This is a genomic window from Streptococcus sp. 1621, from assembly GCF_013276615.1.
GTDB lineage: Bacteria > Bacillota > Bacilli > Lactobacillales > Streptococcaceae > Streptococcus.
In genome coordinates, this window is the sequence record NZ_VMLJ01000019.1 from 1 (window position 1) to 50026 (window position 50026).

The window sequence follows — 50026 nt, forward strand, 5'->3', positions numbered from 1 at the left end:
TCATCAATGATACGGCGGGTATTTTTTTCTTTGTCTTTTGTTTCTTTATTTAAATTAGTATTAGGTAATACTTCTTCTGATTCTACATTCGTATCAATATGAACCTTATTATCATTAATGGCAAATTTATTCATTCCACCTATAATCGCAAATCCCATAGAAAATTTATCAGCAGGGAAAGGTGTATCTTGGTCATTTAGACTGGCATAAACACCATATAGCTTAGAATCAGCTGACAAGCCATTCGGAAAGGCTGTAGCTATAGTGTCTTCTGCCGAGAACAGTCTTGCACCATCTGCAATTTTCCCATTTACTGGCGGCATATCAGACCAACCAAGAAAAGTTTTTGCAGCGCCACGGAAAAGACCTGGATTAGATAAGGGACTCCCTAATTTATCTGTAGCATTCTTATATGTATTTTCAGTATCTTTTTTTTCGTGTGATTCACTTGTCCATTGACCAATAAGACTTACTTTACCATCATAATTTGCTGGTTCTGTTGCTCTTTCAAGCCCTCTAGGTTTCTCATTATTATTTCTTGCTTCAACATTATCTTCTGGCTTAATAGGCCCATTTTCTGTTGATGCAGCTGTATTTGTATTTGTATTTTCTATTTCTGTGTCACCAGTATTAGCACCAGAAGTGCCTAGTGTGCTTGTTGTACTTGCTGAACTTGCTGAACCTAGTGTACTTGGTGGGGCTGGTGTGCCTGATACTAGTTCGCCTACTCCTGGTCCATCCGCTTGAACAGTCGCCACACCAGTTGCAAAAAACAACACCGAAGCTACTGCTACACTAGCTACTCCCAAATGATGTTTTCTAATAGAATAGCGTAAAACTTTTTTCCCGTTTTCTTCACATTTTCTTGACTTAAAGTTCATTTTCAACCTCATTTCTTTTTTACAAATGGGTACTTATCCCCCCCTTAAATATTTAAGTATTTAAAGAAGGTTCGATTTTTAAGCCTAAAATTGTAATTGTTGTGATGCTTTCAAAAAAACACTTGATATTACACTAACATTATATACCTTTTTCTAAAACATGTCATGTAAAACTGGGCAAAAACTCAATTTTGTTAAAAATAAGTAAATAAGTAAATCTTTCCACAATAAACCGCATATTATCAAGGTTTTGCCAATTTTTTGACGCCTGATAATATGCGGTTTTCTGATTTTAAAAACTTTTTATCCAGTATCACTTCGTGAAGCTGCACTCTTACTTAAAATTTATCTCAAATTACAAAATACTACCATTATTTATCGAACCCATTCGCCATTATAGTTGACAGAATAGCCATCTACGGTCGTATTCACTGCCAAAGCACCTGAGATGTAAGCATAGTACCATTTGCCATTGACCTGGAACCAGCCAGTGACCATGGCTCCTGATGAACGGAGATAGTACCACTTGTTACCAAGGTTTTGCCAACCCGTTTTCATATCACCATTTGACTCGTCTAAATAATACCAAGTCGAACCTTCCTGATACCAGCCAGTTGCCATGGAACCTGATGAACGGAGATAGTACCACTTGTTACCAAGGTTTTGCCAACCCGTTTTCATATCACCATTTTCAGCATCTAAATAGTACCAAGTTGAGCCTTCTTGATACCAACCAGTTGCCATGGAACCTGATGAACGGAGGTAGTACCACTTATTGCCTAGATATTGCCAACCAGTTTGCATTGCAGCACTTGTTGGATCCAGATAGTACCATGGAGCCGCTTTAAGCTTCTCTTCATCATATGTAAGAGGAAAATCCTTAGCCCAACCACGTGCTAGCTCCCCAACAGTCAATCTGTTGATGCGAGAATCAAAGCCACCATCCTTCAGTAAATAATACCAGTGCCCCTCATCATAAACCCAACCAGTTTTTAAGGTGTGATAACTACGTTGATCTTCAAAATAATAGACTCGTTTCTCTGCTGGACTATTATATTGTTCCCCATGATGCTTGTTGACATTTGTAGCTGTTTTTGCTTCTAAAACTTGCTTACCAACAAATTCTTGTAGGACCCCATCTTGACCAAAGTAAAACCAATCTGGTCTAAAAGCAATATCTTGCCTTATAGAAGAACCAATCGTAACCCCTTCGTGTGGAGCAGGTATATATTGCCAGCCGACAACCATCTCTCCGGATAAAGGATCAAAATAATAGTATTTTCCATCAATCACTCGCCAGTAGGTTTCTTTGAGTTCCCCCTTCTTGTAGTAGGTTCTACCATTTTCTTGGACAAATTGCCAGCCTTCTGAATCAGCATCATCCGCCAATACTGCACTTGTTGCCAGTAAGCTAAAGAAAAAAACTGCTAATGCAATTTGCATCAATTTTTTTATTATTTTCATTAGACCTATCCTCCATAACTGATTGTAGCAAATACAAAATCGCATGTCAACATATAAAGAACTCATATAAAAAGCAGTTACATAACTGCAACTGCTTTTCTATTCTTGCATGGTGTAACCAACACCACGTACTGTTTTAATGTAGCTTTTTTGACCTTTTACATCAAGCTTGCTACGTAGATAACGGATATAGACATCCACGATATTGGTCTCTGTCGCACTTTCATACTTCCAGACGCTTTCCAACAACTGCTCACGAGTCAAAACTTTCTTGCTTCCCATAAGAGTGGCCAAAAGGTCATACTCACGACGCGTCAGAGCAATCATCTCCTCGCCACGATAAACGGTATGATGTTCTACATCCATACGCAGATTGCGATAAGACGTTGGAACCTTCATCTGACTACAGTGTTGGTCGATGAAGTCTCGACCTCGGAAAATCGCTGAAATACGAGCTACCAGATTCTCAATAATAACTGGCTTATAGATGTAAGAAACGGCAAAACGTTGGATTGTCTCAATCTGATCTTGCAATTCTTCGCGATGGTCCAAGACCATGATGACTGAAGCCGGCTTAGTTCGACTCAGCTTGTCTGCAAAATCCTGGGCCGTCATATCCCCCAGACGAGCATTCAATAAAATCAAGTCATAGTCTGTCTGAAGAGCCATGGAGAGGGCTTTTTGTCCCTCCTCAACCTGATCAACTCGGTATTGCTCTTTTTGGAGTTCCAAACTTAAAAAATGAGCTAGATTTCGTTCTTTCTCAAGTAATAAAATCCGTTTCCCCATGGCAGACCTACTTATTTTTCGTCATACCAAGAGTAGTGGAATGTTCCTTCTTTGTCTTTACGTTGGTAAGTGTGGGCACCAAAGTAGTCACGTTGCGCTTGAATCAAGTTAGCTGGAAGGTCAGCTGAACGGTAGCTATCAAAGTAAGTAATCGCTGCTGAGAAAGTTGGCACTGGCACACCAGCTTGAACAGCAAGAGCTACGATATCACGCACTGCTTGTTGGTACTTAGCAGTAACATCCAAGAAGTACTCATCCAAAAGAAGGTTAGCAAGGTCTGCATCACGGTTGTAAGCATCTGTAATCTTTTGCAAGAAACGAGAACGGATGATACAGCCATCACGCCAGATAGATGCGATGTCTGCAAATGGCAAGTTCCAGTTGTTTTCTTTAGAAGCTACACGCAATTGCGCAAAACCTTGTGCGTATGAAATGATTTTTGAGAAATAAAGGGCTTGACGAATCTTTTCTATCAACTCAGCCTTGTCCCCTTCAAATTTGAAGGCAGCTGGTTTTGGAAGAACCTTGCTAGCATGCACACGTTCTTCCTTGTAAGTAGAGATGTAACGTGCAAATACTGACTCAGTGATGAGTGACAATGGCACACCAAGGTCAAGTGATGATTGGCTAGTCCATTTACCAGTTCCCTTGTTACCTGCAGCATCAAGGATGTAGTCTACGATTGGTCCATCTTGGCCTTCATCGTCTTTACGGCTCAAGATATCAGCTGTGATTTCGATCAAGTAGCTGTCCAATTCACCCTTGTTCCACTCAGTAAAGATTTCAGCCATGTCTTCTGCAGAAAAGCCTAGCAAGTGTTGCATCAAGTCATAGCTTTCTGCGATCAATTGCATATCACCATACTCGATACCATTATGAACCATTTTCACATAGTGACCAGCTCCGTCAGGACCGATGTAAGTCACACATGGTTTGCCATCTTCTGGTGCTTTAGCTGAGATTTCTTCAAGAACATCCGCAACCAATTCATAGGCTTCTTTTTGTCCACCAGGCATGATAGAAGGACCTTCAAGGGCACCTTTTTCACCACCAGAAACCCCAGTACCGATAAAGTTGATACCTGAGTTTGCCAATTCTTCATTACGACGGATGGTATCTTTGTAGAAAGTGTTTCCACCGTCAATCAAGATATCACCCTTGTCAAGGTGTGGAAGAAGGGCTTGAATTGTAGCATCTGTACCAGGTCCAGCTTGAACCATGAGCATGATACGACGAGGTTTTTCGATTGAGTTCACAAAACTTTCCACGTCATAGCTTGGCACAAAGTTCTTTTCAGGATGGCAAGCAATCACATCTTCCGTTTTTTCTTTACTACGGTTGTAAATAGCAACTGTGTAACCACGAGATTCAATATTAAGGGCAAGGTTACGACCCATTACGGCCATACCAACAACACCAAAGTTAGCTTTTGTCATTTGACACTCCTCTTGTTTAATTTGTTTTATTTTATCATTTTTACTTTTGAAAAGAAAGAATTTTGTAACGACTGCTTAGTAGTCCAAGTCATCCGCATGTCCAGAACCATTTCCAACAAAGTATCCAGTCTTACAGTTAAGGGTAAAGAGATAGGTTCCATCTGGCTTGTAGAGGTTGTAATAACCATTGCCGTTAACAATATTGACACGTTCAAGGATATATTGGTCTCCAGTGATATAGCCACGTGAACGTGAAGTCGCTAGAATTTGTTCCAAGACACCATCCGCAAAATCCCAAGCAGAGTTGTTACTATCATCAATAGCAGACTGATTATAGGCAACACGACTAGCACTTCTTTGAACAGCAACCCCTGCACTTGATACGCCCATATTGACTTCGCTACGAGAACTTCTAGTCTCATTTGAGGCAGCATTTGAACTACTTGGGCTTGTCTCACTAGTCGTATTTGAGCTTGCTTGACTTGAACTTGAGCTACTAGTTTGACTTGAACTTGAGCTAGAGCTAGAAGTACTTGTTTGCTGGCTCTTACCAAGGCTGATAGCCTTATCTAGCACTTTATCAAGCTCCGTATTTCCAGTTTTAATATCTGTAAATTTAGCATCCGATTTGGCTTTGGCATTGGTATCCAACACACCATCCACAATAGCTGGTTTTTCAAATTGTGCATTGACATCTTGAATGGCCTTAATTTGCGTTGCTAGACTATCATACTTCGATTTGGCAAGCGTATGTTCACGACTACCTTCCAGCTTATCAAGTAAGGTCTTGAGTTGACTCAGTTTATCAAACTGGCTATTTTTCAAAGCCGTTTTATTGCTATCTGTGTAAAAGGCATCATAAAGTGTATTAAAATCATCCACATCCGATTGATTGGCTGTAGTTGATTGAGAAGTTTCAATTTCCTTGGTCGAGCGATTCACTTGACGATAGACATAATAAGCACTGACACAGATAATCACTGATACAAGCGCCAAAGCGGTCAAAACAAAGCCTTTTTTGCTTTTCTTTTCTGAGTCCTCTTGTTCCAGACGAGAAAGGTTTTGCTCCTCTTCCACTTCTTCAGTCATTTCTGTTGGATTTTCATCCTCTAGCAATAGAGGATCCAAGCCTTGCTCCTCATCGTTCAGAGGCAAGGGTGGTAAGATGTCTTCAGAAGATGGAACTTCCTCCGAAGAAGCTTCTGACTCTTCTACAGCCTCACGCATCTCTTGAATTAAATCATCCAGACTCTGAGTTTCAACTAACTCCTCTTTTTTGTATTGACGAGTCGCAAACTTATCTGCTTCGATTTCATCTTTGTGTTGTTTAACATACTTGTCCAAAATGGAATCCTCAGGCAAGACTCCTGCTTCCACTTCTTCATTTTTACGAATCGCTTGACCAACTGTTAGCTCTTTTGCTTCATCAAAATCAAATTGCGGTTCTTGACCTTCTTTTTTATGACGATTTCGTCTTTTCTTACTCATGAGTATCCCTTTCTATTTTACCTCTTGCCGTTTGACACGCTGACCAAAATATTGATACAGATCCACTTTCAAGGTTCCGTTGTATAACTTACGCTTCTTATCTGCTTGGCTACCATACTTGCTTTCAAAAGCTTCATCACTAGTCAGGATAAATTTGCTCCAAGTTTTCAGTGGTGCAAATACTTGCCCCATCTCAGCATAGAGCTTGGTCACCCCTGCATCATCTGACAAGCGTTCACCATAAGGCGGATTGGAAATAATCACACCATTGATTTTATCGGAACGCAAATCCTGCACGCGCATCTGCTTAAAAGTAATGTCTCCTGCAACACCAGCTGCCTGAGCATTAGCTTTAGCAATTTCCACCATGCGAGCATCAATGTCACAGCCCATGATATCCAGCTCCAGCTCACGGTCTACTTTCTTAGCCGCTTCTGTACGCACTTCCTGAATCAAGCGATCGCTGACCCAGTTCCACTCCTCAAAGGCAAAAGAGCGACGAAGTCCTGGTGCCATCTTTCGAGCAATCATAACTGCCTCAATACAGAAAGTCCCCGAACCACAGGTCGGATCAATCAAAGGCTTGTCTGGATACCAGTTAGAGAGTTGCAAAATAGCTGCCGCCATATTTTCCTTGATAGGAGCGCCACCCTTTTCCGTACGATAACCACGTTTAAAGAGGCTAGACCCTGTCGTATCAATCATGACAGTTGCCACATCTTTGAGAATAGAGACCTCAATCTTAAACTCTGGGCCATTCTCCATCAAAGGAACCCCTTCTGGGCGAGCATAGTGTTTCTGCAATTTCTTGACAACAGCTTTCTTAGAAATAGCCTGAACACTCGGTTCATTGTGAAGTTTAGATTTAACACATTTGGCTTTTGAAATCGGGAACCGAGCTCCAAGTGGTAAATAATTTTCCCAATCTAGGGCGAAAACTCCCTGAAACAGCTCTTCAAAAGTCTTAGCTGGGAACGTTCCTACGATGATTTTGATACGATCTGCTGCCCGAAGCCAAAGGTTGGTTTCGATAATAGCTCTCACGTCTCCTTGAAAACGAACACGACCATTTTCAACCTGACAATCGTAGCCCAACTCTCGCACTTCTCGTCCCACAACAGCTTCAAGACCTGCTGCCACAGTTGCAATTAAATTAAATTCTTTTTTCATGTTACAGTCTTGCAAGACCTTTCTATATGTCCACTTTAAAAAATGAGGTTGAGAAAATTTCTCAGCCCCAACCTATATGCAATTTTCTATAAGCCATGTTTTGTTCCAGAAGTGACTAGGACCACTTCCTTCGATAATCATCTGTCTACCACTAGCAGCTCTAGCTGATAGCAGTCAGAATACTACGTTCGTTTCCGCGTACTCCATGCCCCGACCAAAATTTGGGTTGCTAGCTTGAGGGGTTTACCGCGTTCCACTCTCTCTGTTTCCAGAAAGACTCCGTCACTGTGGCACTTTCAAGCCTACTCTGGCCTATCCAAGGACTTAGCCATTTCAACTGCCGTAACGATTTCTCGTCCCTAGGCTTATGGTTTCGCCTAGCACAAACACTACAGGCATCACAGCCTGTGCTAGCATGGACTTTCCTCATGAGAAGCAACTCTCCTCACGCGATTATCCAAAAATTGCATGTAACAAGACCTGAATTACAAATCAGTATTGTCTAAAATTTGTTTACCGAATACTTCTTTTTCAAGACGATTCAAGCGTTTCAAAATATCAAAATTCGTCATAGAAGATGAAGCTGCCACATCAATTGGTTCTGGGTGACTAGGACTTGGAGCCGAACTCACTTGCGGTTTACGAGTTAATTCTTCCTTCAAATCCGCAATCTCCTGACGAAGTGACTTGACCAAGGCAGCATAGGTTTCATAGTCCTTGATGACATCGTCTAAAAACTCGTCAACTTCTACTTTACTATAGCCACGGACTTCACGTCCAAACTCTTGTTCAAAAATATCTTTCGCTGAAAAAATAATACTTGCCATGTCTCTCTCCATTCTCGCTTGCTAGTATTATTATATAAAAAAAGGCAAACAAAAATCAAGGTCAAAGCTTCAATTTTCGGAAAAATTTTCAGCAAGTTCATTTAATTGATCAAATGTTAATCTCTTTATAAAATAGTCCTCTTGATTTTTCATCTTTTGGTAAAAATAAGCTAGTTTCGTTTCATTTTCTTCATCATAAAAAAGATAGGAACTGTTCGTATTTTCCAGCAAAAACTGCTGGTAATCTCTTAACTGCCCCTTGTGTTCATAGCGAGGATAGGCATATTTGACAAAGTCTACCTGCTTAAAGCGGCTCAGTTTCATCTGATTGCTTTCATTCCAATTTTCCCCATGGGTTTCAAAAGCAAAAATGGTAGCCAACTGGAAACCGTACTCGGTTTTCATCTCCTGAGCAACCTCTAAAACCCAACATTCAAAGCCCAAACTTCCTGTAAATACAAGCCAAGTCACCCCATCTGCTGCCATAGCCTCTAAATCTTTACGTATCGCTTTTTTAATCAGTTTAAGACGAGGATCCTTATCAGAAAATAAACCCAAATCAAAAGCAGAATAGCCTAAAACCAAAGCTGTAGCCATTTTTAACCCTTTCTGTGCAAATTTATGGTATAATAGAGTGATGTTATTGTACCAATAAGGAGAATTATGGTCAACTATCCACATAAACTTTCATCACAAAAAAGACAACCATCTCTTTCTCAACCCAAAAATTTCGCAAATCGAGGAATGTCTTTTGAAAAGATGATCAATGCTACCAACGACTACTATTTGTCTCAGGGCTTGGCTGTTATACACAAGAAACCAACCCCTATTCAAATTGTACGAGTGGACTATCCACAACGAAGTCGTGCCAAGATTGTTGAGGCCTATTTTCGACAAGCTTCAACGACGGACTATTCTGGCGTTTATAATGGATATTACATCGACTTTGAAGCCAAGGAAACAAAACAAAAACGTGCGATTCCGATGAAAAATTTTCATCCACATCAGATTCAGCATATGGAACAAGTCCTTGCCCAACAAGGAATCTGCTTTGTCCTTCTTCACTTTTCTTCTCAGCAAGAAACCTACTTATTGCCGGCATTCGATTTGATTCGCTTCTATCATCAAGATAAGGGACAAAAATCAATGCCACTTGGATATATTCGAGAATATGGATATGAAATCAAGGCTGGTGCCTTCCCTCAAATTCCCTATCTCAATGTTATCAAAGAACATTTATTAGGTGGTAAAACAAGATGAACAAACCAACGATTCTGCGCCTAATCAAGTATCTGAGCATTAGCTTCTTAAGCTTGGTTATCGCAGCCATTGTCTTAGGCGGAGGAGTTTTTTTCTACTACGTTAGCAAGGCTCCTAGCCTATCCGAGAGTAAACTAGTTGCAACAACCTCTAGTAAAATCTACGACAATAAAAATCAACTCATTGCTGACTTGGGTTCTGAACGCCGCGTCAATGCCCAAGCTAATGATATTCCCACAGATTTGGTTAAGGCAATCGTTTCTATCGAAGACCATCGCTTCTTCGACCACAGGGGGATTGATACCATCCGTATCCTGGGAGCTTTCTTGCGCAATCTGCAAAGCAATTCCCTCCAAGGTGGATCAACTCTCACCCAACAGTTGATTAAGTTGACTTACTTTTCAACCTCGACTTCCGACCAGACTATTTCTCGTAAGGCTCAGGAAGCTTGGTTAGCGATTCAGTTAGAACAAAAAGCAACCAAGCAAGAAATCTTGACCTACTATATAAATAAGGTCTACATGTCTAATGGGAACTATGGTATGCAGACAGCAGCTCAAAACTACTATGGTAAAGACCTCAATAATTTAAGTTTACCTCAGTTAGCCTTGCTGGCTGGAATGCCTCAGGCACCAAACCAATATGACCCCTATTCACATCCAGAAGCAGCCCAAGACCGCCGAAACTTGGTCTTATCTGAAATGAAAAATCAAGGCTACATCTCTGCTGAACAGTATGAGAAAGCAGTCAATACACCAATTACTGATGGACTACAAAGTCTCAAATCGGCAAGTAATTACCCTGCTTACATGGATAATTACCTCAAGGAAGTCATCAATCAAGTTGAAGAAGAAACAGGCTATAACCTGCTCACAACTGGGATGGACGTCTACACAAATGTAGACCAAGAAGCTCAAAAACATCTGTGGGATATTTACAATACAGACGAATACGTTGCCTATCCAGACGATGAATTGCAAGTTGCTTCTACCATTGTTGATGTTTCTAACGGTAAAGTCATTGCCCAGCTAGGAGCACGCCATCAGTCAAGTAATGTTTCCTTCGGAATTAACCAAGCAGTGGAAACAAACCGCGACTGGGGATCAACTATGAAACCGATCACAGACTATGCTCCTGCCTTGGAATACGGTGTCTACGATTCAACTGCTACTATCGTTCACGATGAGCCCTATAACTATCCTGGGACAGATACCCCTGTTTATAACTGGGATAGGGGCTACTTTGGCAATATCACCTTGCAATACGCCCTGCAACAATCGCGAAACGTCCCAGCCGTGGAAACGCTAAACAAGGTCGGACTCAACCGTGCCAAGACTTTCCTAAATGGTCTCGGAATCGACTACCCAAGTCTTCACTACTCAAATGCCATTTCAAGTAACACAACCGAGTCAGACAAAAAATATGGAGCAAGTAGTGAAAAGATGGCTGCTGCTTACGCTGCCTTTGCAAATGGTGGAACTTACTATAAACCAATGTATATCCATAAAGTCGTCTTTAGTGATGGGAGTGAAAAAGAGTTCTCTAATGTCGGAACTCGTGCCATGAAGGAAACGACAGCCTATATGATGACCGACATGATGAAAACTGTCTTAGTATACGGAATCGGACGTGGAGCCTACCTACCTTGGCTTCCACAAGCAGGTAAAACAGGTACTTCTAACTATACTGACGAAGAAATTGAAAAGTATATCAAGAACACTGGTTACGTAGCTCCAGATGAAATGTTTGTAGGGTATACCCGCAAATATTCAATGGCTGTATGGACAGGCTATTCTAACCGTCTGACACCACTTGTAGGCGATGGCCTTACGGTCGCTGCCAAAGTTTACCGCTCTATGATGACCTACCTGTCTGAAGGAAGCAACCCAGAGGACTGGAATATGCCAGATGGCATTTATCGAAATGGGCAGTTTGTTTTCCAAAATGGAGCAAGACCAACTTGGACTGAAACAACATCCCAATCATCTTCAACAGAAAGCTCATCAACAAGTACAGAAAGTTCTACTAGCCAAGCACCAACAACAAGTCCTGATGCTAGCACTAATGGACCAAACCAAGCACCAAATGCACCCGGAGCCAATCAAAACCCGGCTCCACAAACTCCTCAGACCCCTCAAGTTCAACAGCAACCACAATAGTAAACGACAAAATCCTGAGAACTCTAAACTCAGGATTTTGTCATTTTCAAAATGAAATACAGAAATCAAGTACATTTTCCCAAAATAAAACGCATACGTTCAGGGCTTTTCACCTGACAATATGCGTTTTGCTTTTAAAGACTTTTTGCTCAGTCTCTTTTTATCTTATTTCACATGTTTTGCGAGTTCTTCTTGCGCTTTTTTATTGGATTCTGCTTTTTCTTTCATCCATTTTTCTTGAGCTTTTTGATATTCATCTGCAGTAACTGCCTTGTCTTGAAGTTCAAGGTATTTATACAAGACTGGGTCACTTGTACCTTTATTTCCTGACAATGCAAATGGTATTGTAAATGGTACCATCTTAGACAAGATTGGACGACCAGTTTTAGAAGTTGTTGGGATGATCAAGGCACTATCTGTCAACCAAGCTTGGGCTGCTGCGTATTTATCATATCGTTTAGCAACATCTATAGTCTCATCACCAGCCTCAGTAACCAATTTTTCGTAGTCATATAGACCTACTTTTTTCGCAGCTACATTATCTTCCCCTGAGTCAAATCCTAAATATGTTTTAGTACTTTCTCCTACAGAAGGTTTGATAATATCAAGGTAGGTTGATGGATCGGCAAAGTCTGGACCCCAACCGACATTATCTGATAAATCCCAGTCTTCGCCAGCAGCATTTTCAGCAAATAAAGTTACATTAAGCAATTCATCTTTTTGCAATTGTTGGATATCAATAACGACATTATCAGTTCCTAAAGTTGCTTCCAAGGATTGTTTCATAGATTGGACGCGCTGAACTTTTGTAGTTGCTGTCTGGTCAACTGGCATATCCAAATGAATTGGGAAAGTCACACCTTCTGCCTGCAAAGCTGATTTAGCTTTAGCAAATTCTGCCTTGGCTTTTTCTGGATTGTAGAGACCATCTTGTGAATCGTCCAGATTAACATCCTTCCATTCATCCCCATAAGTCACTAATTTCTCTTTGACTATATCGCCAAAGTTCTTCCCATCTGCTTGAACAAATGTTGGTGGCACAAAGAGATTACGCAAGATTTTGCTTGCTCCAGTTTCTCCATTCAACTGAGAGGCATAGGCTGTACGGTCAAAACCAAAGGCAATAGCCTGACGGAAATCCTTGTTTAAGAGCGCCTTTTTAGTAGATGTCTTTTGTTCTTCACTAGTCTTAGATGTGTGTTTATAAGATTGACGGTCAATATTTGTCCCTACTAGATAAGTCGTAGAGTCTTGTTGAGTATAGACGATATTGTCTTTCATACTCTTCTCAAGCTCTGCGAAACTTGCACTTGTTGGATAAAGACGAGCTGCTGTAAGGCTACCATCTTTAAAGTTTTCTGCTGGTTTGCTGGTATCTTGTCCATCCCAGAATGACAATTTGACCTTGTCAATATGCACATTGTCTTTATCCCAGTAGTTCGGATTTTTCGCAAATTCAACAGAGGATTTGGTTACAATGGATTTCAGCAAATAAGGGCCATTATACAAGAGACTACTTGGATCCGTAGCTTTGGCAAAATCATCCCCTTTTGAATTCAAAAACTCTTCATTGACTGGCGCAAGCACACCCATGGTTGTTTTTGAGTTCCAAAAAGTTTCAGGTTTGTTCAAGGTGTATTGGATTGTTTGGTCGTCAAGCGCTTTAATCCCGACTTGAGAGAAGTCTGTTATTTCACCTTTGGCATAGGCATCCAGACCTTTGATTGAATCCTGTACCAAGTAAAGGGCTTCTGCTTTCTTATCTGTTGCATATTTAAGTCCTGTTACAAAGTCCTGAGCCTTAACAGGAGCGTACTCTTCTCCCTCAGATGTATACCACTTGGCATCCTGACGAATCTTATAAGTATAAGTCAAGCCATCCTTAGAGACCGACCAGTCTTCTGCCAATGAAGGAACAAGGTTCCCGTATTTATCATTTTCAAGCAATCCATCAATCACATTACTAGTAATCTCAGAAGTTGCTGCCTTACCAGTTGTCAAATAGTTGAGATTATCCGGATGTGTCTCGTATGTAAATGCAAAGGTTTTTTCACCTTGAGCGCCTGAACCCCCAGAACAAGCAGCTAAAACACCAGCTGCTAATAAGGTTACTCCCGCAAGAGTCAATACTTTTCTTGTTTTCATAGTATTCTCCTTTGTTTTTTTATTCATTATAGACTCTTTTTCAAGTCCTGTCAATAGAATTTTCTGAATTTTAAGAGTTATTTGTTATATTTGATATATTCTGAAAAATAAAATTGTTCATTTAGGCCAAAAAAGCCAACATAGGTTCTCTTCTGATAAACAGAAAAGAATCTTGTTGACCTTACTTCTAAAAATCTTAAGTAGCAAAGATTCTAAAATGACAGAATCCTTGCATTATTGTCCCAACTCTTCCTCGACTACTTCCAAAGCCCGTTCAATGACCACATGCATGTCATAGTATTTATAGTCAGCCAAACGTCCACAGAAAACGACCTTATCATTCTGTGCTGCTTCTTCTTGATATTTGGCAAATATAGCATTGTTTCTCTCATCATTGATTGGATAATAAGGCTCATCTCCACGTTTCCAATCAGCTGGGTATTCTCGAGTAATAACCGTTTTAGCTTGTGTACCATACTCAAAATGTTTATGCTCAATAATGCGAGTATAAGGAATTTCTCGTTCTGTATAGTTGACAACTGCATTCCCTTGATAGTTTTCTTCATCAAGCACTTCATGATCAAAACGAAGACTACGGTATTCTAACTCACCATGTTTATAATCGAAGTATTGGTCAATCATCCCCGTAAAGACAACTTTTTCAGCAGAAGCTTCTAATTCCTGACGATTGGCAAAAAAGTCAAGGCCAAGTTCTACTTCCACATCCTTGAGCATATTTTCGATGATAACATTATAGCCACCGATTGGAATCCCTTGATAACGATCATTAAAATAATTATTATCAAAGGTTAAACGAACTGGTAGACGTTTGATGATAAAGGGTGGAAGGTCAGTCGCAGAACGTCCCCATTGCTTTTCAGTGTAGCCTTTGATCAACTTTTCATAAATATCTGGACCGATCAACTTGATAGCCTGTTCTTCCAAGTTTTTAGGTTCAACGTCCTTCATGTGAGCCGTTTGATCAGCAATCTTATTTTTCACTTCTTGAGGAGTTTTTGTCCCCCACATAGCATAGAAAGTATTCATATTGAAAGGTAGATTATAAAGGCTACCCTTGTAATTAGCTAGAGGCGAATTGATATAGTTGTTAAACTCAGCAAATTGATTCACATAATCCCAAACTTTCTTGTTAGAAGTATGGAAGATATGGGCACCGTATTTATGAACATTAACTCCTTCTACATTCTCACAGTAGATATTTCCACCAATGTGGTCACGTTTATCAATAACTTTTACTTTTTTTCCACGCTTAGTCGCCTCATAAGCAAAAATTGCTCCCGACAAACCAGCACCAACGATTAGATAGTCGTACATAGTCTCTTCCTTATCACTTATCTTTACATCTCCTTAACTATAGTAAAAGAGAGGATCTTTATACTCTTCGAAAATCTCTTCAATCCACGTCAGCGTCCATCTGCAACCTCAAAACAGTATTTTGAGCTGACTTCGTCAGTTCTATCTACCAGCTCAAAGCTGTACTTTGAGCTAACTTCTCAGTTACTCTTTGATTTTCATTTAGTATTCGTTTCAATCTATTTTAGCACAAAACAAATCATTTCTCAGTTTTCAATAGCCGAGTAATTTAAAAAGACAAGCACCAAAACTGATGTTTGTCTTTATGATTTTGCTTGAAAAGGCTATTTCTAACTATTTAACATGTTTTTCTGCTTCTTTTTGGGCTTTTTCGATTGCTTTTTTGCTTTCTTGCTCCCATTTGGTCTTAGCTTCTTCAAACTGTTTGGTCGTCACAGTGTCTTTTTGCAGTTTCATGTACTTGTAGTTATTGCCATCACCCTTGATACCAACCAATGAATAGCCTCTTGTAAATGGCGTTACTTTGGTTACAGATGCTGTTCCACCACTTGACATAGCTGACATAATCAGAGAGTTGTCAATCATCCAAGCCTGTGCTTCAGCATATTTTTCATAGCGTTTGGCTACATCTTTGTTTTCACTATCTGCATCTTTGAGCATCTTAGTGTAGGTATCCAGACCTAGACTAGTGATTTTTTCCTTGTCTTCCTTGGCATCTAGACCAAAAATCTTGAGGTAGAACCCATCCTCTGCATTGAAAGGATTAAGATAAGTTGACGGATCCTGATAATCACCCACCCAACCATCAAAGTTCAAATCGTAGTCTCGATCAGCTGCTGTCGGTGCTAAGAAGGCTACGTTATTAAAATCATCTGTTGAAAGTTGCTGAACGTCAATGACAATGTTATCAGCACCCAAAACTGACTCAAGGGTCTGCTTAACTGAGTTCATACCTGTCACGGCATTTTTACTTGTCTGATCAACCGCCACATCCAAGTGAATAGGGAAAGTCACACCTTGACTTGTCAATTCTTTTTTAGCTTCCGCAAATTTTGCTTGGGCTTTTTCTTTGTTGAAATAGGCATCCTGAGCATCTGCCAAGTTAATACCTGACCATTCTGTGCCATAGTTGACCAATTTAGAAGCGACTACTTCTCCAAAAGTCTTGTCTCCAACTTGGACAAATGTTGGAGGCACTAGGGTGTTACGAAGGGTCTTGCTAGCCGCCTCTTCCCCATTTGACTGGGCAGAATAGGCTGTGCGGTCCAAGGCAAAGTTCACTGCTTGGCGGAAGTTTTTGTTCAAGACAGCTGTCTCAGTTGACTTCTTCTGTTCATCTGTCGTTTTAGACGTATGGTTGTAAGCCTTACGGTTGACGTTGAAATTGAAATACCAAGAAGTCTTGTCCTGCAAACTGTAAATAATATTATTCTTATATTTCTCCTTTGTCTTGGCAAAGTTTGAACTATTTGGATAAACCCCAGCGATTGAATAAGCTCCACTTTCAAAGTTACGGATAGTCAATTCTTGGTCTGAGCCATCAAAATAAGCCAATTTTACATGTTCAATCGATACTTTGTCATAATCATAGTAATGCGGATTTTTCACATACTCGATCGATGATTTTGATGTGAAATCTTTTAACAAATAAGGTCCGCTGTAGAGAATACTATCTGGAGATAGGGTCCCAAAATCTTTGCCTTTTGAATTTAAAAACTCTTCGTTTACTGGGAAAAGAATACTATTGGTTGTTTTTGAATTCCAGTAAGGCTCTGGGCGTGTCAAAGTATACTCAATAGTCTGGTCATCAATGGCCTTCACACCAACCTTAGAAAAGTCAGAATCCGCTCCTGTAATATAATCATTCAATCCCTTGATTGAATTTTGAATCAAGTCAATGGCCTGTGATTTATTATCCACTGCATACTTGATACCTGTCACAAAATCTTGTGCCTTAACTGGGGAGTACTCTTCACCGTCAGCCGTGAACCATTTGGCATCTTTTCTCAATTTGTAGGTATAAGTCAGACCATCGCTTGAAACAGACCAGTCTTCTGCCAAAGATGGAACTAGATTCCCGTAATTGTCATTTTCAAGCAAACCATCAACTAGGTTGGTAATGATGGCTGTATTATCAGCGTAGTAGTCTAATAGATAGTTAAATGTAGTTGGATTTCCACTAAAGGTTGATGAGTAAGTTTTTGTATCTGAACCTGATTGTCCGCAAGCAGTTAAAAGCAAAGCAACCGCAACAGTCAGGCCTGCACTAAGAACACGCTTCTTTGTAGTCATCTTCTTTCTCCTTTATGTTAGTTTTTATAACATATATTTATTTTACCAAAATAGTGGGAATTTGTAAAGTTAATTGAATTTTGAGAATGAAAGTTTATAAACACTGGTTATAAAAAAACAAAGGATTTCTGCCTTTCATACAGTCCTCCCTTGTTTTTATGCGATTTCAATTTTAAATTTTTCTGTAAAAAATATTTATAGTAATTCCACACAGAAAGCATCCCATGGAGCTAAGATTTGTTTTTCAAAGGCTTCTTGAGCCGTGGTGTTTTCAATCAAGACAGATTTGACTGTTCCTTCTACTGTTAAGTCTTGCTCTTCATTGGACAAGTTGGCCACAACTAGAAAACGACGGTCGCCATCTTTACGGATATAAGCAAAGACCTTGTCAGCCGTGTCAAGTAATTCAAAGTCAGCTCGAATCAGCAAGCTATTTTCCTTACGGATTTGAACCAGTTTCTGATAGGTATAGAAAATAGAATCTGGATTTGCTAGCGCTTCTTGAACGTTGATTGCTTGATAGTTTGGATTCACTGCCAACCAAGGTTGACCTGTTGAGAAACCAGCGTTTTTGCTCTCGTCCCATTGCATAGGGGTACGGGTATTGTCACGTCCAATGACACGGATACTGTCCATGATTTCTTCCATCGGAACGCCTTTTTCAAGAGCCTCACGCGCATAGTTGAGGGATTCAATATCTTCTACTTGATCTAGCGTTTCAAACGGATAGTTGGTCATCCCAATTTCCTCACCTTGATAGATATAAGGAGTCCCTCTCATAAGATGAAGCAAGATTGCAAAGGCTTTGGCAGATTTTTCTCGGTATTCTTGGTCATTTCCCCAGATTGAGACGATACGAGGGAGGTCATGGTTGTTCCAGAAGAGGGAATTCCAGCCGTCCTCAACGCCTAACTCTGTCTGCCATTTGTTGAAGATTTCTTTTAACTTAGGAATATTCAGTTCTTTTTGATAGTGCCACTTAGGCTGACCTTCCTGATACTGAAGACCGATATGTTCAAAATGGAAGACCATAGACAATTCTTGCCCCTTTGGATCAGAGTAGAGCTTGGCAATCTCTGGCGTTGCTCCCCAGGTTTCCCCTACTGTCAAGAGATTCTTATCTCCAAAGGTGGCCTGATTCATTTCCTTGAGATAGGGGTGAAGCATAGGACCATTATTGACTACTTTCTCGTCAGGAATTTTCCCAATCATATCAATAACATCCATACGGAAACCGCCAATCCCTTTATCAATCCAGAAGTTCATCATCTCATAAATTTTCTGGCGAAGTTTTTCATTTTCCCAGTTAAGATCCGGCTGTTTCTTACTGAAAAAGTGAAGATAGTATTGACCTGATTTTTCATCGTATTCCCAAGCAGAACCACTAAAGATAGAATCTAGGTCATTAGGCTCATCTCGCCAGATATAGTAATCTCGCTCAGGGCTGTCAGGATTTTCACAGGCCTCAACAAACCAGGCATGTTCATCCGAAGTATGATTGACCACCAAGTCCATGATGATACGAATATCACGTTTCTTAGCTTCCTCAATCAGCTCATCCATGTCCTCCATGGTCCCGAAAATAGCTGCAATCGCTTGATAATCAGCAATATCATAACCATTATCATCCATAGGACTTTCATAAACTGGAGAAAGCCAAATCGCTGTGATTCCTAACTTAGCTAGATAGTCCAACTTACTGGTAATACCTGGCAAATCGCCAATTCCATCTCCATTGCTATCCATAAAACTCTTAGGATAGACTTGATAGACTACGGCATTGTGCCACCATTTTTCTTGCATTTTCTTACCTCATTATTTTAATAATCTACAGTCTATGATAGCGCTTTTCAGAGTTTTGTGCAAGCGTTTGCCTAATCTTTTTGATTTCTTTTTTAACTCCATAGTTTCCTAACTTCCAATTTTTTATTATAATAGAGGTCAGAGGTAAAAAAATGAAAAAACAAGCTTTTAGTTCTGAAAACTATTTGAATCTACAACGCGACCACATTTTGGAACGCATTAACCAATTTGACGGCAAGCTCTACTTGGAGTTTGGTGGCAAAATGTTAGAAGATTTCCACGCTGCTCGTGTCCTTCCTGGTTATGAACCTGACAACAAAATCAAGCTCTTGCAGGAATTGAAAGAGCAAGTCGAAGTTGTGATTGCCATTAACGCTAGCAACATCGAGCATTCCAAAGCCCGTGGTGACTTGGGCATTTCTTATGACCAAGAAGTTCTCCGTTTGATTGACAAATTCAATGAACTGGGAATTTTTGTCGGCTCAGTGGTCATTACACAGTACGCTGGCCAACCAGCTGCAGATGCCTTCCGCAACCAACTTGAGAAAAACGGAATTGATTCTTATCTTCATTATCCAATCAAAGGATATCCGACGGATATGGATCACATCATTTCTCCAGAAGGCATGGGAAAAAATGACTACATCAAAACCAGTCGCAACTTGATTGTCGTAACCGCTCCTGGACCTGGTTCTGGAAAATTGGCAACCTGTATGTCCAATATGTACCACGACCAAATCAATGGCATCAAGTCTGGCTACGCTAAGTTTGAAACCTTCCCAGTTTGGAATCTTCCTCTTCATCACCCAGTCAATTTGGCCTACGAGGCTGCCACAGCTGACCTTGACGATGTCAACATGATTGACCCCTTCCATCTCCAAACTTACGGAGAAACCACTGTCAACTACAACCGTGATATTGAAATTTTCCCAGTTCTCAAACGCATGTTAGAACGTATCCTAGGAGAGTCTCCATACGCTTCTCCAACAGACATGGGTGTCAACATGGTTGGTTTCGCTATCACAGATAACGAGGCTGCCATTGAAGCCTCTAAACAAGAAATCATCCGTCGCTACTATCAGACTGTCCTTGATTTCAAAGCCGAAAAAGTGGGCGAATCTGCTGTCAAGAAAATCGAGTTGCTCATGAACGACCTCGGCATCACACCTGCAGACCGCAAGGTTGCTGTCGTTGCCCGTCAAAAGGCAGAAGAAACTGGCGGACCAGCCCTAGCACTTGAATTGCCTAGCGGGGAAATTGTCACTGGTAAGAACTCAGAACTCTTTGGCCCTACAGCAGCTGCCTTGATCAACGCCATCAAGAAATCAGCTGACATTGCTAAAGAAGTAAAACTAATCGAACCTGAAGTTGTTAAGCCAATCCAAGGTCTTAAAATCGATCATCTGGGTAGCCGCAATCCACGCCTGCATTCAAATGAAATCCTGATTGCACTTGCCATCACAGCTACAGAAAATCCTGATGCTGCTCGTGCTATGGAAGAACTTGGCAACCTCAAAGGAAGCGAAGCCCACTCAACCATCATCTTGACAGATGAAGACAAGAATGTCCTTCGTAAATTGGGTATCAACGTAACCTTTGACCCATACTACCAATACGACCGCTTGTATCGTAAGTAACGATTTGAACCTCTCCACCCTCGGAGAGGTTTTCTCTCTGTCTCAGGAGCAACCTTTATGATATAATGAAAGAAGAAAACTGAAAGGATTTACCATGTCAAAAGAAGTTATTGTCGAAAGTTTTGAACTTGACCACACCATTGTTAAAGCACCTTACGTTCGCTTGATTGGGGAAGAAACAGGGCCAAAGGGAGACATCATCTCCAATTATGATATTCGCTTGGTGCAACCAAACGAAGACTCTATCCCTACTGCCGGCCTTCACACTATCGAGCACCTCTTAGCCAAACTCATCCGTACCCGCATCGACGGCATGATTGACTGTTCACCATTTGGTTGCCGCACAGGCTTCCACATGATTATGTGGGGGCGTCATACCAGCGCTGAAATTGCAGCAGTTATCAAGGATTCGCTCAAGGAAATCACTGAAACTACTACTTGGGAAGACGTCCCTGGAACAACCATCGAATCTTGCGGAAACTACAAGGATCACAGTCTCTTTTCTGCTAAAGAATGGGCTAAACTCATCCTAGAACAAGGTATTTCAGATGATGCCTTTGAGCGTCATGTGATTTAAATGTAAAAAAGGAACCAGTTTTTTTCAGCTGGCTCCTTCTTTTTATTCTCAAAATCTTGGCTTATACTCAATGAAAATCAAAAAGCAAACTAGGAAGCTAGCCACAGACAGTACTTGAGTACGGCAAGGCGAAGCTGACGTGGTTTGAATTTGATTTTCGAAGAGTATTAGGCTTTTTCACGAATGACCAAAACACCATCTTCCATATCTGCTTCCAGATGTTTAGCATCTAGGTGATCCAAGTGGAAGTCTGTCACCTTATCCCGAATTTCTTGTTCAACCACGCGACGGAGCGGACGAACACCCATGACTTCGTCATAACCTTCTTCTGTGATATAGTCCTTAGCTGCTTGACTGACTACCAAGTCAATGTCTTTCTTAGCCAAGGTTTGGTTGACTTCAGCCAACATTAAATCCACAATCTTAGAAAGGTCTTCCTTCGTCAAGTGCGAGAACTCGATAACTGCATTAAAGCGGTTGAGGAATTCTGGACGGAAGAAGGGTTTCAAACGGTCCATCAATTCTGGTTTGTCCGCATCTTCTGTCAAGTTAGCTTCATAGCCAAAACCAGCATTTGATGTTGCGATAATGACTGTGTTTTTAAAGTTAACGGTATTTCCTTGACCATCTGTCAAACGACCATCATCCAATACTTGGAGGAGAAGGGTAATGACTTGAGGATCAGCCTTTTCAATTTCATCCAAGAGAATGATAGAGTATGGATTGCGACGAACACGTTCTGTCAAGGTATTGCTATTGTCATCATAACCCACATAACCTGCTGTGGTACCAATCAGCTTAGAAACTGCTGTGCGGTCACTGTATTCAGACATATCCAAACGGATGATGGCGTCCTTAGTTCCAAACATATCCAGCGCCAATTGCTTAGCAAGTTCTGTCTTACCAACCCCAGTTGGTCCTACAAAGAGGAAGCTGCCGATTGGGCGATTACCTTCATCAAAACCAGCACGGTTACGACGGATAGCACGGGCCACTGCTTCTACTGCCTTATCTTGACCGATTACCTTATCTTGCAAGCGATGAGCCATATCTTTCAAACGCTCGATGTCTGATGCTCCCATTTGCGATACTGGAATACCCGTCATACGTTCTACAGATTCAGCCACATCGTTGACACTTGCAGTCACTTTCATATCTTCTGTGTGGTTTTCGATTTTCTTTTCCAATTCTGCGATGCGTGTTTTATAGTTTAGAGCTGCTTCAAAATCTTCTGCCTCAACTGCTTTTTCTTGCTTGTCTTTTTCTGCCTCGATTTCACGTTCAACAGCATGCACATCTGTTACAGGATGCTGAGCTGCCAAGTGAGCAGCCGTTACATCGACAAGGTCGATAGCCTTATCTGGCAAGCTACGTTGAGGAATATACTGAACAGAATAATCCACCGCTGCTTTCAAGACTTCGTCTGGCAAGATGACATTGTGGTGTTGTTGATAGAGGTCACGAATTCCTTGAAGAATTTTAAAGGTATCCTCTGCTGAAGGAGCATTGACCTTGACTTCGTTGAAACGACGAGCAAGAGCTGCATTCTTCAAGATGGTGTTACGGTATTCATCTTGAGTCGTTGCCCCAATCACTGTCAATTCTCCACGAGAGAGGGCTGGCTTGAGAATATCCGCAAGCCCTTTAGAACCACTGTCTCCACCCGTACTACCTGCACCGAGGATTTGGTGAATTTCATCAAAGAAGAGGATAATATTCCCTGCTTCTTTCACTTCATTGACTAGGTTTTGGACATTTTCTTCAAAGCTACCACGATATTGAGTCCCAGCCTCAAGACCTGAGATGTCAATGGAAATAATTTCCTTGTTCTTGATAGCAGCAGGAACATCACCATTCACAATAGCTTGTGCTAAACCTTCGACAACGGCTGTCTTACCAACACCTGCATCTCCGACAAGTACAGGATTGTTTTTAGTACGGCGTGAGAGGATTTCAGATGTTTCTTGAATTTCCTCGTTTCGTCCGATAACAGGATCCAACTTGCCCTCGCGAGCTTCTGCTGTCAAGTTTCGACCTAGTTTAGCAAGGACACCGTCTTGTTTCATACCTGACGTATGTTGTGGCATTTGGCCATCAACTTCTGCATTTCCTGGTAATTGACCAGTCGCACGATAGTGAGTAAATTCCTCAGGTGTGACTTCACGTCCATTAATCAAGTAACGACGATTTTCAGAACTGTATCCGCGCATACCACCCATCAATTGGTTAAATAAATCATCCATGTTGTTAAAATTATTAAAGTTGTTGTTCATATTCTTTACCTCTTTTTGTTTACTTAGTTATGATTACTGATATTGACTATCTTTGACCTTTGTTTTAAAAAATTTAGACTAGCTAAATCGCTACTCTAGGTACTATTTCTGGTTTTTCTTTTTCAAGCAGGAGTAGACTATCTTTACTTCTGAAGATTTCTAGATTAAACATAGACCCCACCTCTTTCTATTTTACTTTAAATAAGTGTTCGAGTAAGGCTTTCATTTACCTTACGTTCATAATATACTACATTAGTCAGAAAAGGTCAAGGGATTTGACTTTAATTGACCAATATTTTTTATACTTTTCGAAAATCTCCTCAAACCACATCAGCTTCGCCTTATCTACAACCTCAAAACAGGGTTTTGATAACCTACGACTAGCTTCCTAGTTTGCTCTTGATTTTCATTGAACATAAGTGTTCACGTAAGGCTTTCATTTACCTTACATTCATGATATACTACATTGGTCAGAAAAGGTCAAGATATTTGACTTTAACTGACCAATATTTTTTTACACTCTTCAAACCACATCAGCTCCGCCTTATCTACAACCTCAAAACCGTGTTTTGAGCTGCCTAAAGCTAGCTTCCTAGTTTGCTCTTGATTTTCATTAAGCATAAGTGTTCACGTAAGGCTTTCATTTACCTTACGTTCATAATATACTACATTAGTCAGAAAAGGTCAAGGGTTTTGACTTTAATTGACCAATATTTTTTAAACAGCAAAAACACCCTGAAACATCAGGGTGCCATTCTTACATCAAATACAAAATTGCGAGGGTCAGGAGACTTGCTAGAAGCCCAACTCCCCAAAAGAAGAAGTCAACCTTCCACTCGCTCCAAGGATTTCCTTTACCAGACAATCCTCCAAGCTCAAAATGGTGATGCACAGGCGTCATACGGAAAATACGTTTACCACCTGTCAGTTTGAAATAACTGACTTGCATCATGACCGAAGTTGTTTCAAAGACATAAACAATTCCGATAATCAAGAGAGTCCATTCTTGGTGGAGGGCCATAGAAATAGCTGCCAACATTCCACCTAGGGCCAAACTTCCCACATCTCCCATAAAGACCTTGGCCGGCTTATGGTTAAAGACGAAGAAACCGAGTAAACCACCAATCATGGCAAAAATCACCAGGAGAATATCCATCTGGCCTTGCACATAGGCAATAACTCCATAGGCAGACAAACTAATCGCCACTGAAATACTAGCCAGACCGTCAATTCCGTCTGTCAAGTTGACTGCATTTGAAAAACCGACTAGCCAGAAAAGGGCGAAGAAAATATAGAAAATCCCCAGATGCACTTGGTAACCAAAGACTGAAAGCATATCGCCCCCACGCTCATAGAAAAGATAGAAGATAACTCCACCTAGAAGCTGAAGAGCCAATTTTTGCTTAGGATTCAGCCCCTCATTGATTTTGCGAAAAACCTTGAGAAAGTCATCTAAAAATCCGACCAAGCCATACAAGACCAAGATGAACAAAATCATTCCCACATTATTGCTGAATTGGCTACTAAATAGGGCAAAAAAGAAAGCAACTAAAACAGAAGCAATTAAGAAAACCAAACCTCCCATTGTAGGAGTCCCAGCTTTTGCCTGGTGCTGTTTGACATCCTCATGCATCTGCTGGCCTGTAATTTGCGCCTTTCTATAAAATTGGATAAAGGCCGGAATTCCTACTAAAGTTAGTAAAAATGTCACAATTCCAGCACTGATGGAAATAAACATATTAGTCTCCTAAAGTTAATTTAATTTTTTTAATGTTTTTGATAGCTGTATTAGTCCGAACATCTTGCTTCTGAACGATGGAACCTGAACCTTCAAATTCCAGTTCAATATCCAACCATTTAGCAAAGGCCTCGGCAGTCTCTTTTTTCCAGCCATACATGTCTGGAATTTCTTCCACCTTATCCGATAAAAGGAGAACTTGTTGGTTTGGTGCAAGATTTTTTCCTTCTTCTACAGAAGTCTCTTTAATCTTTGTTCCAGTACCTACAACGATGGGTTGCACAATATTTCGGCGTAAGGCCTCCGCCAACTCACCAGGTGAAATATCCTTGATGCTAGGCATTGCATAAGAAGATTCTGTCGTCACTTGATCTAAATTTTTAGCAGGAGATTGAAGATTGAGAGATTCTTTCATAGCTGAAGCCCGCTCCAAGATTGGGTTGGCAAATTCTCCCAATTGGATACCTGAATAATGTTCAGGCTGTTGAACCGTTACATACAAGATAAAATCAGGATTTTCAGCCGGATTCATCGATACAGCCGAGAAAATATAGTTGGTTAACCCGACTAGATAACCACCATTTTTCTCGTCAGCAATCTGAGCCGTACCAGACTTGAGGGCTACATTTTGCCCAGGAACAGTTACAGTTGGCTTGCCTGTGCTGTGGTTATACATGGTTCCATAAACCGGATCCGTCCCTACCAAGACCATGTGAGTACGAGTTTGGCTAGCTGCATCTTTGGAAACAGGATTTCCTACAATCTCTTTTTGAGATTTCCGAACAGATTGGTCATTTGGGTCATACAAGGCACTGATAAATTTAGGTTCTAGCATGACTCCATCGTTGGCAATAGCCGTGAAGGCACGAATCATTTGCGTCTGGGTCACTGAAATCCCTTGTCCAAATGAACTCTGAGCAATATTGACGATATTGTCAGCCGGAAGTTGACCTGCATATTCATCCGTCAAGCCAAAACGAGTCGGAACACCAAATTTAAAGCGACTTAGATAATCCAGCCAGGTAGCATCTCCCATCTTTTGCTCAAGAAGCGTCATCCCAACGTTACTTGAGTGCGCAAACCCTTGAGAAAAGGTCATCATTCCTCCGACAGTTAATCCTTCATTGACATCCCAATCTCGGGTAGTAGTATCTGCTACTTTTAACTCACTACTATTGAAAACTTCTCCTCCTGGGAAAGTATTATTATCAATAGCAGCAGCGAGCGTCATGACCTTCATGGCTGACCCTGGCTCATAGTTACTTTGATAAAGGATATCACGCCAAACAAAGTCCTTGGTAAGTCCTTCCTTAGTATCGGCATCAAAGGTTGGTCTCTGCGTCGTTGCAAGAATTTCCCCCGTTTTAGCACTAACCAAAGTCGCTGTCATGTACTTTCCTTTTACCTTCTCTTGAAAAGCATCCATCTGGGTTTCCATAAAGGACTGGAGGGTGCTGGAAATAGTCGTATAAACATCCTTGCCATCTACCGTCTGTTGGGAAACTTGTTCTGTTCCAGGTACAATATTACCCAGACGATCCTTTTCATAGGTAATAATACCATCTTTCCCTGCAAGAATACTGTTCAAGGAACTCTCCATCCCAGAGGTTCCCAGCAAGCTCTTGCTGCCATCTTCATTTTCATGGAGCTGAGCTAGTCCGATAAAACTAGAAGCAAATTGTCCGTTTGGGTAACTACGATTGGGACTGGTTGTAAAATCAATCCCCTTGACCTCTGCAGTTTCCAACTCTTTTTTGATAGACATCATATTGGCATAGGTAATCCCATTGCCCTTTGCTCCAAAGGAAACTTGCTTGAGATTAGGTTGCGAGAGTTGCTCTCTTACATAGGATTCTTCCATGTCCAGATACTTATGAAAGACCTCTGCAACCTTGTTAAATTGTGTTTTTTCTACGTAAAGAATCTTACCCGTTGCTGACTTATAGTTCTCATCAATAACCGCATAGACATTATAGGAGGTTGCATCCTCAGCAATTGGGACTCCATTTCGGTCATAAATAGTCCCACGTTTGGCAGGAACTATACGGGTGGTTTGATGAACCTTCTTAGCTTCCTTCGCTAAATCTGTTCCAAAGCGAGTGCCCGTCCCAATAATGACTGCAAAATTGACTAAAAAAACGGCAAAAACAAAGACAGATAATAAACTCAGACTTTTTCCAACTCTGCGTCTGTTTTCAGCCGGCGATTTCCGATTTTTCGTCGCATAACGGATTACTCTTTTTGTCCACTTCATATCTTACTCCGCTATTCGAATATTTTCATTGTTTAATTGCAAATCGTGTGAATTGGCAATCTCTTTCAAACGTTCTGCACGTAATAGTTCATTGACCTCTTGCTTGGCATCGTCCAATTTGGTCTTCTTTTCCTCTATCTGCGCATTGATTTTTGTCAAATCATTCTGCACTTGCAAGAGCTTGGTCTGCATAAAAATAATACTAATGGCTACAATAAGAGTGGTTACAGCAATGGAAAAGTAAAAAGCTTTTTCCACACGCGAAAACCGTTTAAGTTGCATCTGTAGTATTTGACCTGTTTTTTCCATTCTTTCTGCCATCTTTTTCCCTCTTACTTGTGAATTTTTCTGGCCACGCGCAACTTGGCTGAGTGCGAGCGGTTATTGGCTTCTAATTCTTCTGCACTTGGCAAGATTGGCTTACGGGACACCAATTCCATCTTAGGCTTGAGATCATCTGGGATGAAGGGCAAACCTTTGGGAACTTCAACCGTTGAAGCTTCCTTGAACAATTGCTTGGTCAAGCGGTCTTCTAAGGAATGAAAGGTAATCACTGAAATTCTACCATCCAGAGCCAACATATCCATAGCCTGCTGGACGGACTCATCTGCCGCTCCCAGTTCATCATTGACTTCAATTCGAATAGCCTGGAAAATCTGCTTGGCAGGATGGCCCTTCTTCTTGAGCTCCTTGGCAGGTTTGGCCGACTTGATAATTTCTGCCAGCTCAGTCGTTGTCTCGATTGGCTTGACTTCCCGAGTTTGTTCAATCTTACGCGCAATCTGTTTAGAGAATTTGTCCTCTCCATACTTGAAGAAAATACGAACCAAGTCATGATAGTCATAACTGTTAACCACTTCATAGGCTGTCAGACTAGCATCCTGATTCATGCGCATGTCCAGTGGCGCATCCTTTTTATAAGAAAAACCACGCTCACGCTGGTCCAATTGAGGACTAGACACTCCCAAGTCATAACAAATTCCATCAATTTCCTGAACACCAGCTTCGCGCAAACGTGCCTGTAAATGACGGAAATTATCCTTGATAAAGGTCACCATTCCCTTTTCAATGTAAGGTGCCAAGCGTTTTTGCGCATTGTCAATGGCATTCTGGTCCTGGTCAAAGGCATAGAGATGACCTTTTTCACTTAATTTACTTAATAAATACTCGCTATGGCCTGCTCCACCCAAAGTCGCATCAACGTAGATACCGTCGGGCTTTACGTCAAGCATATCAATCGTTTCGTGGAGTAAGACCGTTACATGATGAAATTCTTTTGTCATATCTTATCTATTTTACCACAAATCCGACCAGCTTGCACTAGTCAGACAAATCGGACAAGGAGACTACTATTTCTTCAAAAAATATGTCAAAAATACTTGACACTTCATATTTAAAAGACTATAATATAGTCAAATATATACGACACAAATCAGAAAGGAGACCAGATGAATCGTGTGAAAGAATTTCGCAAGGAATTGGGTATTTCCCAGCTAGAGCTAGCCAAGGATATCGGTGTCTCGAGACAGACCATCAATATGATTGAGAACGACAAGTACAATCCAACCCTGGAACTCTGTCTCAATCTCGCCCGCAGCCTCCAAACTGACCTCAACAGTCTCTTTTGGGAGGAAGATTTTTAAAAAAGGAGCAAACTCATGAAAAAAGAAACCTTCACGGAAAAACTGATCAAACGCATTTATGGCATTTCAGGACCACTTGATGAACACAAACGACGCGAGGCTGATCGTATCGGCAATCAAGTCTTTATCATCCTCTTTTATCTGATGACATTTGGAAATCTCATCCCCTTTGTCCTCGCTTATAAATACCCGCAAATTATCGCTATCGGCTATCCTATTGTGGTATTCGGCATTTCGATGATTTCTGCTCTCTATGTGCTCTCCCAAACCAAAAAAACAGGGATTACAGCTATTGATCCAGATATGCTGAGTGAGAAAGAAAGTAAGCAACTACATTACCCTGGTCTGAAAGCTGGAATAGTCTATGGATTAATGAGTTTTTTTACAACCCCTCTTCTCCATATACTGCTAGGTGAGAGTCAGGACTATCTTCAGTCACTTCTCGCTTTTAAAAATATTTTTTCAAGTATTCTCCAGTCTTTCTTCTTCGGAGTGATTATACAAATTATCATCTCCCGTCGCATTGCAAAAACTAAGAAAGATCCGGATGAGGATTAGGAGGAAACTATGAAAAAAGAAAAGAAACAGTTACGTTATCCTGGTCTGAAAGCAGGTTCGATTTATGGAACAGTGATATTTTTTATAATTCCACTCATTGATACCCTAACAAGTGAAAATCCAAATTTTATCAGTTCTCTTCTAAATACAAAACATATTTTTAAAACTATACTGGGAGCTTTCTTTTTCGGAGTGATGATACATATTGTCGACTCACTTCGTATTGCAAGAGCTAAAAAAGACCAGGATTAAGAGGTGCCCTATGAAATCATTACTAACTTTACTTACCTATCATCTTTTGTTCAGTTCTCTGCTCATCTTCATCATCGTTTCAGGGAACTTAATCAGAGAGATATTCCTCGTGCTAGTCTTTGTTCCAGCCCTTAACAAAGGACTGACTTATCTAAAGATTGACTCCCAAAAAACACGCATACTCAACTTAGCACTATGCTTTATGATTCTATCTTTACCACAACTGATGCTCATCTCAAGCGATTGGAAATATTATTTACTGCTGACTATCGCTAGCCTTTCTTCTATCACTTATCTTTATTATCTCTATCAATTCGTAAAAGAAAATCAGTAAAACTGCTCATTTAGGAGGTTACTAGTATGAAAAAAGATGACTTAACCACTCGCTTACTTCGAAATCTCTTTCACATCCAAGGCCCTTTTGATGAATGCAGACAAGAGATTATCTACAAAGCTTGTGCCCGTTCTATGGTTCAAATCGTTTATTCTTCCTTCTTCCTCTTCTTGTTTTATCTGTTATTTGGACGCTTCATAGAGGCCGTTCGCTATGCCATGCCCTACCTTTACTCTGGACTCATTTTTTTCATTACTTTAAAAACTCAAAGAGCCGTCAAAGAACTCCATCTTGAAAAAGATGACAAGTCAGAAATCATCCTCAAAACCTACAGCAAAGCCCAAATCAAATTTCGAAGCTGGGTTGTGTTTATCGGTCTTCAGATTGGCTTCTTTACCCTACTCATCTTTCATAAAGTCTTCGTTCAGCAGATGTCCTTTTCAGATTTTGTGAAGCTCCTCATGCAATTTGATAAAAGTGGTCCTTTCCTAATGTATGGCCTGATTATCGGTAGCATTTTCGGAACCCTGACCTACGGCTTTCTATCCCTACAGGAGGAGAAAACTCCTAAAAATACCAAACAGAAGGAGAAAAGCAAGCAATGACTTCACTTTATGATTTTTCCGTTTTAGACCAAAACAACCAATCAACTCCCTTGGAGAGCTATCGTGAGAAAGTTCTCTTGGTTGTCAATACTGCTACTGGATGTGGTTTAACGCCCCAGTACCAAGGACTTCAAGAACTCTATGATCGCTATCAAGAACAAGGTTTTGAGATTTTAGACTTCCCTTGCAATCAGTTTATGGGACAAGCACCAGGTAGCGCAGAGGAAATCAACGCCTTCTGTAGCCTACACTATCAAACCACTTTCCCACGTTTTGCCAAGATCAAGGTCAACGGTAAGGAGGCAGATCCCCTCTATGTTTGGTTGAAAGACCAGAAATCTGGCCCACTAGGAAAACGAATTGAATGGAATTTCGCTAAATTTCTCATCGGTCGTGATGGGCAAGTCTTTGAACGCTTCTCTTCAAAAACAGACCCAAAACAAATTGAAGAGGCAATACAAAAACTACTATAATTCACAATCTCACTATGATTAGGTTTCTTTAGCCTAAGAATAGTGAGATTTTTTGATTGGCTTTGACTTATACTCTTCGAAAATCTCTTCAAACCGCGTCAACGTTGCCTTGCCATATATATTTCGTCAGTTTCATCTACAACCTCAAAACAGTGTTTTGAGCAACCTGCGGCTAGTTTCCTAGTTTGATTTTTGATTTTCATTGAGTATTAAATAGAAAAGTGGACAAATGTCTACTAGGAATATCATAAACATCGTGAGTTTTAATCAAACTAAAAGGACTTAGCCCTGTACAATACAGAACTAAATCCTTTGAATAAATAATTGATCTAACTTTTAGAATCCCTACAGAAATTCCAGTTTTTCTCTATTTGATACCAGACATTAGTTTTTCAATACGTGGAACGTAGAAGAGTAAGATAATACTGAATACAATCGTAATTCCTCCAACAATTCCATAGTAAGCAACTTCAGTTTCGCTTGTATAAAATTTTACAATTTGAGCATTGATAGCTTGGGCAGCAGCATCGCTCAAGAACCAGATAGACATCATTTGTGCTTGAAAGGACTTTGGTGCTAGCTTATTAGTGACTGATAGACCAATCGGCGAAATCAACATTTCACCCACAATCACAATAGCCCAACTCATAATCAACCAGAAAGGACTGACCTTAGCATCTGTCCCAAAGAACATCCCTGGTAACATCATCCACAAGAAAGATAAACCTGCCGCAAATAAACCGTAAGCAAATTTCTTAGAAGAGGACGGTTGCTTTTTACCCATTTTCCCCCACAACCACGCAAAAATTGGCACATAAATCATAATGAAAAGTGGATTGATACTTTGGAAAAAGCTAGATGGGAAATGAATCTGATTCCCAAATACATTAATGTAAAGTCGAGTTTGATCATCCGCAAATAGAGCGAGAACAACAGAACCCTGCTCCTCAATCGACCAGAAGAGTACTCCAGCGATAAATAGAGGAATGTAGGCAAATACTCGGGATCTCTCAGTAGCAGTTATTTTCTGACTAGATAAAATCTTAAAGAAATAGTAGATTGGAATGATTACCGCAATCACTGTAAAGATATTAACAATCATATCCACGTTAAACTGGTGAATTAAGACTAAGCCTATAACCACGAGAATAACTATGACAAGTGTAATCAGCAAGCGTTTAATCAAGGTCTGCTGGTCCTTCTGTGAAAGTGGATCAGTAGGGTAAAGACTTGATTCAGGCAGGTATTTCTTCCCATCTAAAACATACTTCACCAGACCAAAGAACATCCCAACGGCAGCTAATGAGAAACCTAGATGGAAATTGACTTCCTGACCTAGATAACCCACTAGATAAGGGGCAACGAAGGCACCTAAGTTAATACCAAAGACAAAGATACTAAAACCTGCATCCCGTCTATCATCCTCTTTCTCATAAATTCCCCCAACCATATCTGAGATATTGGGTTTTAAAAATCCAGTTCCTAAGATAATCAAGGCAATAGAAAGATAGAGAGCCACTTGTCCAAAAGGTGTTGCCAAAGCAATATGCCCTAGCATAATCAGAATCCCACCGTAAAAGACGGTCTTACGGCTTCCTAAAATACGGTCACTGACAAAACCACCGATAACCGCGGACAAAAATACCAGCGAGCCATAAATCGCCATAATCGATGCAGCCGTGGTCTTATCCATCCCCAACCCACCATCTTGCACACTATAGTACATATAGTAAAGTAGGATAGCTCGCATCCCATAGTAAGAAAAGCGCTCCCACATCTCTGTGAAGAAGAGGGTGGACAAACCAATAGGATGTCCAAAAAATGTTTTCTGTTTTTCCATATATATTCTCCTTTAACGATATAATAATTCATTTTACAGAATTTTCAAATAAATGTCAAACAAATCCTGTTTGTTTTAGAAAATTTTTTGAAAAAATCTAACGTCTCATACTTAATTCCACCATAAAAATCCATTTCAGACTAACTTCCACTTCGGTCAGGCAAGTGGAAGTTACTTTGAAAAATCACCTCTAAAAATTTGCTCTTATTTAGTTGAAAAATGTTTTAAACCTTGAAATATATTTATCCTTTTCTCTTCAATAAACAAAAAATCCCTATGACAAACTTGTAATTACTAAAATACAAGTCATACTCAATGAAAATCAAAGAGCAAACTAGGAAACTAGCCGCAGGCTGTACTTGAGTACGGCAAGGCGACGTTGACGTGGTTTGAATTTGATTTTCGAAGAGTATCAATAAGCATAGAGATGTAAAACTATTACACATTAAAAAATAAATAATTAGTAATTAAAGAATAGAAATTGTGTACGAAATGTCTCAATTAGTTTTCGCTAGTAAATATCATTTCCAACAAACGCCCTCTCAATTCCTTATCCTGATGATGCAAGATATTCATTAACTCATGAGAATTTTTGGCATTAATGAATTGATTTAACAATCTATCTTTTAATTCATATGGAAGAGAGGCCGTCTTTAGTAGTCTAAAAACTTCATCATTTAAAGATATTGTTTTATTATCTTTCCATTCAAATCTAGCTGTATCATTCTTATTTGGCAATTCAATCATAGACACATTCGTTCCTTTAAAATGAATTCTATGTTTTCTATTGCTTGGAACGATACTAGAATCTCCTTGTAATGCCAACTCTACCATTCCCATTTCCCAATCGATTGATAATCTTGTTTTATATCTTTGACCATTTTGATCTTCAATCATTTCAAAAGAATGTTGCTTGCCTGGGAATACATACCAATCTACAACTTCAGGTAAATCAACACCCATATCTATCTCAGAACCAACCAAGGGAATGATTGCACCACTTTTTGCGAACACAGGTATCGTCGAAATATCTCTATAAACACTCAACTTCACACCACCTGTATATTTTTTCTCTGAAAAGAAGTCATACCATTCACCTTCAGGGAACCATACATCCACTTTTGCAGATTGGAATGCCAAATCCATCTTTTCTACAATGGGAGCCACCATCAGTTCTGTTCCAAAAAAGTATTGATTTGGAACATTATAACTCTCATCATTCTCTGGGTAGAAATAATACATTGGGCTGATTAAAGGGGTACCTTCCTCGTGTGTCTTTACATTCATGGTATATAGATATGGAATCATCTGATGTCTCAAACGAAGGTATTTCTTCATAATCTTAGATGTTGTTTCTGAAAAAAACCAAGGTTCTTTACTATTAAAGGGACTTCTTGAACTATGTAAGCGAGTAATCGGACTAAAAACACCAAACTGTAGCCATCTAGTTTGTAGCTCTTCGTCATAATCCCCCAGCATGTGCCCACCAATATCATGGCTCCACCAACTATAACCGATATTTGATGCTGTCGCTGTAAAATAAGGTTGAAATCTTAAGGAATTCCAACTAATAATAGTATCCCCTGAAAAACCAACAGGGTAGCGATGACTACCAGGACCTGCATACCTTGATAAAATTAAGCCACCTTCTGCATTTTTACAACTATCCTGATAGTGATAATGGTTTAAAAGCCACAGTGGATCCAACATACCTTGAGTCCCTTGTTGCCAGTCAATCCACCAAAAATCTACTCCCTGCTTTTCTAGCTCATAATGAACATCTTTAAAGTAAGCTTCCCTAAAAGAAGGATTAAAAAAATCAAAAATGGCAGGTTCTTCTAGTTCTACATTTAACCCTAATCGTTTGGCAACTCGAGGATAAGCTTCTTCATAAGCCCGTATACCATCAGCAGGATGGACATTTAAGGAGAGTTTTAACTTTCTATCATGAAGTTGTTGCAATAACTGTTCTGGATTAGGTATTAAGTTTTTATTCCAACTATATCCTGTCCAGCCACTTCCAAAACGAGCTGGAATGTCAGTTATATGCCAATCCATATCTAAAACACCGATAGATAATGGAATGTTCTCTGTTTCAAATCTGTCTATTAAATTCAAGTATTCATCCGACGTATAAGGCCAATATCTACTCCACCAATTGCCTAAAGCATATCGTGGCAACAAGGGTGTCGAACCAGTCAAATGGTAAAAGTCTCTGATTGCTCCTCTATAATCATGCCCATAGGCAAAGAAATAGAGGTCAATTTGATTTTCTCTCTCAATATAACCAGACTGTTCATCCCAAATAAATCCTTTAGAATCATCCAATAAGGCTATACCATTTCGGCTAATAATTCCATCTTCTAACGAGATTGCTCCATCTGCCTCATCCAGAGTCCGAGCTGTTCCTTTTAATGTTTCAATAGATTCACCAAAATACCAGCGACTACCATATACGGCAAAATTTCCTTTTAATTCTATAAATAGATTTTCGGCGTTAAATTCTCCTTTATTAAAGTGCAGATGAAAATAGTCCGTCATAATATCTAGTACATTTGATGTCTCGATATAATCTAACGAAACTTGACCAAAATCTCTATTATAGATAAGTTGTGTCGTTCTATCCTCAAAACTTCCAGTTTGAGAGTATTCTAACCTTACTAACTTGTCTGTTAATACAGAGATTCGATAAAACTCTCCCTTAAAAATTTTCAATTTGGTTTCCTCCTTTTAGTAAATTTCTTTACCTTATCAAACATTTTATTTGTTATCGTTACATTCATCAATCCGCAAAAAGCAAATCCCCCAAATGTAAATACGTAAATAGCTGTTAAAACTCGTTCTGGACTACTAAAACTCATATACAGTACAGAAATATTAAATAAAACCAACATGATAGCTTGTATTGGATTTAAAATACAAATTAATACGCTATTTACAATACTATTTTTTAGATTATCTTTAAATAGACCAATATAGGGAAAAACAACACTCATAAAAAGTATTATAACAAATAAAAAGGGCAACACTAACAATAAACTATACTCTGAAAGTAAACTTGAATAGCCCCAAAGACAATAGTTCACATATAAAAGTAATTCTATTAGGAGGATAAACAACCAAATAAAAGTTGATTGTTTAAAATTTTGTCTAAAGATCCGAAAATAATGATAAGCAATATCGGTATCTTTACCTTTTAAAATACGATACCACATTGTCGTAAGAGAAGTTAGTGATGCCCCAATTGTAACTATTGGAATACAACTAACAATAAATAGAGTATTTAAAATAATTAAATCTGTCAAAAAAGTTAAAATTCTAACCACTTTTCCATCTAATGAAAATAATTTTTGCATAATAGATATCTCCATAAAATCAATCGTCTTAACTCTATATTTTAGAATGTCAGTTGCACAAAAATATTACCTAAATTATTTAAAAAACATTTCCAAATTTCTTTAAAAATTAGAATAAAGGAAGCGAGATAATTTGATGTTATCAGTCTCGCTTCCTATAATTAGCTAGTCCCTTGTTCATACAACCAAGAGTTCATATAAAATATTACTCTTTTACTTCTTTTTGGTAACGATTATATGCTTCCTGTTGAATCTTCATAAATTCGTCCAATCCCATATTCTTAAGAGTTTCTTTGTATGAGTCCCATTCTTTTTCTATGCCACCTTCAACTACCCATTTAGATGCTTGTTGTTTGACATAAGATTCAATACTCACATAGATTGATGATAATTTGTTAAGTTCTTCTTGTGAATAAATCACATTAGGGTAAGCTGGCAACGCAAATTGTTTCAAATCTTGGTCCATCTTCAATTTCAATCCATCACCTTGTGTTTGATCGATTTCTACGCGACTATTGATATCATCGCTTACGTATTTAGGACCAAAATCTCGAAGTGAATTAATCCATGCCCATTCATCAGCTGATTTACCATCTTTAGGAGGTAACACTTTAAACTTATCACCATTCTTTTCAGTAGCTATTCCAAATGATCCATAGAAATTCTGAATACTTGCTTCATCTGTATATAATTTATCCAACCATTTCAATAATTTAGCAGGGTTTTTGCTCTTATTTGTAATCAAAATTTCATTTCGACCATAGTTGTAATGATCTGGATCAGAAAAGACATATTGTTTACCATCCATACCTTTTAAAGCAGGTAGAGCAATATATTCACTTGAATGTAAGCCAAACGTTGCATCTGCTGTCCAACCACTAGAAACACCTACTCTAGATACTCCCTTATCCATACGTTTCGCAACACTCATAGAGGTATCTTCTGTAAAGATTTCCGGATCAATCAAACCTTTTTTATAAGATTCGTGCATTGCTGCAATCCCTTGTTTATAACTTTCTTCTGTACGAAGGTAGACTGGTTTCCCATCTTTTACAGACATTTCATATGTATTATCTGCCCCTAAACGATTATTGAACGGAAGAATATATGAGAATGTTGGATCAAAGTTTCCTGCTCCGAATGGAATTTCATCAGAAGCGTCTCCATTTCCGTTCGCATCTTTATCCTTAAATTCTTGTAGTACTTTTACTAAATCATCATACGTTTCTGGAACCTTTAATCCTAAATTATCCAGCCACTTTTTATTAATAAATAGCTGATTAGCTACAGTAGGACGCATCGGTAATTTTTTAGGTAGACTGTAGATATGACCATCTGGTGCAGTAATCATAGCTTTAATCTTAGGTTCTTTCTCCATAGCCTTAGTTAAATTAGGCATGTTTTCCTTGATTAAATCTTCCAATGGAATAAACAAAGATTGGTTCTGAGCAATTTCTGAATCTGTAAATGCATTTGAACCCAAAAATGCATCTGGTAAATCTCCGCTAGCAACCAAAACAGATTTCTTATCTGCCCAATCTGCGGCTACAAGTGTATCCCATTTAACATCAATACCTGCTTCCTTGGCAGAATCTGTTAGAAAACCTTTATGATAATCTTCTCCCCAGTCAGACCAACGAACAGTTGTGATTTTATAAGAATCTTCTCCAGACTTATCGTCCTTATTCGCATTATTGGAATTTGCACAGGCTGTTAAGCCAGCAAGTGTAACTGTTCCTAAGAACAAATATGTAAATGATTTATTTTTCATGTTTTTCTCCTATTCTTTCAAGGCGCCAATCATTACGCCTTGATTAAAATATTTTTGAACAAAGGGATACAACAACATAATCGGAGCAGTTGAAATAACAATTGCTGCATATTTCATCATATCGGCTTTGATACGAAGATCTGATGCAACTTCTCCTGTTGCTTGCGATTGTAACATTTGATTACTAATTAGTAAACGTCGTAAAATTAATTGCAATGGTTGTAAATTTTCATTCGTTAAATAAATTAAAGCATTAAACCACGAATTCCAAATACCAACTGCAGTCCAAAGTCCAATAACTGCTATAATAGCTTTTGATAAAGGAACGACTATCTTAATAAAATAACGAATTGTACCACATCCATCAATTTGCGCAGCCTCCCACATCCCGTCTGGAATACTATTATTAAAGAAAGTTCTAGCAACAATAATATTGTATGATGAAACCGCAAAAGGTATTACCATTACCCAAAATGTATCAATCAAGCCTACATTCTTTACTGTTAAGTAGGTAGGAATCAAGCCACCTGATACGAACATAGGGATTATGTATAGAATACTCATCCACTTTCTACCAACTAATTCTTTTCTAGATAAAGCATAACCAGCTGGAATATTGACTACTAAAGCAACCAAGGTACCAACAACAGTATATAAAATTGTATTTAGATAGCTACGCAAAAATAAAGGTTGTTGAATAAGACGTAAATATCCATCTAATTTCCATTCTCTTGGAATAAACCATACCTTCCCGTTTGCAACATCTGAAGGATTACTAAAAGATGCAATCACTACAAACCATAACGGATAAACAATTAACAGGATAAGGAAAATTGCTAAACCATAGGTAACTATATCAAATAATAATTCAGAGTTTGTTTTTCTTGATTTATGAAACCATTTCACCTTGAGCACTCCTTCCTTTAAAAAAGACCCGTTCTAGTATATCTTTTTGAGAACCAGTTAACAGATAACAAAATTATTAGATTAACTACCGTGTTAAATAACCCTATAGCTGTCGAATAACTATACTGAAAGTTCACCATACCAACTTTATAAACATAGGTCGAAATTATCTCACTTCCTGCTAAATTAAGAGGATTCTGTAGTAGTAACACTTTCTCAAACCCTACACTTAATAAACTACCTGCTCTTAATATTAATAAAATCATAGCAGTCGGCAAAAGCAATGGTAATTCTATATGCCGAATTTTTTGTAACCTAGAGGCACCATCCATAGTTGCAGCCTCATAATATGTAGGATCAATTGCAGAAAGCGCCGCCAGATAAATAATACTATCCCAACCAATATGTTGCCATACATCACTCCAAACATAAACACCTGCAAAATGACTAGGTTTTGATAAAAAATCTGGAATAGTGATTCCAACAGACTTAAATACATTCGCTAACAAACCACTAGTAGGAGATAAAAATAAGATAATCATCCCACACATAACCATTGTAGAGATAAAATGAGGTAAGTAAGTTGTCACTTGAAATATTTTTCTAAATTTCCCAACTCTTAACTGATTACTAATGATAGCTAGTATAATAGGTAAGGGGAATCCTACTACAATACTATAAAGTGAAATTTTTAATGTATTGAACATAGTTGTCCCGAATTGGAATGATGAGAAAAATTGAGTAAAGTACTTAAATCCTACCCACTGACTAGCAAAGATACCATTGGCTGGTGAATAGTCTTTAAATGCAATAATTAGTCCCAACATGGGAATATAGGAAAATAAAATCAATAGCAATATTGAAGGAAAAAGTAATATATATAACGGAATACTATGCTTTAATTTTATTTTATGAAGTTGAGATGCTACTTTCATGTTTTTCCTCCTATTTGATTTTCTACGATTATTTTACACCATATAGAATTCCCTTAATAGAACTTTTTGGACTAGGTTTATCAATTTTTCAGTTTTTTAATTTTAAAAACTATTACTTTTCCGACATCTTGATAAAACATATCTGTTTTGTTACATGATATCGTATTTTCAAAGTGCTATAATTTTAAGAGGAGAATAGTATATGAAATTAAATCACGACTTATCAAAAAAACATTCCATTCATTTTTTCTTTAAACTCCTACTTGTACTACTATTGATAAATATTTTAATCAATATTGCTATGAGTAACATAACCAGAAATTTTATTAAAAACCAAAATATAGTACACTTACGTAGTTCAATTGAAATTTATGCTGATTCTGTTAATGAGAAATTACATTCTGTAGAACGCTTTATGTACTCAACAATAACGCATAATGAATCTTTAGAGAACTTAAATCATGTACAAACGTTTCTTGAGTATCAAGAAAATCTTAAAAAAGTTCAAACTAGCTTTGCAGAGTTTGAATATCAAAATGAAACTCATATGACATTCTTATTAGAAACCGATAGTACTGATTATTTTATAAATGTCTCCAATCTTTATATTCCATATGAAGATTATCTACTGTTAAAATCAAATCTAAAATCATTGCGTAGTGATATAAGTGACCGTAAATGGAAAAATGTAACTACTAAAAACAGCGAATACTTAGTTAAATCTGTTCATTACGAAGGAAAAATCATTTATGCCGTCATATCTTCAGAAGATATCCTAAAACCTCTCAAAAAACTCAATATTGGAAATAATGGTAAACTTTCCCTAAAAGAGCCTAACAATATACCCTCCGAAAACTACCTGATTCATGCTCAAAATGAAAAAACGCATTTACCTTTCGATATTTATGTTTTAGTCGATTATGTCGAAGTCTTTAGAAATATCACACTCTTAGAAGTATTTTTATCAGCTGTTCCTATCATTATCACCATTTTATCAATCATCATTATCCTGTATATTCGTCAATGGATGATTAAACCAATAACAAGACTCACTGAACGGCTCTCTCAACTTGGGGGCTCCATCCCCCCTTCTGAATTTTTTATATCTGAAGGTATACTAGAAATTGATAAGGCAAATGATAAACTTAATAAAGTAATATTTGACATGCAAGAATTAAAAATACGAGAATACCATTCACAACTAGAACTTAAGAAGATTGAGCTTAATTATCTTAAGAACCAAATTCGTCCGCATTTCTACTTAAATATGTTATCAATGATTCATAGTATGCTTCAAACAAAAAACTATAAAGAAATTGAAGAGTTAACTATCCTAACTTCAAATTATCTCCGTCATTTATTTATGGCTAATCAAGATTTTTCAGAACTTAAAGATGAAGTTCAGCATATTAAAGATTATTTAGAAATACAACAAATTCGATATGGAAATAGCATCTACTTTTCACTAAACTACAATGATGACCTACAAAATACTCTTATCCCATCATTACTTTTACAAACATTTATTGAAAACACAATCAAACACGGTTTTTCATTTCAGGATTTATTTACAATTTTGCTATCGATAAAAAAAGTAAAAACTGAGAACTCAGATTATATTCAGATTTGTATCGAGGATAATGGTCCAGGTTTCTCTGAAGAAATTTTATCAAAACTAAATCAGAAACAGTCTCTAATAACAGAAGATGGACATCATATTGGGATCACAAACACCATCGAACGTTTAAATCTTCTCTATCCTAATGACTATAGTATTGCATTTGAAAATAATGAAGAAGGTGGGGCTAAAATTCTTTTACTTATTCCATACAAGATTATAGACGGAGGTTATAATGAACATCTTATTAGTTGATGACGATCGTTTTATCATTGAAGCTTTACGAGAGAAAATAAATTGGGCTAAACTACACATTGACACTGTTTATGTTGCCTATAGCCTCACTCAAGCTCAAAATATTATTAGAGAGAATCCTATTGATCTCATGATAAGCGATATAGAAATGCCTCAAGGTAGTGGCCTCGAACTCTTATCTTGGATTAGAAATGAAAAATATGATATAAAAACAATTTTTTTAACCAATTACGCCGACTTCAACTATGCTCAAAAAGCAATTGAATTACAAAGCTTCGAATACTATCTAAAACCCATTAACTTTGAAAAATTAGAATTTATTATTCAAAAAGCCATTAGTAAAATTGAGAATCATAACTCAAACGGGAAAAATGATGCACTTTTACAAATAGAAGATAATTTCTGGTATGATTACCTTAGAAAACCTCAAATTTCTCGCATTGATGAGCTAGAAAACATAGCAAGCAAACAAGGTTTTATTCTTAAAAAACACCAATATTTTTTCCTTGCAGTTTTAACAATCAATCTTAATGAAGAAGATTATTCTGCAGAAACTCCATCATGGACTTCTCAACTAAAAAGAGAACTTCAAAGAATTTCACAACCTTCTTATAAGCTGATAAGTTTGTTCAAGATGGAAAGCCAGGTTGATCAATATGTTTGTCTCTTTAGAGTAGACTCATCCAAACGTAGTGACAAATTGGCATATGAAATTCATTCTCAAATTTCTAATAATTTTAGTAAATACTCAAACATTATATATAAAAGCTGCCACAAACTATCCGATATTTTATTTCATACCAAAGAACTCTACACTTATAATGAACAATATGTTTCTTATTGGAATACTATTACATGTGTTCCACATAGTTTTCCAACTTCCTTTAAAACAGAAACTCTTTCAATTACTTTTTTAGATAGCTTAAGTGAATACGAATTAAGAGAAAAAATTAATTCACTTGCCTATAATTCTCAAATTCCTACTTTCACACTACAGCAAATTTTACTAGATTGGATTCAACAAATAGGAATATATCTAGATCAAAATGGAATCTCGGCACATAAATTATTCCAAAACAGCACTCATGATTTCTTATTCCAACGACGCTTTCATTCAATTGAATCTTTTCAGGATTACTTTGATTATTACTGGTCGCATGCTAAGAAATTTGCAACAAACATTGAAAACCAGAAAAATAGTATTCAACGCATTGTCGAATACATAGATCATCACTACTATGAAGATATAAATCGTTCTATATTAGCAGATATGGTTTATCTCAGCGCAGATCATTTGGCTAGAATTTTTAAAAAAGAAACTGGAGAAACTCTTGTTAAATATATAACGGATAAGCGCATTAATGCTGCTAAATCTCTCCTATCTCAAACAGATATCTCGATATCACAAGTATCCTGTCAAGTAGGGTATGATAATTATTCTTACTTTACTAAAATTTTTAAACAAAGGACTGGACTTTCTCCTGGAGATTACCGTAAAACTTATCAAAACAAAATGTAAGCAATCTAAATCATTGAAATGATAAGTAAAATTCAAGGTCTGTAGTAATTTTTGAAATTCTACAGTTTTTCCAAAGATAGCCCCATAAACTTATTTGAAATTGCTAATAAGGTAACTTCTTAAAAAGTCAGTTTGAGAAAAACAGCCCGTAAATATTTCTAGGATGAAACGTATACTATCAAGCTTTTACACGCCTGATAGTATGCGCTTTTTATTTGAATACTTGCTACAAAACCTCACAAGATTTACTATCATGCCATACCAAAATGGACTATTTTTTAATTGCAGAAAAACACTATTTCTAAATACTTAGAAATAATCAAACGAATTAAATATTATTTATAAATATTTGAAAATAATCTTTATTTGTATTATACTATCTTTGAGGTATCTATTATGAACTATATTAAAAGACCACATTATTTAGACTTTTTAAGAAGACATCGTGACCGACAAATCATTAAGGTTGTGAGTGGAGTTAGACGAGCTGGTAAATCTGTTCTCTTTCAACTCTATAAAGAAGAGTTACTAGCAACTGGGGTAGACGAGGATCAAATCATATCCATCAATTTTGAGGATCTGAGTTACTATGACCTCCGACATTTTCAAACATTATACGCTTATATAAAAGATCAATTAGTTAGCGAGAAAACATACTATATCTTTTTAGATGAAATTCAACATGTTGAGAAATTTGAACTGGTAGCAGATAGTCTATTCATCCTACCAAATGTTGACCTCTATTTGACTGGATCAAACGCCTACTTTATGAGCAGCCAATTAGCAACAAACTTGACTGGTCGGTATGTTGAGATAGAGGTCCTTCCTTTGTCATTTGAAGAATACCTATCAGGTCAATCTCTCTCAGAGAATCTGAATACAACAGAAATTTTTAACAATTATCTCTTTAGTGCTTTCCCTTACTTATTGCAAACATCATCTTACGCTGAAAAAATTGACTATCTCAGAGGAATATATAACTCAATACTGTTAAATGATATTGTCACTAGATTGGGAAATCCAAATCCTACTATTATTGAGCGCATTGTCCGAACCCTTCTCAGTAGTACAGGTAGCTTAATATCAACAAATAAGATTCGCAATACCTTGGTCAGCCAAAATGTTTCAATATCCCATAATACTTTAGAAAATTATTTGACAACTTTGACAGATAGTTTACTTTTTTATTCTGTTCCACGTTTTGATGTAAAAGGCAGAGCATTATTGCAACGCTTAGAAAAATATTATCCCGTTGATTTAGGTTTACGACATCTCTTATTACCAGACCACAAGGAAGACATTGGGCATATCTTGGAAAATATTGTATATTTGGAATTAAGACGTAGATATTCACAAGTATATGTTGGTAATTTAGATAAGTATGAGGTTGATTTTGTTGTTGTAACTGATCTTGGCCACTACGCTTATTATCAAGTCAGTGAAACAACACTTGCTCCAGAAACACTAGAAAAAGAACTTAGACCACTAGAAGCCATTAAAGATCAATTCCCAAAATATCTATTAACAATGGATACGATTCAGCCAACAGCAAATTACAATGGAATTGAAAAGAAAAATATCATAGATTGGTTACTAGAAAAATACTGAACCTATAAATTGATACACAAGAAAAACACTCCTGTCAAAATCTAGTGAAACTATGAACAGGAGTGTTTTGTTATGGCCGAAAAAGCTTATTCAGTAGAAACTAATACTAGACTAAAAATCAATGATGGAAACTCTTGATTTCTATACAAAAAAGACATCCAAGAGAAAATTCTTGAATGTCTGTAAACGTTAATATACTCATATTGATTAACGTTTACAGACAACTGACCTTGTCAGGTTGCAGCCACATTTATAAGCGACTAAAGTCTCAACAACTGTGTCAATTGTTCCAATTTCCATGAAAACATCCTAAATCATTGAGCTAATGGCTTGAGGTTTAGAATTTTTTATATTTATATTTCATATCCAATTCTTGATAAATATAATATCTCAGCACTTCTTGAAGAAACAATTTTGTTTCATACATCTCCCTGATATCTGTTATCATTTCTGGATAGTTATCTTTCGAATCACCATGAGTATAGTAATTTCGTGTTTGAATTAATTTTATTATTAGTAATTCTCTCTCACTATTCGAAAAAATTTTAGACAGATTAAGCTCATCAATTGAATCGAATAAATTTTTTAAACGTTCGGCAAGGTTAGGCTCTTTTTGATTAAATTTCAATTTATTTCTAAATTTTCTTCTTACCTCTTCTAAAAGATGTGTGTTTATAAAGTCAAACAAAGATTGTCTAGCTTTTTCTTCAACATCAGATAAACATTTCGGATTTTTAAAATTCTTAAAATTTCTAGAGTAAACTTCCAAATTCCTAATAGCATCAACCAACTGATCTTCCAAATATAAATCACCATGAAGATTTTTTGAAAATTGTCTCACTATAAATTCAAGTTCCTCAGATTTATCAAACCAATGATTTAAAATATGTTCAAAATTATCTTCTAATGCCCTCAAAGAAATATCTTGCTGAGAATACGATTTCCATTTTTGGGATTTTCTAGAATGCTGAACAAAGAATTTGCCTTTTATAAGTGGCATACGCTTACCATCTATCATTTTATAAAGAACAAGAAATTCAATATTAGTAAAAGACAATGGTATATTTGATAAAATCTCAATAAATTCCTTAAACTTATGTGAAGCTTGATAAAATTCATCAAAATATCTTATATTTAAATCAGCTGAAATAAGTTTAATAAAATAATCACTGGTAAATGACGTAGTTGTATATGAAGAATGGAGTATTGCCACATCTTCAAAGTTCATTCCTAGTGATCTTATTGACACTTTTGTTGGTTGATATTCACTTACTGCACTTTCAAAAATAGTTTGATTGTCTCTATATTTAACAGTTACCAATGATTTTTCAATCCATTCCTCAATATGTTCAAAGCTAAAATTATATTCCTTGATTTTTTCAGAATCTAATTCATTAATTAAATCTTTAAAGGCCTCAGAACTATAATCAAAATTTCCAAGCTCATTATAAAATACACTGTAAATTTTAAAATTTTTTACTCTATATCTAGTTATCGGAAATCCAGGAGATGAGGAATGTACCATTGGTTCACCATAAGTATTTAAAATTAAAATATTACCATTACTGGAGAAACCATATATCTTTTCCAAACACTTACCAAAACCGAATGAAATACCTGATTCCTCTTCAAATCCACCAAATAATTCTAATACAATTTCACTAGAAGAATAATGTAAAATACCGCTCAAGTTATCCTTACTAACTATATCGTCGGAACGTTCTGAAAAATACCCTTTTATTTCAAACTCTTTATTCCAAGTGTAATCTTTAAATTTCATATTATCCTTTCTGATTGCTTTTCAAAAATCTTCACAACTTTCTAAACTATGATTTTTATGTCGGTACTACCTTTTAATTGTATTAGACCAGCTTCCAATTCTCATCATTCGAGTTATCAATCAGAGTATTTCTTTTATTACTCAATAATTCATCACTCACAAAATATTGCCCTAGTCTCTCTACAAAACCACAATTCTGACAAGTATATAGATAATCTTCTTTTATTTCCCTCACTAAATTGATATTGAACTTATATATCCTCCCGCATTCTTCACATGTCATGCTAAGATTATCACCATTAAATATGAAATCAAAAATACTTTCTAATTCTTTATTTTCTTCTCCAGATAAAGCTAAAATTATCTTTAAATTTCTAATATACCGGTTAAGGGTAACTATTTCTAAATCAATATCAAAATATTTCTCAAATATAGCAATAGCTACTTCTACTAAATAAATGAGAATGTAGGGTGTTTTCTCATAGAACAAATGCCAAAAATCATCCCAAATCTTATCATCAGAAAATATAAAATTAAGATTTCGCTTTTCCGTAGGATAATTTTTATTCTTTGTCACCAAATGAATAGATTGATCAAATACACTTGTTAAACTATTTTCTGCCTTTCGATTATATATAATGTCATATAGTAATTCAGGATCAAGTAATTCTCTACTAAAATCCAAAAAACCATTTTCATACTGAATCGATTCTTTTGCTTTTAAAAGTAGGTCAATAACAAATTCTTTTTTACCCTTCAAATCACTTACGTCATATTCCCTAAGCTCTCCATATTGTATTTTTTCTAAGAAATCATGTGGTTGAACCAATATCCAACTTAAATAAAATAAATTATCTTGAAAAGGTTTCCTAGCAAGAGAAAATGCAACAGTAACTTTTCCCCTCTCTATACAACTCAGAGATTCAAATAGGTAGTAATTTAAATCACGTAAAATTGAAAAAAAGATGTGAGGTATATATACATATTCAGAAATATCTAAATCTTTTTGTCTATCTAGTTCATCAAACAAGTCAATTTCATCATTTATCTCATTAGTAAATCTAAAAGATAGACTGGATAATTGATATTTATCAGCTTTAACTAAAATATCAACTAGTATATCATACAAATATAGCATTAATTGATGACGTTTTCTATACTTAGTTGGTAATAATTCTGATATGTGAGATTTAGCCAATATTACTTTCCTCAATTCTTTTTAACTCTACATAACTATATTATACTCTAAAAGTACTCAGTCTTTATCTAGAAGGTTCCTATATAACTTAACAATTATTTTAAGTGTAAACCTAGAAAAGCACTTTGCAAATAGCTTTGAAATATTGATATAATCGTATCAATTAACGTTTTAAAGCAACTGACTTTGCCCTCACAGTCATATTATAGTGTCGATATAGCAAAAGGAAACACCAACAAGCCTTTACATGCTGACTATCTGAACAATAAAATGAAAAGCATTAGAAAGCGACATAAAGAGCTGGCACATGCTACACTTCATAAACTACGACATACAGGTACAACTCAAATTTATGTCAATACTCCTAATGTAGTTCCTATGGCAGTTGGTGAATTTGCTTTAAAGTCTCTAAAACAATAAGGTAAAAATAAGGTAAACTTTGAGGTAAGCTTTTCAAAAAAATACGAAAAAAGCACCCATAAGGTAAACTTTTGAGTGCTTTGAAACGTTGATATGATCGTATTGATTAACGTTTACTAAATTGTGATGCTTTACGAGCTTTCTTAAGACCTGGTTTCTTACGTTCAACTTTACGTGAGTCACGTGTAAGAAGTCCTGCGCGTTTCAATGAATCGCGGAAGTCTGGGTCTACTTGAAGAAGGGCACGAGCGATACCGTGACGGATAGCTCCTGATTGACCAGCGTATCCACCACCTACAACGTTAACGAAAACGTCGTATGAACCTACAGTTGAAGTAACTGCGAATGGTTGGTTGATGACAAGACGAAGGTCAGCGTGTGGGATGTACTCTTCAACATCTTTTTTGTTAACAGTGATTTTACCAGTTCCTGGAACAAGGCGAACGCGTGCAACAGCGTTTTTACGACGTCCAGTACCTGCATATTGTGCTTGTGACATACTTTATTGTTCCTTTCCTTAGATAAGTCCTGAAATATCAAGAACTTCTGGTTGTTGTGCAGCGTGAGTGTGCTCAGCTCCAACAAATACTTTCAACTTCATACCTTGAGCGCGTCCAAGAGTATTGTGTGGAAGCATACCTTTAACTGATTTCTCGATCAAACGTACTGCATTTTTAGAACGAAGTTCACCTGCAGAGATTTGTTTCAATCCACCTGGGTGGTTTGAGTGAGTGTAGTAGATTTTATCAGTTGCTTTTTTACCAGTCAATTTAACTTTTTCAGCATTGATAACAATCACAAAGTCACCTGTATCAGTGTGTGGTGTAAATGTTGGTTTGTTTTTTCCGCGAAGTACGCTAGCAACTACTGCAGAAAGACGTCCAAGTGGTACATCAGTTGCGTCAACTACGTACCATTTACGTTCAACTTGGCCTGGTTTAGCCATAAATGTTGTTTTGTTCATGATTTCTCCTATATATAGTTCGATTTTTGTTTACGGTGATGGGTGTTCCTTCCCATCGAAAAGTATTTGGAAGGTTCCGGGGCCTTTCAAATGGGGTAAACAATACCGCCTACTATAATACCAAATTTCACCCCTAAAAGTCAATAGATATGAAAAATATTTTTCTAAACGTAACTTCTCAAAGTAACTTCCACTTGCCTGACCAAAGTGGAAATTAGTCTAAAACGGATTTTTATGGTGGAATTAAGTGTGAGACGTTTGAGTTAGAAATGAGGTCTACTATGACAAAACATAAACACCTTGCCCTTTCAGACCGTAATGATATCCAATTAGGCTTAGAGCGCGGTGAAACCTTCAAAGCTATTGGACAGTCCATTCTAAAAGACCCAACTACTGTTTCTAAAGAAGTCAAACGAAACAGACAAGTCCGAGAGTCTACTTATGATAACCTCCCTTGCCCTCT

40 protein-coding genes, 1 other RNA gene and 2 pseudogenes are annotated in these 50026 nt (G+C 37.7%); 15 read left to right on the forward strand and 28 right to left on the reverse strand.

Features of this window, described 5'->3' with window-relative positions:
- From HT697_RS04800 to HT697_RS04840, 9 genes are all read right to left on the reverse strand, one after another.
- Window positions 1–881, reverse strand: an 881-nt coding sequence (locus HT697_RS04800) for a YSIRK-type signal peptide-containing protein (RefSeq protein WP_173262387.1), incomplete at its 3' end; no start/stop codon positions are given.
- A 375-nt stretch (window positions 882–1256) separates the two neighbouring features.
- Entirely contained in the window at window positions 1257–2345 is a 1089-nt protein-coding gene (gene cbpF / locus HT697_RS04805) for a choline-binding protein CbpF (protein ID WP_173217976.1), read from the reverse strand.
- Between the two features lie 99 nt (window positions 2346–2444).
- Window positions 2445–3134, reverse strand: coding sequence for a response regulator transcription factor (locus tag HT697_RS04810; protein ID WP_033689345.1), 690 nt, complete (start codon window positions 3132–3134; stop codon window positions 2445–2447).
- An 11-nt stretch (window positions 3135–3145) separates the two neighbouring features.
- Window positions 3146–4570 (reverse strand): NADP-dependent phosphogluconate dehydrogenase, encoded by a 1425-nt coding sequence (gndA, locus tag HT697_RS04815; RefSeq protein WP_173217978.1) that lies wholly within the window; start codon window positions 4568–4570, stop codon window positions 3146–3148.
- Between the two features lie 75 nt (window positions 4571–4645).
- On the reverse strand, window positions 4646–6058 hold the full coding sequence (gene mapZ, locus HT697_RS04820; RefSeq protein WP_173217980.1) for a mid-cell-anchored protein MapZ: 1413 nt from the start codon (window positions 6056–6058) through the stop codon (window positions 4646–4648).
- A gap of 12 nt (window positions 6059–6070) precedes the next feature.
- Entirely contained in the window at window positions 6071–7228 is a 1158-nt protein-coding gene (locus HT697_RS04825; protein WP_000711397.1) for a class I SAM-dependent RNA methyltransferase, read from the reverse strand.
- 84 nt (window positions 7229–7312) lie between these two features.
- An RNA gene (rnpB, locus tag HT697_RS04830) (RNase P RNA component class B) lies at window positions 7313–7693 on the reverse strand.
- Window positions 7694–7713: 20 nt separating this feature from the next.
- Entirely contained in the window at window positions 7714–8055 is a 342-nt protein-coding gene (gene gpsB, locus HT697_RS04835; RefSeq protein WP_173217982.1) for a cell division regulator GpsB, read from the reverse strand.
- A 69-nt stretch (window positions 8056–8124) separates the two neighbouring features.
- Window positions 8125–8652, reverse strand: a complete 528-nt coding sequence (locus HT697_RS04840) for a DUF1273 domain-containing protein (RefSeq protein ID WP_173217984.1) — start codon at window positions 8650–8652, stop codon at window positions 8125–8127.
- Between the two features lie 66 nt (window positions 8653–8718).
- Between HT697_RS04840 and recU the strand changes: the two genes are divergently transcribed.
- Together recU and pbp1a are read left to right on the forward strand one after the other, a co-directional pair.
- On the forward strand, window positions 8719–9315 hold the full coding sequence (recU, locus tag HT697_RS04845; RefSeq protein ID WP_000248774.1) for a Holliday junction resolvase RecU: 597 nt from the start codon (window positions 8719–8721) through the stop codon (window positions 9313–9315).
- Window positions 9312–11390: pseudogene (pbp1a, locus tag HT697_RS04850) on the forward strand (penicillin-binding protein PBP1A); the annotation flags it as partial. The gene recU and the pseudogene pbp1a, both read left to right, overlap by 4 nt.
- Window positions 11391–11639: 249 nt before the next feature.
- Here the strand turns inward: pbp1a and HT697_RS04855 are convergent.
- From HT697_RS04855 to HT697_RS04870, 4 genes are all read right to left on the reverse strand, one after another.
- Window positions 11640–13619, reverse strand: coding sequence for a peptide ABC transporter substrate-binding protein (locus HT697_RS04855; protein ID WP_173262394.1), 1980 nt, complete (start codon window positions 13617–13619; stop codon window positions 11640–11642).
- 234 nt (window positions 13620–13853) lie between these two features.
- Window positions 13854–14954, reverse strand: a complete 1101-nt coding sequence (glf, locus tag HT697_RS04860) for a UDP-galactopyranose mutase (RefSeq protein WP_173262397.1) — start codon at window positions 14952–14954, stop codon at window positions 13854–13856.
- A gap of 333 nt (window positions 14955–15287) precedes the next feature.
- Complete coding sequence (locus HT697_RS04865) at window positions 15288–17246, reverse strand: peptide ABC transporter substrate-binding protein (protein WP_173262400.1); 1959 nt, start codon at window positions 17244–17246, stop codon at window positions 15288–15290.
- 195 nt (window positions 17247–17441) lie between these two features.
- Window positions 17442–19049, reverse strand: coding sequence for an alpha-glucosidase (locus HT697_RS04870; RefSeq protein WP_173262403.1), 1608 nt, complete (start codon window positions 19047–19049; stop codon window positions 17442–17444).
- A 152-nt stretch (window positions 19050–19201) separates the two neighbouring features.
- Between HT697_RS04870 and HT697_RS04875 the strand changes: the two genes are divergently transcribed.
- Together HT697_RS04875 and HT697_RS04880 are read left to right on the forward strand one after the other, a co-directional pair.
- A complete protein-coding gene (locus tag HT697_RS04875; protein WP_050271154.1) occupies window positions 19202–20686 on the forward strand; it encodes a DUF1846 domain-containing protein in 1485 nt (494 codons plus the stop codon).
- 94 nt (window positions 20687–20780) lie between these two features.
- Complete coding sequence (locus HT697_RS04880) at window positions 20781–21263, forward strand: S-ribosylhomocysteine lyase (protein ID WP_164226660.1); 483 nt, start codon at window positions 20781–20783, stop codon at window positions 21261–21263.
- Window positions 21264–21430: 167 nt separating this feature from the next.
- On the opposite strand, the gene HT697_RS04885 is transcribed toward HT697_RS04880, so the two are convergent.
- The 5 genes from HT697_RS04885 to rsmH all read right to left on the reverse strand — a co-directional run bounded on the left by HT697_RS04885 (window position 21431) and on the right by rsmH (window position 28811).
- Complete coding sequence (locus HT697_RS04885; protein WP_173262406.1) at window positions 21431–23536, reverse strand: ATP-dependent Clp protease ATP-binding subunit; 2106 nt, start codon at window positions 23534–23536, stop codon at window positions 21431–21433.
- A gap of 757 nt (window positions 23537–24293) precedes the next feature.
- Window positions 24294–25274 carry a phospho-N-acetylmuramoyl-pentapeptide-transferase gene (gene mraY / locus HT697_RS04890; protein ID WP_173262410.1) on the reverse strand — a complete coding sequence of 327 codons (981 nt, stop codon included), beginning with the start codon at window positions 25272–25274 and terminating at the stop codon, window positions 24294–24296.
- 1 nt (window position 25275) lies between these two features.
- Window positions 25276–27528, reverse strand: coding sequence for a penicillin-binding protein PBP2X (gene pbp2X, locus HT697_RS04895; protein WP_173262413.1), 2253 nt, complete (start codon window positions 27526–27528; stop codon window positions 25276–25278).
- A 3-nt stretch (window positions 27529–27531) separates the two neighbouring features.
- Window positions 27532–27849, reverse strand: a complete 318-nt coding sequence (gene ftsL, locus HT697_RS04900; protein ID WP_173262417.1) for a cell division protein FtsL — start codon at window positions 27847–27849, stop codon at window positions 27532–27534.
- 11 nt (window positions 27850–27860) lie between these two features.
- Entirely contained in the window at window positions 27861–28811 is a 951-nt protein-coding gene (gene rsmH / locus HT697_RS04905) for a 16S rRNA (cytosine(1402)-N(4))-methyltransferase RsmH (RefSeq protein ID WP_050105838.1), read from the reverse strand.
- A gap of 165 nt (window positions 28812–28976) precedes the next feature.
- Here rsmH and HT697_RS04910 point away from each other — a divergent pair, with 165 nt between their 5' ends.
- The 6 genes from HT697_RS04910 to HT697_RS04930 are packed head-to-tail and all read left to right on the forward strand — an operon-like array spanning window position 28977 to window position 31393.
- Window positions 28977–29171 (forward strand): helix-turn-helix transcriptional regulator, encoded by a 195-nt coding sequence (locus tag HT697_RS04910; RefSeq protein ID WP_001082472.1) that lies wholly within the window; start codon window positions 28977–28979, stop codon window positions 29169–29171.
- Window positions 29172–29186: 15 nt separating this feature from the next.
- The gene (locus HT697_RS04915) at window positions 29187–29729 is read left to right on the forward strand and encodes a DUF3278 domain-containing protein (RefSeq protein ID WP_173218008.1); all 543 of its coding nucleotides are present in this window, start codon (window positions 29187–29189) and stop codon (window positions 29727–29729) included.
- Between the two features lie 9 nt (window positions 29730–29738).
- Complete coding sequence (locus tag HT697_RS04920) at window positions 29739–29981, forward strand: hypothetical protein (protein WP_000711739.1); 243 nt, start codon at window positions 29739–29741, stop codon at window positions 29979–29981.
- A gap of 10 nt (window positions 29982–29991) precedes the next feature.
- Window positions 29992–30315: a hypothetical protein gene (locus tag HT697_RS10305; RefSeq protein WP_050203691.1), complete on the forward strand. Its 324-nt coding sequence runs from the start codon at window positions 29992–29994 to the stop codon at window positions 30313–30315.
- 26 nt (window positions 30316–30341) lie between these two features.
- Window positions 30342–30920 carry a DUF3278 domain-containing protein gene (locus tag HT697_RS04925; protein ID WP_173218010.1) on the forward strand — a complete coding sequence of 193 codons (579 nt, stop codon included), beginning with the start codon at window positions 30342–30344 and terminating at the stop codon, window positions 30918–30920.
- Window positions 30917–31393 carry a glutathione peroxidase gene (locus tag HT697_RS04930; RefSeq protein ID WP_173218012.1) on the forward strand — a complete coding sequence of 159 codons (477 nt, stop codon included), beginning with the start codon at window positions 30917–30919 and terminating at the stop codon, window positions 31391–31393. Before HT697_RS04925 ends, HT697_RS04930 begins: the two co-directional genes overlap by 4 nt.
- A gap of 367 nt (window positions 31394–31760) precedes the next feature.
- On the opposite strand, the gene HT697_RS04935 is transcribed toward HT697_RS04930, so the two are convergent.
- The 6 genes from HT697_RS04935 to HT697_RS04960 form a co-directional block, all read right to left on the reverse strand.
- A complete protein-coding gene (locus HT697_RS04935; protein WP_173218014.1) occupies window positions 31761–33233 on the reverse strand; it encodes a peptide MFS transporter in 1473 nt (490 codons plus the stop codon).
- 501 nt (window positions 33234–33734) lie between these two features.
- Window positions 33735–35948 carry a TIM-barrel domain-containing protein gene (locus tag HT697_RS04940; RefSeq protein WP_173218016.1) on the reverse strand — a complete coding sequence of 738 codons (2214 nt, stop codon included), beginning with the start codon at window positions 35946–35948 and terminating at the stop codon, window positions 33735–33737.
- Window positions 35945–36589 (reverse strand): YesL family protein, encoded by a 645-nt coding sequence (locus HT697_RS04945; RefSeq protein WP_173218017.1) that lies wholly within the window; start codon window positions 36587–36589, stop codon window positions 35945–35947. The genes HT697_RS04940 and HT697_RS04945 overlap by 4 nt, the downstream gene beginning before the upstream one ends.
- A 205-nt stretch (window positions 36590–36794) precedes the next feature.
- Entirely contained in the window at window positions 36795–38360 is a 1566-nt protein-coding gene (locus HT697_RS04950) for an extracellular solute-binding protein (protein ID WP_173218019.1), read from the reverse strand.
- A 9-nt stretch (window positions 38361–38369) separates the two neighbouring features.
- On the reverse strand, window positions 38370–39266 hold the full coding sequence (locus HT697_RS04955) for a carbohydrate ABC transporter permease (protein WP_000870790.1): 897 nt from the start codon (window positions 39264–39266) through the stop codon (window positions 38370–38372).
- 17 nt (window positions 39267–39283) lie between these two features.
- On the reverse strand, window positions 39284–40201 hold the full coding sequence (locus HT697_RS04960) for an ABC transporter permease subunit (protein ID WP_000861540.1): 918 nt from the start codon (window positions 40199–40201) through the stop codon (window positions 39284–39286).
- Window positions 40202–40403: 202 nt separating this feature from the next.
- Between HT697_RS04960 and HT697_RS04965 the strand changes: the two genes are divergently transcribed.
- From HT697_RS04965 to HT697_RS04975, 3 genes are all read left to right on the forward strand, one after another.
- Window positions 40404–42074: a histidine kinase gene (locus HT697_RS04965; RefSeq protein WP_173218022.1), complete on the forward strand. Its 1671-nt coding sequence runs from the start codon at window positions 40404–40406 to the stop codon at window positions 42072–42074.
- The gene (locus tag HT697_RS04970; RefSeq protein WP_173218024.1) at window positions 42055–43593 is read left to right on the forward strand and encodes a helix-turn-helix domain-containing protein; all 1539 of its coding nucleotides are present in this window, start codon (window positions 42055–42057) and stop codon (window positions 43591–43593) included. Before HT697_RS04965 ends, HT697_RS04970 begins: the two co-directional genes overlap by 20 nt.
- Before the next feature lie 396 nt (window positions 43594–43989).
- Complete coding sequence (locus HT697_RS04975; protein WP_173218026.1) at window positions 43990–45201, forward strand: ATP-binding protein; 1212 nt, start codon at window positions 43990–43992, stop codon at window positions 45199–45201.
- A gap of 337 nt (window positions 45202–45538) precedes the next feature.
- Here the strand turns inward: HT697_RS04975 and HT697_RS04980 are convergent, their stop codons facing one another.
- Together HT697_RS04980 and HT697_RS04985 are read right to left on the reverse strand one after the other, a co-directional pair.
- Window positions 45539–46981 (reverse strand): HEPN domain-containing protein, encoded by a 1443-nt coding sequence (locus tag HT697_RS04980; protein ID WP_173218028.1) that lies wholly within the window; start codon window positions 46979–46981, stop codon window positions 45539–45541.
- Between the two features lie 82 nt (window positions 46982–47063).
- Window positions 47064–48179 carry a hypothetical protein gene (locus HT697_RS04985; RefSeq protein ID WP_173218030.1) on the reverse strand — a complete coding sequence of 372 codons (1116 nt, stop codon included), beginning with the start codon at window positions 48177–48179 and terminating at the stop codon, window positions 47064–47066.
- A gap of 222 nt (window positions 48180–48401) precedes the next feature.
- Between HT697_RS04985 and HT697_RS04990 the strand changes: the two are divergent.
- A pseudogene (locus HT697_RS04990) lies at window positions 48402–48599 on the forward strand (site-specific integrase); the annotation flags it as partial.
- 106 nt (window positions 48600–48705) lie between these two features.
- Here HT697_RS04990 and rpsI read toward each other — a convergent pair.
- Together rpsI and rplM are read right to left on the reverse strand one after the other, a co-directional pair.
- The gene (gene rpsI / locus HT697_RS04995; RefSeq protein ID WP_000075973.1) at window positions 48706–49098 is read right to left on the reverse strand and encodes a 30S ribosomal protein S9; all 393 of its coding nucleotides are present in this window, start codon (window positions 49096–49098) and stop codon (window positions 48706–48708) included.
- A gap of 18 nt (window positions 49099–49116) precedes the next feature.
- Window positions 49117–49563, reverse strand: a complete 447-nt coding sequence (gene rplM / locus HT697_RS05000) for a 50S ribosomal protein L13 (protein WP_001044624.1) — start codon at window positions 49561–49563, stop codon at window positions 49117–49119.
- A gap of 281 nt (window positions 49564–49844) precedes the next feature.
- Between rplM and HT697_RS05005 the strand changes: the two genes are divergently transcribed.
- On the forward strand, window positions 49845–50026 hold a 182-nt coding region (locus HT697_RS05005), incomplete at its 3' end, for a helix-turn-helix domain-containing protein (RefSeq protein ID WP_173262420.1).

What these genes read in the sequence shown, in the direction of transcription:
- HT697_RS04935 (WP_173218014.1), bottom strand. Translation starts at nt 33,233, where the DNA reads ATGGAAAAACAGAAAACATTTTTTGGACATCCTATTGGTTTGTCCACC.
- glf (WP_173262397.1), bottom strand. Translation starts at nt 14,954, where the DNA reads ATGTACGACTATCTAATCGTTGGTGCTGGTTTGTCGGGAGCAATTTTT.
- rsmH (WP_050105838.1), bottom strand. Translation starts at nt 28,811, where the DNA reads ATGACAAAAGAATTTCATCATGTAACGGTCTTACTCCACGAAACGATT.
- HT697_RS04870 (WP_173262403.1), bottom strand. Translation starts at nt 19,049, where the DNA reads ATGCAAGAAAAATGGTGGCACAATGCCGTAGTCTATCAAGTCTATCCT.
- HT697_RS04980 (WP_173218028.1), bottom strand. Translation starts at nt 46,981, where the DNA reads ATGAAATTTAAAGATTACACTTGGAATAAAGAGTTTGAAATAAAAGGG.
- HT697_RS04875 (WP_050271154.1), top strand. Translation starts at nt 19,202, where the DNA reads ATGAAAAAACAAGCTTTTAGTTCTGAAAACTATTTGAATCTACAACGC.
- HT697_RS04950 (WP_173218019.1), bottom strand. Translation starts at nt 38,360, where the DNA reads ATGAAAAATAAATCATTTACATATTTGTTCTTAGGAACAGTTACACTT.
- HT697_RS04880 (WP_164226660.1), top strand. Translation starts at nt 20,781, where the DNA reads ATGTCAAAAGAAGTTATTGTCGAAAGTTTTGAACTTGACCACACCATT.
- HT697_RS04825 (WP_000711397.1), bottom strand. Translation starts at nt 7,228, where the DNA reads ATGAAAAAAGAATTTAATTTAATTGCAACTGTGGCAGCAGGTCTTGAA.
- HT697_RS10305 (WP_050203691.1), top strand. Translation starts at nt 29,992, where the DNA reads ATGAAATCATTACTAACTTTACTTACCTATCATCTTTTGTTCAGTTCT.
- HT697_RS04910 (WP_001082472.1), top strand. Translation starts at nt 28,977, where the DNA reads ATGAATCGTGTGAAAGAATTTCGCAAGGAATTGGGTATTTCCCAGCTA.
- HT697_RS04975 (WP_173218026.1), top strand. Translation starts at nt 43,990, where the DNA reads ATGAACTATATTAAAAGACCACATTATTTAGACTTTTTAAGAAGACAT.
- rplM (WP_001044624.1), bottom strand. Translation starts at nt 49,563, where the DNA reads ATGAACAAAACAACATTTATGGCTAAACCAGGCCAAGTTGAACGTAAA.
- cbpF (WP_173217976.1), bottom strand. Translation starts at nt 2,345, where the DNA reads ATGAAAATAATAAAAAAATTGATGCAAATTGCATTAGCAGTTTTTTTC.
- HT697_RS04885 (WP_173262406.1), bottom strand. Translation starts at nt 23,536, where the DNA reads ATGAACAACAACTTTAATAATTTTAACAACATGGATGATTTATTTAAC.
- gndA (WP_173217978.1), bottom strand. Translation starts at nt 4,570, where the DNA reads ATGACAAAAGCTAACTTTGGTGTTGTTGGTATGGCCGTAATGGGTCGT.
- HT697_RS04970 (WP_173218024.1), top strand. Translation starts at nt 42,055, where the DNA reads ATGAACATCTTATTAGTTGATGACGATCGTTTTATCATTGAAGCTTTA.
- HT697_RS04855 (WP_173262394.1), bottom strand. Translation starts at nt 13,619, where the DNA reads ATGAAAACAAGAAAAGTATTGACTCTTGCGGGAGTAACCTTATTAGCA.
- mapZ (WP_173217980.1), bottom strand. Translation starts at nt 6,058, where the DNA reads ATGAGTAAGAAAAGACGAAATCGTCATAAAAAAGAAGGTCAAGAACCG.
- ftsL (WP_173262417.1), bottom strand. Translation starts at nt 27,849, where the DNA reads ATGGCAGAAAGAATGGAAAAAACAGGTCAAATACTACAGATGCAACTT.
- mraY (WP_173262410.1), bottom strand. Translation starts at nt 25,274, where the DNA reads ATGTTTATTTCCATCAGTGCTGGAATTGTGACATTTTTACTAACTTTA.
- HT697_RS04840 (WP_173217984.1), bottom strand. Translation starts at nt 8,652, where the DNA reads ATGGCTACAGCTTTGGTTTTAGGCTATTCTGCTTTTGATTTGGGTTTA.
- HT697_RS04865 (WP_173262400.1), bottom strand. Translation starts at nt 17,246, where the DNA reads ATGACTACAAAGAAGCGTGTTCTTAGTGCAGGCCTGACTGTTGCGGTT.
- HT697_RS04930 (WP_173218012.1), top strand. Translation starts at nt 30,917, where the DNA reads ATGACTTCACTTTATGATTTTTCCGTTTTAGACCAAAACAACCAATCA.
- pbp2X (WP_173262413.1), bottom strand. Translation starts at nt 27,528, where the DNA reads ATGAAGTGGACAAAAAGAGTAATCCGTTATGCGACGAAAAATCGGAAA.
- HT697_RS04915 (WP_173218008.1), top strand. Translation starts at nt 29,187, where the DNA reads ATGAAAAAAGAAACCTTCACGGAAAAACTGATCAAACGCATTTATGGC.
- HT697_RS04810 (WP_033689345.1), bottom strand. Translation starts at nt 3,134, where the DNA reads ATGGGGAAACGGATTTTATTACTTGAGAAAGAACGAAATCTAGCTCAT.
- HT697_RS04920 (WP_000711739.1), top strand. Translation starts at nt 29,739, where the DNA reads ATGAAAAAAGAAAAGAAACAGTTACGTTATCCTGGTCTGAAAGCAGGT.
- gpsB (WP_173217982.1), bottom strand. Translation starts at nt 8,055, where the DNA reads ATGGCAAGTATTATTTTTTCAGCGAAAGATATTTTTGAACAAGAGTTT.
- HT697_RS04960 (WP_000861540.1), bottom strand. Translation starts at nt 40,201, where the DNA reads ATGAAAGTAGCATCTCAACTTCATAAAATAAAATTAAAGCATAGTATT.
- recU (WP_000248774.1), top strand. Translation starts at nt 8,719, where the DNA reads ATGGTCAACTATCCACATAAACTTTCATCACAAAAAAGACAACCATCT.
- HT697_RS04965 (WP_173218022.1), top strand. Translation starts at nt 40,404, where the DNA reads ATGAAATTAAATCACGACTTATCAAAAAAACATTCCATTCATTTTTTC.
- HT697_RS04925 (WP_173218010.1), top strand. Translation starts at nt 30,342, where the DNA reads ATGAAAAAAGATGACTTAACCACTCGCTTACTTCGAAATCTCTTTCAC.
- HT697_RS04945 (WP_173218017.1), bottom strand. Translation starts at nt 36,589, where the DNA reads ATGCAAAAATTATTTTCATTAGATGGAAAAGTGGTTAGAATTTTAACT.
- rpsI (WP_000075973.1), bottom strand. Translation starts at nt 49,098, where the DNA reads ATGTCACAAGCACAATATGCAGGTACTGGACGTCGTAAAAACGCTGTT.